The organism is uncultured Parvibaculum sp. (assembly GCF_963975745.1).
Classification (GTDB): Bacteria; Pseudomonadota; Alphaproteobacteria; order Parvibaculales; family Parvibaculaceae; genus Parvibaculum.
Map to the genome: position 1 here is coordinate 115,343 of NZ_CAXBIB010000007.1, position 50,787 is coordinate 166,129.

The 50,787-nt window shown below is 65.6% G+C and carries 49 protein-coding genes (1 of these 49 running past the window's edge); 27 read left to right on the forward strand and 22 right to left on the reverse strand.

Going from position 1 to position 50,787, the window contains the following annotated elements:
- From AAC071_RS07615 to AAC071_RS07630, 4 genes are all read right to left on the reverse strand, one after another.
- Nucleotides 1-498 carry the 5' end (the start) of an outer membrane beta-barrel protein gene (locus AAC071_RS07615; RefSeq protein ID WP_339831393.1) on the reverse strand. The gene continues 777 nt to the left of window position 1, outside the view, so the window shows 498 of its 1,275 coding nt (coding positions 1-498); its start codon is at nt 496-498; its stop codon lies off the left edge, out of view.
- A gap of 146 nt (nt 499-644) precedes the next feature.
- A complete protein-coding gene (locus AAC071_RS07620) occupies nt 645-1,187 on the reverse strand; it encodes a hypothetical protein (RefSeq protein WP_339831394.1) in 543 nt (180 codons plus the stop codon).
- A gap of 402 nt (nt 1,188-1,589) precedes the next feature.
- Entirely contained in the window at nt 1,590-2,252 is a 663-nt protein-coding gene (locus AAC071_RS07625; RefSeq protein ID WP_339831396.1) for a polysaccharide biosynthesis/export family protein, read from the reverse strand.
- A 135-nt stretch (nt 2,253-2,387) separates the two neighbouring features.
- Nucleotides 2,388-3,182, reverse strand: a complete 795-nt coding sequence (locus AAC071_RS07630; RefSeq protein WP_339831398.1) for a metallophosphoesterase — start codon at nt 3,180-3,182, stop codon at nt 2,388-2,390.
- A gap of 172 nt (nt 3,183-3,354) precedes the next feature.
- Between AAC071_RS07630 and AAC071_RS07635 the strand changes: the two genes are divergently transcribed.
- Nucleotides 3,355-4,335 (forward strand): KpsF/GutQ family sugar-phosphate isomerase, encoded by a 981-nt coding sequence (locus tag AAC071_RS07635; protein WP_339831399.1) that lies wholly within the window; start codon nt 3,355-3,357, stop codon nt 4,333-4,335.
- On the opposite strand, the gene AAC071_RS07640 is transcribed toward AAC071_RS07635, so the two are convergent.
- Both AAC071_RS07640 and AAC071_RS07645 read right to left on the reverse strand, forming a co-directional pair.
- Nucleotides 4,332-4,616 carry an addiction module antidote protein gene (locus AAC071_RS07640; protein ID WP_339831400.1) on the reverse strand — a complete coding sequence of 95 codons (285 nt, stop codon included), beginning with the start codon at nt 4,614-4,616 and terminating at the stop codon, nt 4,332-4,334. The two genes, AAC071_RS07635 and AAC071_RS07640, sit on opposite strands and share 4 nt — an antisense overlap.
- Nucleotides 4,606-4,920, reverse strand: a complete 315-nt coding sequence (locus tag AAC071_RS07645; RefSeq protein WP_339831402.1) for a type II toxin-antitoxin system RelE/ParE family toxin — start codon at nt 4,918-4,920, stop codon at nt 4,606-4,608. The genes AAC071_RS07640 and AAC071_RS07645 overlap by 11 nt, the downstream gene beginning before the upstream one ends.
- A gap of 609 nt (nt 4,921-5,529) precedes the next feature.
- On the opposite strand from AAC071_RS07645, the gene AAC071_RS07650 reads away from it, so the two are divergent.
- A complete protein-coding gene (locus AAC071_RS07650) occupies nt 5,530-6,204 on the forward strand; it encodes a PAS domain-containing protein (RefSeq protein ID WP_339831403.1) in 675 nt (224 codons plus the stop codon).
- A 4-nt stretch (nt 6,205-6,208) separates the two neighbouring features.
- Here the strand turns inward: AAC071_RS07650 and AAC071_RS07655 are convergent, their stop codons facing one another.
- A complete protein-coding gene (locus AAC071_RS07655) occupies nt 6,209-6,403 on the reverse strand; it encodes a hypothetical protein (RefSeq protein ID WP_339831404.1) in 195 nt (64 codons plus the stop codon).
- 381 nt (nt 6,404-6,784) lie between these two features.
- Between AAC071_RS07655 and AAC071_RS07660 the strand changes: the two genes are divergently transcribed.
- The 4 genes from AAC071_RS07660 to AAC071_RS07675 all read left to right on the forward strand — a co-directional run bounded on the left by AAC071_RS07660 (nt 6,785) and on the right by AAC071_RS07675 (nt 12,099).
- Nucleotides 6,785-7,432 (forward strand): TetR/AcrR family transcriptional regulator, encoded by a 648-nt coding sequence (locus AAC071_RS07660; protein WP_339831405.1) that lies wholly within the window; start codon nt 6,785-6,787, stop codon nt 7,430-7,432.
- Complete coding sequence (locus AAC071_RS07665) at nt 7,429-9,765, forward strand: MMPL family transporter (protein ID WP_339831406.1); 2,337 nt, start codon at nt 7,429-7,431, stop codon at nt 9,763-9,765. The genes AAC071_RS07660 and AAC071_RS07665 overlap by 4 nt, the downstream gene beginning before the upstream one ends.
- 92 nt (nt 9,766-9,857) lie before the next feature.
- A complete protein-coding gene (locus AAC071_RS07670; RefSeq protein WP_339831408.1) occupies nt 9,858-10,700 on the forward strand; it encodes an outer membrane lipoprotein-sorting protein in 843 nt (280 codons plus the stop codon).
- Between the two features lie 196 nt (nt 10,701-10,896).
- Nucleotides 10,897-12,099 carry a hypothetical protein gene (locus tag AAC071_RS07675; protein WP_339831409.1) on the forward strand — a complete coding sequence of 401 codons (1,203 nt, stop codon included), beginning with the start codon at nt 10,897-10,899 and terminating at the stop codon, nt 12,097-12,099.
- A 6-nt stretch (nt 12,100-12,105) separates the two neighbouring features.
- On the opposite strand, the gene AAC071_RS07680 is transcribed toward AAC071_RS07675, so the two are convergent.
- The 3 genes from AAC071_RS07680 to AAC071_RS07690 all read right to left on the reverse strand — a co-directional run bounded on the left by AAC071_RS07680 (nt 12,106) and on the right by AAC071_RS07690 (nt 16,631).
- Nucleotides 12,106-15,075: a PAS domain S-box protein gene (locus AAC071_RS07680; RefSeq protein WP_339831411.1), complete on the reverse strand. Its 2,970-nt coding sequence runs from the start codon at nt 15,073-15,075 to the stop codon at nt 12,106-12,108.
- 154 nt (nt 15,076-15,229) lie between these two features.
- Complete coding sequence (locus AAC071_RS07685) at nt 15,230-16,417, reverse strand: hypothetical protein (protein WP_339831412.1); 1,188 nt, start codon at nt 16,415-16,417, stop codon at nt 15,230-15,232.
- Nucleotides 16,418-16,442: 25 nt separating this feature from the next.
- Nucleotides 16,443-16,631, reverse strand: a complete 189-nt coding sequence (locus AAC071_RS07690; protein ID WP_339831414.1) for a hypothetical protein — start codon at nt 16,629-16,631, stop codon at nt 16,443-16,445.
- A 144-nt stretch (nt 16,632-16,775) separates the two neighbouring features.
- Here AAC071_RS07690 and AAC071_RS07695 point away from each other — a divergent pair, with 144 nt between their 5' ends.
- Together AAC071_RS07695 and AAC071_RS07700 are read left to right on the forward strand one after the other, a co-directional pair.
- Nucleotides 16,776-17,933, forward strand: coding sequence for a site-2 protease family protein (locus AAC071_RS07695; protein ID WP_339831416.1), 1,158 nt, complete (start codon nt 16,776-16,778; stop codon nt 17,931-17,933).
- A 29-nt stretch (nt 17,934-17,962) separates the two neighbouring features.
- Nucleotides 17,963-18,541 carry a D-sedoheptulose 7-phosphate isomerase gene (locus tag AAC071_RS07700; RefSeq protein ID WP_339831417.1) on the forward strand — a complete coding sequence of 193 codons (579 nt, stop codon included), beginning with the start codon at nt 17,963-17,965 and terminating at the stop codon, nt 18,539-18,541.
- 29 nt (nt 18,542-18,570) lie between these two features.
- On the opposite strand, the gene AAC071_RS07705 is transcribed toward AAC071_RS07700, so the two are convergent.
- The gene (locus AAC071_RS07705; RefSeq protein ID WP_339831419.1) at nt 18,571-19,401 is read right to left on the reverse strand and encodes a CPBP family intramembrane glutamic endopeptidase; all 831 of its coding nucleotides are present in this window, start codon (nt 19,399-19,401) and stop codon (nt 18,571-18,573) included.
- Between the two features lie 4 nt (nt 19,402-19,405).
- Entirely contained in the window at nt 19,406-20,869 is a 1,464-nt protein-coding gene (gene rfaE1, locus AAC071_RS07710) for a D-glycero-beta-D-manno-heptose-7-phosphate kinase (RefSeq protein WP_339831422.1), read from the reverse strand.
- Between the two features lie 100 nt (nt 20,870-20,969).
- Between rfaE1 and AAC071_RS07715 the strand changes: the two genes are divergently transcribed.
- Nucleotides 20,970-21,635 (forward strand): HAD-IIIA family hydrolase, encoded by a 666-nt coding sequence (locus tag AAC071_RS07715; protein ID WP_339831424.1) that lies wholly within the window; start codon nt 20,970-20,972, stop codon nt 21,633-21,635.
- A complete protein-coding gene (locus tag AAC071_RS07720; protein WP_339831426.1) occupies nt 21,632-22,525 on the forward strand; it encodes an aldose 1-epimerase in 894 nt (297 codons plus the stop codon). The genes AAC071_RS07715 and AAC071_RS07720 overlap by 4 nt, the downstream gene beginning before the upstream one ends.
- A 2-nt stretch (nt 22,526-22,527) precedes the next feature.
- Here the strand turns inward: AAC071_RS07720 and AAC071_RS07725 are convergent, their stop codons facing one another.
- Both AAC071_RS07725 and AAC071_RS07730 read right to left on the reverse strand, forming a co-directional pair.
- Complete coding sequence (locus AAC071_RS07725) at nt 22,528-23,265, reverse strand: rhomboid family intramembrane serine protease (protein ID WP_339831427.1); 738 nt, start codon at nt 23,263-23,265, stop codon at nt 22,528-22,530.
- Nucleotides 23,266-23,326: 61 nt separating this feature from the next.
- Entirely contained in the window at nt 23,327-23,977 is a 651-nt protein-coding gene (locus tag AAC071_RS07730) for a cytochrome c oxidase assembly protein (protein WP_339831428.1), read from the reverse strand.
- 191 nt (nt 23,978-24,168) lie between these two features.
- On the opposite strand from AAC071_RS07730, the gene AAC071_RS07735 reads away from it, so the two are divergent.
- The 6 genes from AAC071_RS07735 to AAC071_RS07760 all read left to right on the forward strand — a co-directional run bounded on the left by AAC071_RS07735 (nt 24,169) and on the right by AAC071_RS07760 (nt 29,648).
- Nucleotides 24,169-26,220: a TonB-dependent receptor gene (locus AAC071_RS07735; RefSeq protein ID WP_339831430.1), complete on the forward strand. Its 2,052-nt coding sequence runs from the start codon at nt 24,169-24,171 to the stop codon at nt 26,218-26,220.
- 60 nt (nt 26,221-26,280) lie between these two features.
- The gene (locus tag AAC071_RS07740) at nt 26,281-27,741 is read left to right on the forward strand and encodes a phospholipase D-like domain-containing protein (RefSeq protein WP_339831431.1); all 1,461 of its coding nucleotides are present in this window, start codon (nt 26,281-26,283) and stop codon (nt 27,739-27,741) included.
- Nucleotides 27,742-27,839: 98 nt separating this feature from the next.
- Nucleotides 27,840-28,091 (forward strand): hypothetical protein, encoded by a 252-nt coding sequence (locus tag AAC071_RS07745; RefSeq protein WP_339831432.1) that lies wholly within the window; start codon nt 27,840-27,842, stop codon nt 28,089-28,091.
- Nucleotides 28,092-28,100: 9 nt separating this feature from the next.
- A complete protein-coding gene (locus AAC071_RS07750) occupies nt 28,101-28,601 on the forward strand; it encodes a phage holin family protein (RefSeq protein WP_339831434.1) in 501 nt (166 codons plus the stop codon).
- A gap of 2 nt (nt 28,602-28,603) precedes the next feature.
- Nucleotides 28,604-29,110: a hypothetical protein gene (locus AAC071_RS07755; RefSeq protein WP_339831436.1), complete on the forward strand. Its 507-nt coding sequence runs from the start codon at nt 28,604-28,606 to the stop codon at nt 29,108-29,110.
- A gap of 25 nt (nt 29,111-29,135) precedes the next feature.
- Nucleotides 29,136-29,648 carry a glutathione S-transferase N-terminal domain-containing protein gene (locus AAC071_RS07760; protein ID WP_339831438.1) on the forward strand — a complete coding sequence of 171 codons (513 nt, stop codon included), beginning with the start codon at nt 29,136-29,138 and terminating at the stop codon, nt 29,646-29,648.
- Nucleotides 29,649-29,740: 92 nt separating this feature from the next.
- Here AAC071_RS07760 and AAC071_RS07765 read toward each other — a convergent pair whose 3' ends face one another.
- On the reverse strand, nt 29,741-30,835 hold the full coding sequence (locus tag AAC071_RS07765; protein WP_339831440.1) for a zinc-binding dehydrogenase: 1,095 nt from the start codon (nt 30,833-30,835) through the stop codon (nt 29,741-29,743).
- A gap of 84 nt (nt 30,836-30,919) precedes the next feature.
- A complete protein-coding gene (locus tag AAC071_RS07770) occupies nt 30,920-31,195 on the reverse strand; it encodes a SemiSWEET transporter (protein WP_339831442.1) in 276 nt (91 codons plus the stop codon).
- Between the two features lie 141 nt (nt 31,196-31,336).
- Between AAC071_RS07770 and AAC071_RS07775 the strand changes: the two genes are divergently transcribed.
- The gene (locus AAC071_RS07775; protein ID WP_339831444.1) at nt 31,337-31,789 is read left to right on the forward strand and encodes an Rrf2 family transcriptional regulator; all 453 of its coding nucleotides are present in this window, start codon (nt 31,337-31,339) and stop codon (nt 31,787-31,789) included.
- On the forward strand, nt 31,789-32,115 hold the full coding sequence (locus tag AAC071_RS07780) for a DUF1971 domain-containing protein (protein WP_339831445.1): 327 nt from the start codon (nt 31,789-31,791) through the stop codon (nt 32,113-32,115). Before AAC071_RS07775 ends, AAC071_RS07780 begins: the two co-directional genes overlap by 1 nt.
- A 12-nt stretch (nt 32,116-32,127) precedes the next feature.
- Here AAC071_RS07780 and AAC071_RS07785 read toward each other — a convergent pair whose 3' ends face one another.
- The 5 genes from AAC071_RS07785 to AAC071_RS07805 all read right to left on the reverse strand — a co-directional run bounded on the left by AAC071_RS07785 (nt 32,128) and on the right by AAC071_RS07805 (nt 39,046).
- On the reverse strand, nt 32,128-33,222 hold the full coding sequence (locus AAC071_RS07785; protein ID WP_339831446.1) for an acyl-CoA dehydrogenase family protein: 1,095 nt from the start codon (nt 33,220-33,222) through the stop codon (nt 32,128-32,130).
- Between the two features lie 9 nt (nt 33,223-33,231).
- Nucleotides 33,232-34,425, reverse strand: a complete 1,194-nt coding sequence (locus AAC071_RS07790; RefSeq protein ID WP_339831449.1) for an acyl-CoA dehydrogenase family protein — start codon at nt 34,423-34,425, stop codon at nt 33,232-33,234.
- A 152-nt stretch (nt 34,426-34,577) separates the two neighbouring features.
- Nucleotides 34,578-36,761 (reverse strand): EAL domain-containing protein, encoded by a 2,184-nt coding sequence (locus tag AAC071_RS07795; protein ID WP_339831450.1) that lies wholly within the window; start codon nt 36,759-36,761, stop codon nt 34,578-34,580.
- 75 nt (nt 36,762-36,836) lie between these two features.
- On the reverse strand, nt 36,837-37,658 hold the full coding sequence (locus tag AAC071_RS07800) for a DUF1365 family protein (RefSeq protein WP_339831451.1): 822 nt from the start codon (nt 37,656-37,658) through the stop codon (nt 36,837-36,839).
- Nucleotides 37,655-39,046 carry an FAD-dependent oxidoreductase gene (locus AAC071_RS07805; RefSeq protein ID WP_339831453.1) on the reverse strand — a complete coding sequence of 464 codons (1,392 nt, stop codon included), beginning with the start codon at nt 39,044-39,046 and terminating at the stop codon, nt 37,655-37,657. The genes AAC071_RS07800 and AAC071_RS07805 overlap by 4 nt, the downstream gene beginning before the upstream one ends.
- A 261-nt stretch (nt 39,047-39,307) precedes the next feature.
- On the opposite strand from AAC071_RS07805, the gene AAC071_RS07810 reads away from it, so the two are divergent.
- Both AAC071_RS07810 and AAC071_RS07815 read left to right on the forward strand, forming a co-directional pair.
- Nucleotides 39,308-39,892 (forward strand): sigma-70 family RNA polymerase sigma factor, encoded by a 585-nt coding sequence (locus tag AAC071_RS07810; RefSeq protein WP_339831455.1) that lies wholly within the window; start codon nt 39,308-39,310, stop codon nt 39,890-39,892.
- On the forward strand, nt 39,889-40,569 hold the full coding sequence (locus tag AAC071_RS07815) for a ChrR family anti-sigma-E factor (RefSeq protein ID WP_339831457.1): 681 nt from the start codon (nt 39,889-39,891) through the stop codon (nt 40,567-40,569). Before AAC071_RS07810 ends, AAC071_RS07815 begins: the two co-directional genes overlap by 4 nt.
- A gap of 44 nt (nt 40,570-40,613) precedes the next feature.
- Here AAC071_RS07815 and AAC071_RS07820 read toward each other — a convergent pair whose 3' ends face one another.
- Nucleotides 40,614-42,656: a TonB-dependent receptor gene (locus tag AAC071_RS07820; protein ID WP_339831460.1), complete on the reverse strand. Its 2,043-nt coding sequence runs from the start codon at nt 42,654-42,656 to the stop codon at nt 40,614-40,616.
- A 193-nt stretch (nt 42,657-42,849) separates the two neighbouring features.
- Between AAC071_RS07820 and ppk2 the strand changes: the two genes are divergently transcribed.
- The 7 genes from ppk2 to AAC071_RS07855 all read left to right on the forward strand — a co-directional run bounded on the left by ppk2 (nt 42,850) and on the right by AAC071_RS07855 (nt 50,624).
- Entirely contained in the window at nt 42,850-43,668 is an 819-nt protein-coding gene (gene ppk2, locus AAC071_RS07825) for a polyphosphate kinase 2 (protein ID WP_339831463.1), read from the forward strand.
- A gap of 7 nt (nt 43,669-43,675) precedes the next feature.
- Nucleotides 43,676-45,010 carry a DUF4010 domain-containing protein gene (locus AAC071_RS07830; protein WP_339831464.1) on the forward strand — a complete coding sequence of 445 codons (1,335 nt, stop codon included), beginning with the start codon at nt 43,676-43,678 and terminating at the stop codon, nt 45,008-45,010.
- Nucleotides 45,007-45,828, forward strand: coding sequence for a 23S rRNA (adenine(2030)-N(6))-methyltransferase RlmJ (gene rlmJ / locus AAC071_RS07835; RefSeq protein ID WP_339831466.1), 822 nt, complete (start codon nt 45,007-45,009; stop codon nt 45,826-45,828). Before AAC071_RS07830 ends, rlmJ begins: the two co-directional genes overlap by 4 nt.
- A gap of 429 nt (nt 45,829-46,257) precedes the next feature.
- Nucleotides 46,258-47,571: an MFS transporter gene (locus tag AAC071_RS07840; RefSeq protein WP_339831468.1), complete on the forward strand. Its 1,314-nt coding sequence runs from the start codon at nt 46,258-46,260 to the stop codon at nt 47,569-47,571.
- Nucleotides 47,572-48,174: 603 nt separating this feature from the next.
- Entirely contained in the window at nt 48,175-48,846 is a 672-nt protein-coding gene (locus tag AAC071_RS07845) for a hypothetical protein (RefSeq protein ID WP_339831469.1), read from the forward strand.
- 216 nt (nt 48,847-49,062) lie between these two features.
- Entirely contained in the window at nt 49,063-49,314 is a 252-nt protein-coding gene (locus AAC071_RS07850) for a helix-turn-helix domain-containing protein (RefSeq protein WP_339831471.1), read from the forward strand.
- Complete coding sequence (locus AAC071_RS07855; protein ID WP_339831473.1) at nt 49,314-50,624, forward strand: type II toxin-antitoxin system HipA family toxin; 1,311 nt, start codon at nt 49,314-49,316, stop codon at nt 50,622-50,624. Before AAC071_RS07850 ends, AAC071_RS07855 begins: the two co-directional genes overlap by 1 nt.
- Nucleotides 50,625-50,787: the final 163 nt, after the last annotated feature.

Genomic DNA, 50,787 nt, shown 5'->3' on the forward strand with positions numbered 1-50,787 from the left:
GGCCGCCAGACCCGGGGCGTTCGGCGCGCCGCGATCTTCGTGAAGCTGCGCATAGGACAGCCCGCCGCTGATATTCGTGTCCCGGGTGATGTCGACGCGGCCATTGCCGCCGACATTCCAGTCGAGCCGGTCCTCGTCGCTGTTGTCGGCATAGAGATACTGCGCCAGACCCGCATTGAGATTGAGCGCGTGCCGGCTCCAGGTCGACTGGACCGAGACGCTGGCGGCCAGCGTGGTGATGAAATCGTCGACTTCACCGACATTGGCCGCAAAGATATTGTCATCATAAGTGCCGGTGACGGACGCCTCGGGGAACACGGTAAAGCCCCCCGCCCGGACGCCGGCCGCGTCGTAGCCGGGACGCACCCGGTCGCGCACACCGACATTGCGGTTGTCGACAATTTCTTCCTGTGCGGATGCAACCGAAACCGGCACGGCATAGAGCGCCGTCGCAGCAATCGCGGCAATCAGTGTTTTCGACAGAAGTGAAGCGGACATAAGGATTTCCCCAAGTAAATCTGGAACCTGCAGTCCGGAAGCGGGCTACCGCCACCCGGCGACCGGTTACGCAACGTCAAATCCGATCAGGGAACACGCGCGGCCATATTCAATGCCGCAAAGGCCCCCTGTCGGCCATTCGCGCCCTAGTTGGGGCTTGCCGGCGTTTCCGGCGTCGAGTCCCGCGTATCGCCGGCACCCGGGGTCTGCTGCTGTTGCTGTTGTTGCTGCAATGTCGCGGTCCGCGAATCCGTACCCTGGCTCACCGAAGCCTGCAGCGTGGTATCGCCCGAGGCCTCGACCTTGGCCTGCATATTGGCCGCCGCTGTCGGATCGGTAATCCCGATCACGGCGATCGCGGCACCGAGACCGGCACCACCGGCCGTCTTCAGGCCCGGATTGTTGGCCAGCGCCAGCTTCGCGGCATCGCTTTTCGGATTGGTCAGCACATTGATGACCGCCTCGCCGGCGATCTCGGCATTGGCCGATGCCGTGACATAGGCCTCGACCGCGGCCGCAAAGGCATCCGGGTCGTCGGCATTGGCAATCAGAAGCGCCTCGATTTCAGCTTCCATTGCGGCAAGCTGCTCGGCGTCAATGCCCTGCGCCACCGCTGGCGCCGTCGCGAAAATCGCGGGCGTCAAAGCCATTGCACCGGCAATGACCGCGGCCGAGAATAGCTTCTTCATCGTGATACTCCCCATTTCCATAGTCCAATGACCGGGCCTCCACGCGCCCGGACCATTTCGTGCCGGTATCATCGCCTGACACCGGTCTTGCCACGATCCGGAAGCGGCGCCCATCCCGGGGCGTCACCAGCGGCCATCGCATGACCGTTCGACGGATCGCATAACGTCGATAGTTACCTCAATCTACAATCAACAGCACGCGTCTGAACATGTTTAATTGTTGGTTAACGCCGACTTTCGTCTCACCGTGATTCAAATACATCAGTTGTAAAAGGCAGATTCCGCCTTGATTCAAGCACGACGCATCTTGATTCAAGCTCGACTCCTTGCCGGATGACGATGACTCTGCGATGACAAGGCGGTACCCGCGTCGAAGATGCCGCAACAAGGCCGATCAGATGCTCAGAAGAAGCGTTCGGGAATGCGCACCACATCGCCGGGCAGCACCTTGACCGCCTGGCTTGCCGGATAGGCGACTTCGGCCCCCTCGCCCCGCGTGATGAAGACGCGATCCTGGTTGGCGCGGTAGGTGTAACCCCCGGCCACAGCTACCGCGTTCAGGATGGTCATGCTGCTGGTATAGGGATACTGGCCCGGACTTTCGACCTCGCCATAGATGTAGAATGGCCGATAATTGAGCACTTCGGCGCTGACGCGCGGATTGTTGAGATAGCCGTCCTGCAGCTTGGCAATCACCGCCGCCTCGAACTGGCTCAAGGTCAGGCCTTCGGCGTCGATCTGGCCGATCAGCGGCAGCGAAACCCGGCCGCCGCCGGTGACGTCGAATTCACCAGAAAGATCGGCCTCGCCGAAGACGATCAGGCGCAGCTTGTCGCCGGCGCCCAGCCGGTAATCCAGCGTGGCATCGGCCGGCAAGGACATGTCGCCGGCGGCTTGCGCCGTATGGCTGACCGGCCCCGGCATGTTGGGCCGCGGTCCGTCGGTGCAGGCGGCGAGCAGGAAGGCCATCAGGAGGACGGCGCTTGCCGTCAGGAATTGCCGCCATGGCAATATCCGTTGCCGCACCGGCAAAACCCCTTGTCGCGCCATCGCTGATCGGCTCATGGATACGCCTCCGCCTGCTGTTGCCGCCGCAGCCGGAGAAGCGGCGCGACGGTTGTCGATTGCCATTTCTAACATCATTCGGCGCGGCGATGGAGCGCAATCGGGCCTGATTCCTGCGCCTTTCTGCCGCCCTGGTTAATTTGCGGGCGCAACGCCGGTCTGGATCAGACGCCGGCCCTCGCCTTCCAGCACCAGCGCCGTCAACACGCCGGTCATGTAGGCGCCGGTATCGACGCCGATGCGATTGACGCGGAACTCGACCGCCTCGCGCGGCGTGTGCCCATGCACGATCACCTTGCCGTAACTGCTTGTGGAATCGAGGAAATCCTCGCGGATCCACAACAGATCCTCCTCGATCTGGCGGGCAAGCGCGATGCCCGGCCGGACCCCGGCATGGACGAAGAAATAATCGCCGAATTCGGCAGAGAGCGCCAGATTGTCGAGGAATTCCAGATGCTTGTCCGGCATGATCTCGCGGAAATGCGCGCGCGCGCGCTCGAAATCACCCGGGTCATCGGAGAGCGTCAACTCCTTGATTCCATAGGAATGCAGCGTCTCGAGCCCGCCATAATATTTCCAGGTACGGCCGAAACCGGCATCGTCGAGAAACTGCCTGAGCGCCAGCTCGTGATTGCCCTTCAGGAAGACGCGTTCGAAACCGGGTGCGAAATCGCCGGTCAGCCGGTCGATCACGGCCCTGGACTGCAGCCCGCGATCGACGTAATCCCCCAGAAAAATCAAGACCTTGCGCGTCCCCGGCGCGGCGGTGGCGGCATCGGCCTCGATCAGGCCCAGAAGCGCGGCCAGCAGATCGTCGCGGCCGTGAATATCGCCGATCGCATAGATCCGCATGCCGTCCGGCGCGCGCGGCACCATGGCCGGCGCGCCGCCGAACATGCCCCGCAACCGATTGAAGATCCCGCCCGGCACCAGCCACCTCGTTCCCGTTCGGCCCGACACTATCCGCTTTGCCTGCAAAAACAAGGAGATAGCAACCGGAATCCCGGCCGGCCCCGGCGTCTTTTGCCGGACCGCACCGCGCCGCGCATAGGCGCGCGCCACTCCATGATATATAGAAAGGCAGAACTCAGGAGACGACGCCTTGCCGCAAGACCTCAAAGCCATCGCCGCCGCCGATCATCTGGCCTCGGCACGGCGGACGCTTTCGCTGGAAATAGAAGGACTTAACGCCCTGATGGCGTCGCTGGACGGGCCCTTCACCGCGGCCGTCGAGACGCTCGGGCAGGCCACCGGCCGCGTCATCGTGACCGGCATGGGCAAGTCCGGCCATATCGCGCGCAAGATCGCCGCCACCCTGGCCTCGACCGGCACCCCGGCGCAATTCGTCCATCCCGGCGAGGCCAGCCATGGCGATCTCGGCATGATCGTCAATGGCGACGCCATCCTGGCGCTGTCGAAATCCGGTGAAGTTTCAGAGCTTTACAGTGTCATCTCGCATGCGAAACGGTTCGCGATCCCGCTGGTCGCGATCACCGGCGAGGCGGCAAGCGCGCTCGGCCGCGCCGCCGACATCGCGCTGCTGTTGCCAAAGGTCGAGGAAGCCTGCCCCAACAAGCTGGCGCCGACCACATCGACGACGATGCAGCTGGCGCTGGGCGATGCGATCGCCATGGCGCTGATCGAGCGCAAGGGCTTTTCTGCCAAGGATTTCAAGGTCTTCCACCCCGGCGGCAAGCTCGGCGCGATGCTGGCCCATGTGCGCGAGATCATGGAAACCGGCGAGGCCATGCCGCTGGCCCGCCCCGACACGCCGATGTCGGAAGCGCTGGTGATCATGTCGAAAAAGTCCAAGGGCTGCATAGGCTTGACCGACGAGAGCGGGCGCCTCGCGGGGATGATCACCGATGGCGACATCCGCCGCCACTCGGCCGAGGGCCTGCTGGCCCGGACCGCCGGCGAGATCATGAACCGCACCCCGGTGACGGTCAGCCCCGACATGCTGGCCTCGGAAGCGGTCAACCTGTTGAACAACAAGAAGATTACCAGCCTGTTCGCAGTCGAGGAGGGCAAGCCGGTCGGCATCGTCCATATCCACGACTTCCTGAAAGCCGGCGTCGTCTAGGCAGCGACCGTGATCTTGAGGCCGAGCGCCCGCACCACCTTGAGGACGGTGGCAAATTCCGGCCGCCCCTCGGCCGACAAGGCCTTGTAAAGACTGGCTCTTGTCAGCCCGGCCTGCTTCGCGACCTCGGTCATGCCCTCCGCCCGCGCCACGACGCCCAGCGCATGAGCGATCAGCGCCGGGTCGCCATCCTCGAAGACCGCCTCGAGATAGGCCGCAACATCCTGTTTTGTCTTCAGAAATTCGGCCGAGTCATAGGGTCGGGTCAATTCACGCGTCATCTTCATCCTCGTTTCGCAACTGCCGCGCCAAAGCCTTGGCGGCGGCGATATCCCGATCCTGGCGGCCTTTGTCGCCACCACACAGCAGGATCACAAGTGCCTTGCCTCGCTGAACAAAATAGACCCGGTAGCCGGGACCATAAGCGATCCGGAGCTCGCTGACGCCTTCGCCCACCGCCTTGACGTCACCCGGATTGCCGAGCGCCAGCCGATCGAGACGGACCAGAATGCGCGCCCGCGCCTGTGCATCGCGCAACCCTGCCAGCCAATCGCTGAATACCCGAGTCTGGCGTATCTCGATCATCGAAAATTTGTATCCCATAGGATACAAAAGTCAATCGAGAAAGAAGAAAGCCGGCGTCGTCTGACAGCGGACGCTGCAGACGCTGCGACAGCACTGTCATCAAACGGGGCCGGCCGGCAATCTTCCTGCAGTTTCAAGGTGATAGCGCTTGGAACCGGCATATGTGACAGCGCAGCCGATTTCCGCTACCCCCCCTCTGTCACGGAACTGTCAAAAAACTGTCACATACGGATTTCGGGCGCCGCCGGTCCGGCTGGCAGGACGCCGCCAGGCGACGAGCCGGACAACGGGTCCGACGGGGAGCAATAGGCGTCAGGCACCTGTTTTGCCATTCGTGCAAGGCAGGGCGAGTGCAGACACGATGTTTTGCCACTGTCGCCTCAATTCCATGACTGCGAATCCGGAAGCGATGACGGGGACGGCGCAGCCGGCGCAGCGTCACGCTCGGTACATTCCGACCCTCCTCCGGACAGCCGCGCGCAGATAGCATCGAAACTCAGTGTTTCAGTTCGCAGGCGTATTGCGTCGGCAACCCGCGATGACGGCTCGGCGGTCGGCTTTGCGATTTTCTTCCGAACCTTCCGCCACATCCCGAAAGGCCCCATCGCGATGCCGCATTCGCCGGAGGAGACACCCGACACCGCCCGGAAACATCGCCAGACCGAGCCGGAGCAGCCGCCCGCCCGCAAAGCGGGATCGGGTGCACACCGCCACGCCCGCTACGACTATCTGAACGATGCCAAGCTGAGCAAGGCGCTGGCCTACTGGAACATGAAGCGCGGCGCGCGATCGATGCCGCAAAAGGCCGACATCGTTCCCGGCGAGATCAAGCCCATCCTGCCCAACATCCTGCTGGCCGACGTCATGGAGAACGGCACACGCTTTCGTTGCCGCCTGGTCGGAACGGGGATCGTCAATGCCTATGGCGCCAACATCACCGGCAAATATGTCGGAGAGACGCTGCCGAACATCGACGACGACTTCACCCTCGATCTCTACCGGACAAGCTATCGCGAGCGCCTTCCGGTCTTTTCCCGCGGCACCTATGTCGCGCCCACCGAGAGCAGCCTGGTCGTCAACCGCCTGCTGCTTCCCCTGTCCGACGACGACAGGCTGGCCAATGTCATCATGGCCGTGCTGACATTTGAATATAAGGGCCCCGATCCGGGCGAACTGGGCTTTGGCATCCAGATCGATCCCTCGTCGAGCTATCTCGAGGTCATCGAGGACATCGACACGATCTTTACCGAACAGGGCATTGCCGAACAGGAATTGCCGGACTGAGGGGTCAGCGAACCGTCGCGAGCTGCAGGCCGCGGCGCATGACCGGGTGGCCGGACGAGCTCGGCGTCACGTCGACGACGGTATAGCCCAGCGCCTCAAGGCGCCGAACCTGCCGCAAGGTCTCCGCTTCGTCCGGCACCGAGATCCGGGCCAGCACACTCCCCGTTTCGGGGCGCTGATAGCAAATGATCTGGCGCATGGAAATCTCCGTCGGGACCGCGAAACCCTCGCTTGAATGTCGGGGGGGCGGGGTGTGTATCCAAGCGAGGGTTCCGGTCGTCCGTTCCCGAAGGACACGTCCAACTGGAATATCAGAGCCAGAATCAGATCGGCCTGCACAGAATCGGAATCTACGCACACATTCCGGAGCCCCATTGCGGGGGGCCGGCCCTCAAGCGGCGACGGTCATCCCGCGACCGGCCGGGGGCCGGCTTGACGGCGGCGGCAAAATCTGGAAATGTAAAAACATACCAACTGGTCTGTTTGTTTCGGATTTGCGACACATTCACACCGCTGGACCGGACGTTCCCCGATTGCAGGGCCGAGACGCGTGAGCAGCGATATTTCCCATCGAGAAGCTGTGGAAGCCGGGAGCGACGGCCGTCATGCGCGCGGCGACCGGACGCGCCAGCTGCTGCTCGAGGCGGCCTTCGCGGAAATCTACGAACACGGCTTTCAGGCGGCGCGCCTCAACGAGATCATCGCCAAGGCCGGCTGCACCAAGGGCTCGCTCTATCACCACTTCCCCGACAAGCACGCGCTGGGCCTGGCGGCGGCGGCCGAGTTCATGGGTACCTATATAAAGAGTGTCTGGATCGAGCCGCTTCATGAGACGGCGGATCCGCTGACAACGATCCGCAACATCATCCGGCGCCATGCCGATGGCGATGTCGGCATCGACCCGCGCCTCGGCTGTCCCTTCCAGAACCTGACCCAGGAAATGGCCGGCATCGATGCCGGGTTCCAGAAACTTTTCACCGACCTCTTCGCCAGCTTTCGCGGCGTCGTCGCGGCGGCACTGGCAAAGGGCCAGCAGAACGGGACCGTGCGTTCCGATATCGACCCCCAATGCGTCGCGACGCTGATCGTCGCCAGCCATCAGGGGGTCGCCAGCATGATCAAGGCGACGCAGAACCTCGAAGTGGGGAAAGCGGCGGCCACGGCATTTTTCGACTATCTGGACAGTCTGCGGCCGCCCCCGGCCGCCGCGGCGAGTGAGGTTGCATGAACGATTGGGTCGTCGCCTATGGCAAGGCGGTCGTGAAATTCCGCTGGCTGGTGGTCATCGCCGCCTTTGCCGGCGTCTTCTATCTGGCAAGCGGCGGGCGCTTCATCGAGTTCTCGAACGACTACCGCTATTTCTTCACCGAGCAGAACCCGAACCTGCAGGCCTTCGAAAAGCTCGAACGCACCTACACCAGCCCCGACACGCTGCTCTGGGTGCTGCAGCCTGAAGACGGCAAGGTCACGACGACCGAGCGCCTGGCCATCGTCAAGGAGATCACCGAAAAGGCCTGGCAGACGCCCTTCTCGATCCGCGTCGACAGCCTGACCAACTACCAGCACACCAGCGCCGAGAATGACGACCTGACCGTGCGCGACCTGGTGGCCGATCCGGCGAGCCTCACCGATGCCGAGGCCGCCGCCGTCGGCGCCATCGCGCTCGGCGAACCGGTGATCGCCAACCGGCTGATCTCCGACGACGAGACGACGACGGCCATCGTCGCGACGCTGAAAATGCCGCGCGACGACCAGGCGGCGACGGCGGAGGTGATGACCCATGCGCGCGCCCTGCTGGCCGAGATGCGCGCCGCCCATCCCGATATCCGCTTCGAGCTGACCGGCTCGGTGGCGCTTTCGAACTCCTTTGCCGAGGCCGCCCAGCGCGACCTCGCGACGCTGACGCCGGCCATGTACATGGTGCTGGCCCTGACCGTCTTCTTCCTGACCCGCTCGATCCCCGGCACCATCGCGACGATTCTGGTCGTCACCATGTCGGCCGCCGCCGCCATGGGCCTCGTGATGGGCTGGTTCGGCGTCAAGCTGACGCCGCCCTCTTCCGGCGCGCCGACCATCATCCTGACCATCGCGGTCGCCGATTCGATCCACATTCTCGTCACCATGCTGGTCGAGATGCGGCGCGGCCGTACCAAGCACGAGGCCATCATCGAAAGCCTGCGCGTCAACTGGGGCCCGGTCTTCCTGACCAGCATCACCACCGCCATCGGCTTTGCCAGCCTCAACTTTTCCGACGCCCCGCCCTTCCGCGACCTCGGCAACACGGCCGCTGTCGGCGCGCTGATCGCCTGGGCGCTGTCGGTGACGCTCTTGCCGGCGCTGGCCGCCATCCTGCCGATGCAGGCCAAGGACACGCTGGTCCGCCAGAGCGAGTTCATGGGCCGCATCGCCGAAGTGGTGATCGGCAACCGCCGCGTCCTGCTGGTGGCGATGACCGTGCTGATCGTCGGCTTCGCGACGCTGCTGCCGCGTTTCGTCTTCAACGACCGCTTCGTCACCTATTTCGACGAGCGCATGGAGTTCCGCGTCGCCTCCGACTGGGCGGCCGACAATCTGACCGGCATCTACCAGATCAGCTATTCGCTCTCGGCCGGCGAGACCGGGGGCGTGTCGAACCCGGAATATGTCGCCAAGCTGGAGGAATTCGCCAACTGGTTCCGCACCCAGCCGGAAGTGGTGCATGTCTCGACCTTCTCCGACGTGATGAAGCGCATCAACAAGAGCATGCATGGCGACGACGAGAGCTATTACCGGGTGCCCGACGACCGCGACATGGCCGCCCAGTTCCTGCTGCTCTACGAGATGTCGCTGCCCTACGGGCTCGACCTCAACGACCAGATCAATGTCGACAAGTCGGCGACCAAGCTGACCCTGACACTGACCGACATTTCGACGGTCGAGATGCAGGGCCTGATCGACCGTGCCGACACATGGCTGAAGGCCAACGCGCCGGAACACATGTATGCCTATCCGGCCGGCCAGGCGGTGATGTTCGCCTTTATCGGGCGCAACAACTTCAACGCCATGACGACCGGCACGGGCATCGCGCTGGTGCTGATCTCGGCCTGTCTGATGCTGGCCTTGCGCAATCTCAGGCTCGGCATTGTCAGCCTGGTGCCCAACCTGACGCCGCCCATCGTCGCCTTCGGCATCCTGGCGCTGTTCACGACCGAGGTCGGCTTCTGGTCGACCTTCGTGATCGCGACCGCGCTGGGGCTGATCGTCGATGCGACGGTGCATTTCCTGTCGAAATACCGCCGCGCCAGCATCGAACAGGGCAAATCGCCCGAGGACAGCGTGCGCTACGCCTTCTCGACAGTGGGCACCGCGCTCTGGGTCTCGACCTTCGTGCTGGTGGTCGGCTTCGCCATCCTGGCGCTCTCGCCCTTCAAGGTGAACGCGATGCTGGGCATCATGGTGGCATTGACCGTCGCGGTGGCGCTCATTATCGACTTCCTGCTGCTGCCGGCGCTGCTGATCACGGTCGACCGGCGGCGCCGGGCGGCCGCGGCACCCGCCGCAGCGCCGGCAACCGCCGACTGAGCGGCGGCGGCGATCGAACAGGGGCCGGCGCGCATACTTGCCCGGCCCGTCCTGTCCCGTCATGTTGCGGGATACATTCAAGGAGGTGACTTATGCGTATGCGGTTTTTCATCGGCGGAGCGGGTCTTGCGCTCGCGGCCGCCCTTGCCGCCCTGCCCGTGCTGCCCGCCGGCGCCGAAGCGATCGCGCTGCCGGACGATCCGGCGGCCAAGGGCCTTGCCATTGCCGAGGAAAGCGACCGGCGCAACAGCGGCTTCGGCGACACCCGCGCCTCGATGCGCATGATCCTCGAAAACGCCTATGGCGAAACCAGCGTGCGCGAGCTGCGCTCGATGACGCTGGAAGAACCCAACCCGGGCGAAGGCGACTGGACGCTCAATGTCTTCGACAAGCCGCGCGACGTCGAGGGCACGGCGCTCCTGACCCATGCGCGCATTCTCGACCCGGACGATCAGTGGATGTATCTGCCGGCGGTCAAGCGCGTGAAGCGGATCTCGTCGGTCAACAAGTCGGGCCCCTTCATGGGCAGCGAATTCGCCTTCGAGGATTTCTCCTCCACCGAAGTCGGCAAGTACGACTACAAATGGCTGCGCGACGAGGCCTGCCCCGAGCCGGTGGCCGACCGCGTCTGCCATGTGACCGAACGCTATCCGCTCTACGAGCATTCGGGCTATACGCGCCAGATCGTATGGACCGACACGACCGACTACCAGCCGCGCAAGGTCGATTATTACGACCGCAAGGACGAGTTGCTGAAAACCCTGACGCTCAACGACTACCGTCTCTATGACGACCGTTTCTGGCGTGCGCACGATCTCTACATGCAGAACCTCGTGACCGGAAAATCGACACGCCTGACATGGGACAGCTACAATTTCGGGAACGGACTGAGCCGCAACGACTTCAACACCAATGCGCTTCAACGCGCCCGCTGATGCGTTTGCGGCATCGAGATGGTTGGCACGACCTCAAAAATCGTCATGGCCCGCTTTATGCGGGCCATCCACGTCCTTGCGGCACGGAACAGAAGAAAAGAAGGACGTGGATGACCCGCCACCTTGATTACAAAGGAGGGCCGGGTCATGACGGTTAAATTTGGATTCTGAATCGGACACCGCTGGGGAACATGCGATGAGAACGACAAGGACCATGGCCGGCGCCGCGCTTGCGGCGCTGGCCCTGACGGGCGCCGCCGCGGCCAGCGAGTTCCGGGTGCGCGGCTATGTGGAGCCCGAGCTGCAGGCCTTTGCCGAAAGCGGCAGCCAGGCCGAGCAGCGGCGCTGGAACGCCTCGGTGGCGGCCGAGGTGTCGTTCGAAAGCTTCTGGGACAATTCCAACCAGTGGGTCGTCGTCAAACCCTTCGCGCGCTGGGACCTGCGCGACGGCAACCGCAGCCATGCCGACCTGCGCGAGGCCAAATATGCCCGCGCCATCGACAACTGGGAATTCCGCATCGGCATCGACAAGGTTTTCTGGGGCGTGACCGAGGCCGTGCATCTGGTCGATATCGTCAACCAGACCGATCTGGTCGAAAGCATCGACGGCGAGGAAAAGCTCGGCCAGCCCATGGTCATGGTCTCGACGGTGCAGGATTTCGGCACCTTCACCGGCTATCTGCTGCCGTTTTTCCGTGAGCGGACCTTTCCGAGCCGTTCGGGCCGCCCCGCCTTCGACCTGACGGTGGACGAGACCCAGACGCAATATGAAAGCGGTGCCAAGCAGAACCATCTCGACTTCGCGCTGCGCTATGCCAATGCCTTCGACATCTGGGATGTCGGCCTGACCTATTTCCAGGGCACCAACCGCGCGCCCCTGCTGACGCCGGGGCTCGATGCGGGCGGCAATCTGGTGCTGATCCCCTATTATGCGCAGGCCAGGCGCGCCGGCACCGACATCCAGGCGACATCGGGCGCCTGGCTCTACAAGTTCGAGGGCTTCTGGCAGGAACAGCTCGGCGAGCAGCATCTGCAGGCGACCGGCGGCATCGAATACAGTTTCTACGGCATTTTCGACACGCCCTCCGATATCGGTCTGGTGGCCGAATATGTCTGGGACGATCGCGGCGCCAATCTGCAGAACCCGTTCGCCAACGACGCCTTCCTGGCGCTGCGCTGGACGCCCAACGACGCGGCCTCGACCGCGGTGCTGGCCGGCGTGACGGCCGATCTCGACACGCAGGCGCTCGGCTTCTCCTTCGAGGCCGAACGCCGCTTCGGCGCCGATTTCTTCGTGTCGCTGGAGGGCCGTTTCTTCGCCAATGTACCGCGCGCCGATCCGCTCTATTCGGTCAGCGACGACAGCTTCCTGCAATTGCGCATCGCGCGCTATTTCTGAGCCGCATCAGCCCGTCGCATCGAGCACGCGGCGGATCCTGGCCGCCAGATCCCGGCGTCGATAGGGCTTGCTGAGCAGGTCTACACCCGGATCGAGCCGGCCGTGATGGACGATCGCGTTTTCGGTGTAGCCCGAGGTGAAGAGCACCTTGAGACCGGGACAGAGCCTGCGCGCCGCCTCGGCAAGCTGCGGTCCGTTGAGGCCGCCCGGCATCACGACATCGGTGAAGAGCAGGTCGAATCGCTTGTCGTCCTGCAGCAAGGCCAGCGCCTCGACGCCGTTGCGCACCTCGACGACCCGGTAGCCGATTTCCGCGAGTTGTCCCGCCGCATAGGCCCGCACCGGATCGTCGTCCTCGACCAGCAGGATGCGCTCGTCGCCGCGCGGCACACCAGCATCGGCCGCCACATCCGGCGCCGTCAACGGCTCGGCCGCGCCGCCGGCACGCGGCAGGAAGATCCGGACCGTGGTGCCCTCACCCGGTTCGGAATAGATCTTCACCAGTCCGCCCGACTGCTTGACGAAGCCATAGACCATGCTGAGGCCGAGACCGCTTCCCTTGCCCGCTTCCTTGGTGGTGAAGAAGGGATCGAACACCCGGTCGCGTATCTCGCGCGTCATGCCGATGCCGGTATCCGACACCGAGACCTGCACATAATCGCCCGGCACCAGTTCGTCAGGTCCCGACATGCCATCGTGATCGACAACGGCATTGGCAATCTCGATCGTCAGCTTGCCGCCGCCCGGCATGGCGTCGCGCGCATTGATGCAGAGATTGAACATGGCATTCTCGAACTGGCCGGGATCGACCTCGGCCGGCCAGAGGCCGTCATCGATGACGAACTCGATCTCGACGTCCTCGCCCAGTACCCGCGGCAGCATGTCCTGCAGATCGGCCATCAACTGGTGGAGGTCGACATGCCGCGGATCGAGCGGTTGCCGGCGCGCGAAAGCCAGAAGGCGGTCGGTCAGTTCGGCACCGCGCTCGGCGGCATGGCGCGTCGTCTCGACGAATTTGCGCAGATCGCTGTCGGGTGGCAGACGCGCATCGAGTATCTCGGCATTGCCGAGAATGACCGTCAGGAGATTGTTGAAGTCATGCGCGACGCCGCCGGTGAGCTGGCCGACCGCCTCGAGGCGCTGCGACTGGTTGAGCTTTTCCTGCAGACGATGTCTTTCGGTGACGTCCTGGAAATAGAAGGCGAGTCCTTCAGGCGAGGGATAGGCATTGACCAGCAGCCACAGACCGAGCGGTTCGTAGAAGGTCTCGGTCGACATCTTGACATTGTCGCGCACCGCCGTTTCGCACAGCGTACGGATCACGCGGCCGGCGGGCGCCGGAAACTCCTCCCAGATATTCCTGCCGATCAGGTCTTCGGCGCGGCGCCCCAGCACGCGCTCGGCCTCCTTGTTGAAATAGGTGAAGCGCCAGTCGCGGTCGAGCATGAAGAAGGCATCGGAGATGCTCTCCAGCGTCGAGGACAGCCGCGCCGCAAGCGCCTCAAGTTCCTTCTCGGTGCGGTAGCGGTCGTCGATGTCGATGGCCGAGCCGAACCATTTGACGACCCGGCCCTCCGAATCGCGGACCGGCACGGCACTGACCAGATGCCAGCGATAGACGCCGTCATGCCGGCGCAGCCGGAACTCGGTCAGATAGTTGCCGCCGGAGGCCAGCGCCGCGCGCCATTTGTCGAGCATCGGCGCCCGGTCCTTGCGCAGAATCGCGCGCGACCAGAGCGTGTTGATGTCGCCGGCGCGTTCGGTGCCGGTATAGGCGAGAAAGCTCTTGCTGACGAAGTCGGCGCGGCCGCCGGGATCGGCCGTCCAGACGATCAGCGGCATCGCATCGGCGAGCTGGCGGAACTGCGACTCGCTGGCGCGCAGCGAGCGTTCGATCCGCTTGCGCTCGGAAATGTCCTGCACCGCACCGCCGATCCGCTCGATCTGCCCGTTGGCGTCATGGACCGGCCGTCCGGCGACGCGCAGGTCGAAGACGATGCCGCGCCGCGTCGAGAAATCGATTTCGATGTCGAAGGGAATGCCTTCCGCGATGCAGGACTCGAGCGATCGCCGCAAGCGCCGGCCGGCCTCGGGCGAACAGCGCTCGACCGCGCTGTCCAGCGTCAATCTGGTATCGGGTGCGATTTCGAGCAGGTGTGCCAGATCGTCGGACCAGGAAATCCGGCCGCTGGCCGGATCGAGCTGCCAGCCGCCGAAGCGCGCCACCTCGCCGCCCAAGCGCAGCAGTGCCTCGCTGTTGCGGCGCGCCTGTTCGGCTTCGCGCCGTACCGCGTCGTAGCGAAAGGCGACGGCGCCGGCGAGACCGACCAGAAGGAAGGAGAAAACGACAATGGCCTGGGCGCGCATCAGGGCGTCGTCGCTGGCCGCCTCGTAGGCCCCGAGCCGGCGTTCCTCGATCGCGACCATGTCGCGCACCAGATCGCGAACGGTGCTCTGGGCGCGGATGCCCTCACCGGCACGGACAAAGGCCTCGGCGGCCTCCGCGCCGCGCGCGCGGCGCGTTTCGATCAGTGTCCGGATCAGCGCGAAACGGCCATCGACCAGGGCCGCGAGCTCATCGAGCCGCATGAGCTGCGCTTCGTTCCCGGCCAGCACTGCACGCAGGGCGGCAAGGATTTCGGCCTCGCTCTGCTCGGCCACACTGACCGGCGCGAGATAGGCGGGATCGCCCGACAGCGCATAGCCCCGCGCCGCGATTTCGGCATCGACCGTCGTCAGCAGCGCCCGGCTGAGCAATTGCAGCGTTTCATGGCTTTGCGCGACGCGGGCATCGGCAAGGTTCAACTGCTGCACCGCGCGCCATGAGACCGCACCGAGCAGGATCAGGCAGGAAAGAAATGCGACAATCGCAACCGGCAGCGTGGACGAGCGCAGCCGGAACCAGGACCGCCGCACACGGCTCTCGCCCTGGTTTTCGGGCATCTCTGGCGAGCGAGCCGCGTCGTCCGGCTGCATGAACCTCCGTCATTGCTGCCCCGGCCGGAGACACGACCGGATCACGCTTGGGTACCCCGCTACAGATTCGACGCGTTTGACCGGATCGTCAACCGAATTGGCCCGGCGCCGCGACCGGCCCGTAACATTCGATGAGACAGGGAAGCCGCCGCGCTCAGAAACGGCCACTGATCCTCATATAGAAGTCGCGATCCTCGCGCTGCCGCATCACGCCGGCCGGAATGTCGATTTCCTCGCGCAGACGGTAGCGCGCCTCCATCGACCATTCCGGCGTGAAGCGCCACTGGTAACGGATCTCCGACAGGGCGTCGTTGCCGCGGAAATCGCCCGAGATCAGCCAGCCGGCCTCGGTGCGCGCATGGACGAGGCCGAGATTGTGGCCGGGCGCGATGTCGTAGAGGCTGAGCGCGGCCTGCCAGGCCAGCCCGCCGGCATCGCCCGCATTGCCCGATCCGGTGACGGTGGCGCGCGGCGTGTTGGGCGCGTAACCGATCTCGAAGCCGGGCACCAGCCGCAAGCCCGCCTCGGTGAGACGCCAGCTGGCGGCCATGCGGCCGACCAGCGTGATGTAGTCCTCGCGGCGCGAAAACGCGGTGCCGTCCGAGGCCAGCGCGGCCGGCATCCAGGTGACGCCGATCATGCGCTGCGTGACCGGCCCGAGCGCCTCGCTGGCTTCAAGCCCGGCAAACACCGTGACGCGGCTGGCATCGTCGGAAAATTCGAGCGGCGCGCGCACCGCCGAGCCCGGCCCCTTGCGGTGATTGTGTTCGAGCACCAGATGGGCGCGCCAGGCCGGTTGCAGCTGGTGGCGGTAATGCAGCCCGTCGGTCCAGGTGATGTCGATATTGGGGCTGTCATTGCGGTCGAGCCCCTTGGAGGCGACGCCCTGAAGCGCGAACCGGGTCTGGAAGCGGCCGAGCCGCAGCGACCAGGGCTGCGCCGCATCGGCATAGTCGAGATAGACTTCGTCGAGCGTGCTCTCGCCCAGTTCCATGCCGGTCGAGGTCGAGGCATAGCCATGCAGCTGAAAACCGTGCCCGGTCTGGTGCTGGCCGTAGCGGCCGGCAAAGCGCGCGCGGAAATGCAGATACTCGCCGAGATCGCGCTCGGCGGCCAGACGCAGGCGCCCGCGCAGCGCATGGCTGTCGCTCTCCATGCCGTTGCGGTCGGTGCGTTCGCTATCGTAATAGCCGGCGCGGATATCGCCGCTGAAGTGCCAGCCCGTCTCTTCGGCCTGCGCCGCCGGCACCGCCAGTGCGGCCGCGAGCGAAACGACGGCCAGAAGGGCCGGCCGATAACGGCCGGGCTTTGGCAAAATCCTTTCGCGCGACATTCCGGTCATCCGCTTTCCGATCCCGGCCGCAGGCTCAGGGCGCCGGCGCGCCGCCGATCCGCCGCAGCATTTCCCATACCGGCACCGCCGCGGCGCCGCCGACAAGCCCGCTGACATAGGACGGGATGTCGGCATTGAACAGCCAGTTCCACAACAGGCCGGCAAGGATGCTGGCCAGCAGCATCGCGCCAAGCGTGATCAGCCATTTGGTCCACAGTGCCATGATATCCTCCCCGGATTGTCCGGCGCCGCCAGTATGGCCCAGCAGCGCCCATAGACAAAGGACCGGATGGCGACCGATTGCCGCCCCGGACGGGCCGGCTTTCGGTATAGACTGATCATCGACGACAATCGTGAAGGAGACAGGATGTTCGGCGCGCAAATCCGGCTGTTCCGGCTGGCGGGATTCGATGTGAAGCTCGATGTGAGCTGGATCTTCATCGCCCTGCTGATTTCCTGGACGCTGTCGACCGGCTATTTCCCGCAATTCTATCCCGGCCTCGACAGCGCGACCTACTGGTCGATGGGGATTGTCGGCGCGCTGGGGCTCTTCCTCTCGATCATCCTGCACGAGCTGTCGCATTCGGTGGTGGCACGGCGCTACGACATTCCGATCTCGGGCATCACGCTCTTCATCTTCGGCGGCGTCGCCCAGATGGAGAAGGAGCCGCCGACGCCGCGCGCCGAATTGATGATGGCGATTGCCGGACCGATCGCCAGTCTTGTCCTGTCGGCCATCTTCTATCTGACCGGCGCGGCGGTGCTGGCCGCCGGTCTGCCCGAAACCGTTTCGGGCGTGGCGCGCTATCTGGCGCTGATCAACCTGATCCTGGCCGTCTTCAACATGGTGCCGGCCTTTCCGCTCGATGGCGGGCGCGTCTACCGCGCCTGGCTCTGGGGCCGTTCGGGCGACATCGACGCGGCGACGAAGCACGCCTCCCATGTCGGCCAGGCCTTCGGACTGGCGCTGATCGCGCTCGGCGTGATGAGCCTGCTCTCGGGCAATCTCGTCGCCGGCATCTGGTGGGGCCTGATCGGGCTCTTTCTCAACACCGCCTCGCGCGCCTCCTATACGCAACTGCAGACGCATCAATTGCTGAAGGCCGAACCGGTCGCGCATTTCATGACGCCGGACCCGCTGACCGTGCCGGCCGGCATCACGCTGCGGCGCCTGGTCGACGAACATGTCTACGGTTCCTTCCACGAGACCTTTCCGGTGATGGAAGGCGGGCGCCCGGTCGGCGTGATCAGCGTCGCCGATCTGCGCGACATCGACCGCGCCAACTGGGACCGGATCGAAGTGCGCGAGGTGATGCATCCGCTTTCGCCGGCGACCGCCATCGAGGCGCATGAAAGCGGCGAGGCCGCGCTGAAGGCGATGCGCCAGGGCGGCAGCGGGCGGCTGATCGTCGTCAGCGGCGGCCGGCTGGTCGGCATCGTCGCGCTGCGCGACATCATGCGGCTGATGCGGCTGAAGGAAGAGCTCGGCCCCCGCACTGGCGGCGCCGCCACCAAGCGCCTATAAAGGCGTCATTCGAACCATGGAGACCGGCCTTGGGCAGCAGCGAGATCTTCCACGCGACCTTCGACGAACATCTGAAGGTGGCGCATGAGACGGCCAAGAAGCTCGAACATGATTTCGCCAGCCTGGCCGCGGCCTGCGCCGAAGCGGTGTCGGGCGGCGGCAAGCTGATCCTGTTCGGCAATGGCGGCAGCGCCGCCGACGCGCAGCACATCGCCGCCGAACTCTCGGTGCGCTTCGTCAAGGACCGTCCGGCGATCGCCGCGCTGGCGCTGACCACCGACACCTCGGTGCTGACGGCGGCCGCCAACGACATGGGCTACGACCATGTCTTCGAACGGCAGGTCGAGGCGCTGGGACGGCGCGGCGATCTCGCCATCGGCATCTCGACCTCGGGCCGGAGCCCCAATGTCGTGCTGGCGCTGGCCGCCGCGCGCCGCCAGGGCCTGGTCACCGCGGCGCTGACCGGCGCCGAACCCAATGCGATGAAGGATCTGGCCGACCATCTGATCTGCGTGCCCTCGACGACGACGGCGCGCATCCAGGAAATGCATATCGTGATCGGGCACATGCTCTGCGCCGGCATCGAGAGCTATCTCGGCTACGCCTGAGCAACGGCGCCGCGCGGCAGGCCCCGCGCTCAGGCCTCGGCCCCCGTCAGCATCAGGGCGAAGGCCGGCAGGAACAGCGCCGCGTTGTAGGCCGCATGCATCGCGACCGGCGCATAGAGCGAACCGGTCCAGCGCGCCGCGCAGGCGAGAACCACGCCGACCAGAAACAGCAATCCGAACACCGTCCAGGCGCCGATCCCGCTCAGCACGAACAGATGTCCGTGGATCGACGAAAAATAGGCGCTCGACACCGTGGCGGCGGCAACGAAGGAAAACCGCCGCGCCAGCACCGGCATCACGATGCCGCGGAAATAGAGCTCCTCGACAACCGGCGCGACCAGGACGGCGAGCAGGCCCAGCACGATCATGCCGGCCAGGCTGCCGGGCAGCGCAAAGGCCTCTGCCGCCTCGATTTCCGCCAAGGCTTCCGCCGGCAGGCGCTGCATCGCATATGCAACCAGATAGGCCAGCGCGACGCCGGCAAGCGCCGCCAGGATGACGACGTAGCCCTTGAAGGCCCGGAAATGCACCTGCCGCAGCGTATGGCCGCGCAGGGCCAGCAGCAGCGCCAGCAGACCGGCCAGCAGCATGTAGACCAGGATGCCGGCCGCATTCTGGATCACCGGATCGGCGGCGAGCCGCTCGACAAACGCGGCCGTATCGCCCGGCAGCGCGATACCGGCCCGGCGCAACGCCAGCATCGCGCCGGCGATCAGCACGATCAGCAGCGCAAACGACAGGACCGGCACCAGAACGATGTCCCACCAGCGATGCGGCGGCCGCGCGGGCATGCCGCCCTCGGCCGCATCACCCGGCTGTGCCGCCGTGGCGTGCACGGCGCGGGGGCCCCAGACCGCCACCCTCTCAGCGCTCCATGCGGGCAAGCGTGCCGGTGGTGCTGAAGCCGGGCACGATGTCGACGATCTCGACACGGCCGCCATGGGACTGGACGAAGGCGGCGCCGACAATGTCGGCGGCCTTGTAGTCGCCGCCCTTGACGAGAAGATCCGGTTTCAGCGCCTCGATCAGCGCTTCGGGCGTGTCCTCCGCAAAGATCGTCACCAGATCGACCGTGCCGAGCGCGGCCAGCACCGTGGCCCGGGCAATGTCGGGCTGGACCGGCCGCGTCTCGCCCTTGAGGCGGCGCACCGAGGCATCGCTGTTGAGGCCGACGATCAGCCGGTCGCAGAGCGAACGCGCCCGCGCCAGCAGCGTCACATGGCCCGGATGCAGCAGATCGAAACAGCCATTGGTGAAGCCGACGCTGAGGCCGCGCGCGCGCCAGCCCGCGGCGATTTCGGCGGCGCGTTCGCGGCCGGCAAGCTTGGCCTCGATCGCCGACAATGCGCGCTCGCGCAAGGCGGCGGCCAGTTCGTCGCGATGGACGACGGCGGTACCGACCTTGCCGACGACGATGCCGGCGGCCGAATTGGCCAGCCGCGCCGCATCGGCCAGCGCCGCGCCGCGCCCCAGCGCACAGGCAAGTGCCGCAACCACGGTGTCGCCGGCGCCCGAGACGTCGAAGACCTCGCGCGCTTCCGCCTTGAGGTGATGCACCTCGGCCGGCGTGACCACGCTCATCCCGTCCTGCGAGCGCGTGACCAGCATGGCGCCGATGTCATGTGCGGCCAGCAACCCGCGCGCCGCTTCGACGATATCGGCATCGCCGGCCACCGGCCTGCCGGTCGCCTCGGCCAGTTCCTTGCGATTGGGCGTGACGACTGCAGCGCCGGCATAGCGCGCATAGTCGCGCCCCTTGGGATCGACCACGACCGGAATGCCGGAAGCCCGCGCCGCCGCGATCGCCGCCGCCGCGACGGCCGGCGTCAGCACGCCCTTGCCATAGTCGGACAGCACCAGCACCTGGCAACCTTCGAGCGCGGCCGCGAGCGCGGCGACCAGCGCCGCGCCTTGCGCCGTGTCGAGCGCGGCGGTGGTTTCGCGATCGGCACGCAGGACCTGCTGGCCCATGGCGACGAAGCGCGTCTTGACGGTGGTGACGCGGCCGGCAATGGCGCTGAGCCGGGCATCGATGCCGGGATGCGCCGCGAAGGCGCGGACAAGCGCCGCCCCCGCCTCGTCATCGCCGATGACCGAGAGAAACACCACATCGGCGCCCAGCGCGGCCAGATTGCGCGCCACATTGCCCGCCCCGCCCGGCATCGCGCTTTCGCTCTCGACGCCCAGAACCGGGATCGGCGCCTCGGGCGAAATGCGCTCGACCCGGCCATAGACGAAGCGGTCGAGCATGGCATCGCCCAGCACCAGCGCCCGCACGCCGGCAAGCTCTGCGACAAGCGATTGAATATCGGGGCTTTTTTCGGTCATAAGGCGGTCTCTGGCGATGCTGCGGACGCTATCATGGCGAAGCGGCGCTCAAGATAGCGTAAAAACGGCTGAATTGTTCGGCTCCCATCGAGGCGGTCTGATGCGCACCAAGGACGATATCTGGCTTTCGACCGACACCCCGCCGCGCCGCGACGGCCAGCCGGGCCTGTTCCTCGACCGCGACGGGGTCCTGGTGCGCGAGGTCAACTATCTGAAAAACAAGGAAGATGTGGCGCTGGAGCCGGGCGCGGCAACGCTGATCCGCTGGGCCGCGCGGCGCGGTTTCGGCCTTGCCGCCGTCACCAACCAGTCGGGCATCGCCCGGGGCCGGATCAGCTGGGCCGAATTCGAGGCGGTCGAGGCCGAGATCGCCCGCCTGCTCGAGGCCGAGGGCGCCGCGCTCGACCTGGTGATCGCCTGCCCCTTCCATCCCGATTTCACGCCCGGCTACGGCCCCGCCCATGAGCATTGGCGCAAGCCCGGCCCCGGCCTGATCGAGGAAGCGGCGCGGCGGATCGGGCTCGACCGGGCCGAAAGCTGGCTGGTCGGCGACAAGGCCAGCGACATCGAGGCGGCAAGGCGCGCCGGACTGAAAGGCGCCGTGCATGTGCTGACCGGCTATGGCCGCGCCGAACGCGAGGCCGCGCTGGCGCTGGCGGCGCCGGATTTCGCCGTCGCGGCGGCCGACGATCTCGACGCGGCACGCGAGATCTTCGAGGAAGTCTTCGCCACAGCCGCGCCACCGGCGGCAGCGGAGGACCGATGATGTTGGTCCTGGGACAGGGCGATCTCGAAGTGCGGCTGGCGCCGGCAAGCGGCGGCTGCATTGCACGCTTCACCGCCGCCCATCGCGGCGGCGTTCAGCAGATGCTGCGCCCGCTGCCGCCCAGCATCGCCGCACCCGGACCGCTCGACATGGCCTGCTATCCGCTGGTGCCGTTCTCGGGCCGCATCACCGAAGGCCGCTTCTGCTTTGCCGGCCGCGCCGTGCAATTGCCGCCCGACGAAATCTGCGCGCCGCACGCCATTCACGGCCGCGGCTGGCAATCGGCATGGGAGATCGTCGAGGCAGGCGCCGCCGACGCCCGTCTGCGCTTTCGCCATGACGGCGACGACAGGCGCTGGACCTGGCCCTGGAGCTTCGAGGCCGAACAGCGCTTCGCGCTGGACGAGACGGGCCTTGCGGTGACGATGCGGCTGACCAATCGCGCGCGCGAAGCGATGCCGGCAGGCCTCGGCCTCCATCCCTTTTTCGAAGGCCGCGCGACGGCACGTCTGACCGCCCATCTGCCGCAGGTCTGGGAAAGCGATGCGCGAGGCATTCCGACCGGGATGGCGCCGGCACCGGCGCAATGGTCTTTCGACCAGTCCCGCGCGATGAGGAATGTCGAGGTCGATCACTGCTTTTCAGGCAGCGACGGACACTTGCAGGTCGCCTGGGACGACCGGCCGCTGGCGCTGCGCATCGAGGCGACCGGCGCCCCGCATGCCATTGTCTATGCGCCGCCGGGCGAGGATTTCTTCTGCGCCGAGCCGGTCAGCCATGTGCCGGACGCGGTCAACCGGCCCGAACCGGAAAGCGTCACCGGCCTCGTCGCGCTGGCGCCGGGCGAAACGATGGAACTGGTGTGCCGCTTCAGGGTCGCGCCGCGCTGAGCTCAGCCCCAGGGTCCGCGCCGGCCGCCACGGCCGTCGAAGACGCGCGGTGCCGGCTTGTGGAAGAGCGGCACGTCGCGATGCTTGAAGAAGGGGATCAGCAATCCGCCGGCGACGAAACCGCCGACATGCGCCCAGAAGGCAACGCCCGCCTCTTCGACATGGCTCCCCAGCCCGCTCAGCACCTGAATGACGAACCAGAGCCCGAGCACGATCAGCGCCGGCACATAGAAGGTACGCAGCAGGATCAGCGGGAACGGAATGAAAAGCACCCGCACCCGGGCGCGCGGATAGAGCAGCAGATAGGCGCCAAGCACCCCGGAAATCGCGCCGCTGGCGCCGACCAGCGGAATGGTCGAGCCGGGAACGAGAAACGCATGCGTCAGCGCCGCCGCCACGCCGCAGACCAGATAGAAGACGATGAAGCGCACCCGCCCCATCGCCAGTTCGACATTGTCGCCGAATATCCACAGATAGAGCATGTTGCCGGCAAGATGCGCGAGACCGCCATGCATGAACATCGAGCTGACGATCGTGCCCCAGGCGGGCAACGGCGCATCCACCATCGAGACCGAGCCGAACAGCACGCCGGGGATCAGGCCGAACTGGTAGACCGCAAGCTCGCCGGCATCCGGCGGCAGCGACAACTGCCAGAAAAAGACCGCAACGCAGGCCGCGATCAGCGCCCAGGTGACAATGGGCGTGCCGGGTTCGGGATTGTCGTCGGAAACGGGAAACATGCGGACTGTCCGGCTGGTGAGCGATACGCGAACACGAGCCTACAGGGTTTCGCGGCCTCGCCTAGCGGACATGCGGCGCGCGGATCGAGAATTCGGCCGTCTCGGCGGTCGCAAGATCCTGCTTCTGCCGTTCCGAACCTTCACGCAACGAACGCGCCGCCGCGATCGCATCCTCGTCCGACACCTGCTTGAAGAAAGTATAGGAAAGCGTGATGGTGCGGATGCCCCTGGCGTCGACATCCTCGAGCATCTCGGGATCGACGAAGAAGACGATCGGCATCTCGGCGCTTTCGCCCGGCGCCAGCTTCTGTTCGACGAAGCAGAAGCATTCGGTCTTGTTGAAATAGTAGCCGGCCGATTCGGGCGTCACGTTGAAGGTGGCGCGCCCGACCAGCGTCTCGTCGCTGGTATTGGTGGCGTGGTAATAAACGGTGGTGGGCAACCCGACCCGGGTCTGCACCTCGCGCTGGGCGGGGCGGAAATCCCATTTCAGTCCGGGCGAGATATTGGCGTCGAAGCGCACGGTGACCGGCGGTCCGGCCTCGTTGAGATCGGCGCGAAGCGGCCGGTTGACGCTGACGGTGCCGCCATAGCCGGTCGCGGCACAGAACATTTCGTAAAGCGTCGGCGAATAGACGACCGCCGTCGTCATGACGGCAAGAATGGCACCGGAAAGCGCCAGCGACGAAATTTTGGAGCCGGGAAGCCTCATAGGAAGACACCCTAGTTCCGGCCCGGCCAGGGGGCAAGAAGATCAGCCCCTGCCTCCTGCGCGGCAGATGGCCGCGCCGGGAGTCGACCTGCGCGCTGAGCATGGTAACAATGGGCCGGAACCGGCCGCAAGAGCCGGTCGCAGGGCGTGCGTAACGGATGGGGGGAGCGGTGTCGGGAATTCGTATTGCGTTGGGATTGGGGACCGGGGCACTGGCCCTGTCGCTGGCGGCCGGAGCGCTCGCCGAAGACCAGCCGCCGGTGCTCGACGAACTGGTCGTCACCACCACGGGATTCGGAACTCCCCGGGCAAGCCATATCGGCAACATCTCGCGCATTTCAGGCGACGAGGCCGAGTTCATCCTGCCGGTCCAGCCGGCCGAGGCGCTGAACCGCCTGCCCGGCCTCGCTATCCAGCAGGGAAGCGGCGCCGAACATCTGACCGCCATCCGCTCGCCCGTGCTGACCGCCGGCGCCGGCGCCGGTTCCTTCCTTTACCTGGAGGATGGTGTGCCGATGCGCGCCGCGGGGTTTGCCAATGTCAATGCGCTGATGGAGGCAATGGACGAGGTCTCGGGCGGCATCGAAGTGGTGCGCGGACCGGGCAGCGCCCGCTACGGCTCCAACGCCGAACACGGCCTGATCAACTTCCTGAGCCGCCCGCCTGCGCCGGACGCCGACGCGGAACTGACGGCCTGGGGCGGGCCCTATGGCCGCTGGAAGACAATCGGTACCGCCAGCCGGACCCTGCGCGGCGAGGACCTGACGACGCACGGCTTCCGCGCCAGTTTCTCGGCCTATAATGACGACGGCTTCCGCGCCAATTCCGGCCTCGACCAGCAGAAGGCCCGCCTACGCTACGATTTCGCAACGCCCGACACGCGCGCCGTGGCGACACTGACCGCCGTCAATACCAATCAGGAAACAGCGGGCTTTGTCAGCGGCCCGAAAGCCTACAAGGACCCCGCGCTCTACCGGACCAACCCCAATCCGGAAGCCTATCGCGATGCGTGGGCGGTGCGCGCGGCGCTGCGCCTCGAACACGACATTTCCGAGGGCCGCATGCTCGTCCTGACGCCCTATGCGCGCAAGAACGAGATGGATTTCCTGATGCACTTCCTGCCGGGACAGCCGATCGAGAAGAACGAGCATTGGTCGGCCGGCCTGCTGTCGAGCTATGTCGCCGATCTCGATGGCGGCCATCGCGTGATCCTGGGCTTCGACAGCGAGTATACCGACGGCAGCCTGAACGAAACGCAGGACAATCCGACGGCCGGATTTCCGCCCAACCAGTCGCCGCAGGGGCTTCATTACGACTATACGGTGAAGGCGCTGGTGCTGGCGCCCTATCTTCACAGCGAATGGAAACTGTCGCCGGCGACTTTGCTGACGGCAGGGCTGCGCCTCGAATATACGCGCTACGACTATACCAACTACGCGCCGGTCGGCGTTTTCGGGCGCTATCTCCGCATTCCGAGCCGCGTCGACGAATTCACCGACCTGACACCCAAACTCGGCCTGCTGCACAAGTTCAATGACAGTCTCGCCGGCTATGTGAATCTCGCCCGCGGCACACGGGCACCGCAGACGACGGATCTCTATCGCCTGCAGCGGCTGCAGCTACCCGGCGCGGCAAAGTCGGAAGAGCTCGACAGTATCGAAGTCGGTGCGCGAGGCAGCTGGGCGGGCATCGCATACGAAACCAACCTCTTCTACATGAAGAAGCGGAACTATTATTTCCGCGATGCGGCAGGCTTCAACGTTTCCGACGGCAAGACCAATCATGCCGGCATCGAGGTTGAGCTTTCAGCGCCGCTCGGCGCCGGCTTCGACATCGCCGCGGCCGGCACCTGGGCCCGTCACACCTATGCCTTCGACAGCGTCACACCCACCGAAACCATTCGCGACGGTGACGATGTCGACACCGCGCCCCGCACCTTCGGCAATGTCCGGCTCGGCTACAATTTTCTCGCTGGCGCAGCCCGCGCCGAGCTCGAATGGGTCCATATGGGCGCCTACTGGATGAATGCCGGAAACACCGTCAAATATGACGGCCACGATCTCTTCAACCTGCGCATGGACTACGCGGCGACCGAGAATGTGACCCTGTTCGGCAAGCTGACCAATATCCTCGACCGCCGCTACGCCGACCGCGCCGACTACAGTGAATTCGGCGCCGGCACCGAACGCTACTTCCCCGGCGAGGACCGCGCACTGGTCCTCGGCGCATCCCTGCGTTTCTGACGCCGCCGGCTGCGAGATGAGACGCGACCGCACGCGCCTCATGGACTAGTCTGGACATCCATGCAGACCGGATTTTCAGACCTCTGGCCGATTCTCCTGGCCGTCATCCAGTTCGGCGGCGCCATCGGCGCCGCGATCCACGCCATGCTCAACAAAAGCGACGAGCGCGCGGCCGCCGGCTGGGTCGGCTTCATCGTGCTGGTGCCTTTCGTCGGCTGGATCGTCTATCTGCTTTTCGGCATCAACCGGATACAGCGCCGTGCGCGCGAACTGCGCGGCCAGAAGAACGAGACGCTGCTGCTCTCGCCCTTGCCCCCGAGCCACGGCGGCACGTCGCTGGTCGAACAGACAAACGACGATCCGAAGCTGAAGGAGATGGAGAGCTTTGCGCGTTTCGGCCAGAAGGTTCTGGCCGAAGGTTTCGAGCCCGGCAATGCGATCAGCGTCCTGGAGAATGGCGACGAGGCCTATCCGGCGATGATTGCCGCCATCGACGGGGCCGACCGTTCGATCGCGCTGTCGACCTACATCTTCAACAACGATCCTGCCGGCCGCCGCTTTGTCGATGCGCTGGCTGACGCATGCAAGCGCGGCGTGCGCGTGCGCGTGCTGATCGACGGCGTCGGTTCCTGGTATTCGCGCCCGTCGCTGATCCCGCTGCTCGAGGAACGCGGGATCGACTACGCACGGTTTCTGCACTCGTTCATGCCCTGGCAGATGCCCTATCTCAACATGCGCAACCATCAGAAGATCATGGTGGTGGATGGCCGTCATGGCTTTACGGGCGGCATGAACATCGCCGAAGGCAACATCGTCGCGAAGGAACCGGCAAAGCCGATCCTCGACTACCACTTTCGCGTCGAAGGCCCCGTTGTCGCGCATTTGATGCATACCTTTGCCTATGAATGGAACTTCACGACCGGCGAACTTCTCGACGGCGCCGACTGGTTTCCCGATATTGCCGAAGCCGGCGAACTGATCGCCCGGGGCCTGCCGGCGGGCCCCGACATGGGTCTCAATCCGATCCGCTGGACGCTGCTGGGCGCCCTTGCCGAAGCCCGCCGGAACATCCGCATCGTCACGCCCTATTTCCTGCCTGACGCGACCCTGCGCACGGCCATCTCGGTTGCCGCCATGCGCGGCGTCATTGTCGACATCGTACTGCCGCGCACGAGCAACCTGCCCTTTGTCGACTGGGCAGCGACGCCGCAACTGGAATGGCTGGCCCGCGCCGGCTGCCGCATCTGGAAATCGGCAGGCCCCTTCGACCACACCAAGATCATGACGGTCGACGGCATGTGGGCGATGATCGGCTCGGCCAACTGGGACGACCGCAGCCTTCGCCTCAATTTCGAATTCAATCTCGAATGCTATGGCGCAAGTTTCGCCCGCACGCTGGATGCCAGCGTTGAACGCAAGATTGCGACCTCTCACCCTGTCGCGCTGCAGGATCTGGTCACCCGTCCGCTTCCATCGCGCATCCGCGACGCCTTTTTCCGCCTCGCCTCGCCCTACCTCTGAACGACCGGGCACACCCCCGACTGCCTTGTAAGTGCCGATGAGAGGATTATGCTGGCCAGGCAACGTGAAATGCGGACGGGAACCGGAAGGCACTGCCGATGAGCGACAAGAAGCAGGAAGAAAAACCGACCATCGATGCCCTGCAGGCCGAAATCGAGGCGCTGAGAAAGGCGCTGGAGGAAGCGCGCGGCGACGAAGCGTCCTTCGGCATGGAGAGTGCCGAGGCGGTCGGCGAGCGCCTGCAGGAAGGTCTCGACGATATCCAGAAGCAGATCGATGCGCACCCCGTGCCGAGTGCCCTGCTGGCCTTCGGTCTTGGCTTTCTCATCGGCCGCCTGCTGGCGCGATAGGAGACGGCGATGATCGATCCGACCCCGCAGATCCGCAAACTCGCCGAAGCTGAACTCTTTCGCGCCGAGCTTGAAGCGCGCCGGCTTGCCCGCAAGCTCTCGCTGGTTGGCATCGCGGCCTTCATCGCGCTTTTCGCGCTGACCATGCTGGTGATCGCCGGCTTTCTTGCACTCTCCGAAATCTACGGCTATCCGCTGGGTGCACTGATCACGGGCGGTGTCCTGGCGGCCCTGGCGTTCGTTGCGCTGGTGCTGGCGGCCAAGGCGCCCGGCCGTGCCGACCGGCTGGAAATGGAACTGGCCAACAGCGCCATTCTTCAGGCACGCAGCGAAGTGAAGCGCGACTTCGACACGATCGAGCGGACGCTCAACGAGCTGAGCCTCGGCTTGCTCGGCATCGTCAAGGGTTCGACCGGCAGCTTGCCCTTGATAACCATCATTGTCGGTGCGCTCGCCGCGATGAGCCCGGCGCTGCGGCGCTTCCTGATGCCATTCTTGCGCAGAGAGTGACCATGGTGGCGGCCGGCACAATACGACGGATCATTCAGGCCGCAATGGCGGCACTCCTGGTCGCGGCCTGTGCGCAGGAGCGATTGCCGCAGCCGGACGTAACGATGAAAAAACCCGAACCGCTTGTCGGCGGCGTGCCCGTCGATGATCGCAGCACGGGTCTGATCGGTCCGGCGGGCGGTGCGCTGCTCGGCATGGCGATCGGCGCCGGCAGCGGAACCGAGATTGCGGTTGCCGCCGGAGTCGCGGTCGGTTATGCGGTCGGCGGTTCGCAGGGCCCGTCGCTGACCGGCCTACCCGCCCAGGCGCAGCGCGAGGCACTGGCGAAGATGATGACGGTACCGCTGCGCGAGCCAGTGCGATGGTTCACCGCCTCCGAGCGCGCCAGCGGCAAGATTACGCCGATCCGCGAATTCACCGACGAGCGTGGCCGCCGCTGCCGCGATTTCGTCGAATGGCGCACCGTTCGCGCGATGAACGGCCACACCAGCGGCACGGCCTGTCTCTGACAACCGGCTCCATCGAGGATTGTCCGTGAAGCTCTACCATTCCCCGACCTCGCCTTTCGCACGCAAGGTGCGCGTCCTGATCCGTGAAAAGGACGCGCTGGCGAAAGTGACCGAAGAACTCGCCGCCGCCATGAGCGATCCGCCGTCACTCATCGATGCCAATCCGCTCGGCAAGGTGCCGGCGCTGGCGCTGAAGGATGGCACGTCCTTTTTCGACAGCCCGGTGATCTGCGAATATCTCGATGCGGTGCTCGGCGGACCGGCGTTCTTTCCGGTGGCGGGGCCGCAGCGCTGGCAGGCCTTGCGCTTCCAGGCGCTGGCCGATGGCATCATGGACGCGGCAGTGTCGCTGGTTTTCGAGAACAACCGTCCGGAGAGCGAACGTTCGGCCATGTGGATGGGCCGCTGGCGCCGCGCCGTCGAGCGCGGCCTCGATCTGCCGAACAGGAAGTCAGCCTGCTCGACGGACCGCTCGACATCGGCGGCATCGCCATGGGTGCCGCCCTCGGTTACCTCGACTTTCGCCATGCCGCGATGAACTGGCCGGCGCGTGCGCCGCAACTGGCCGGCTGGTGGCGCGATCTCGCCAAACGTCCTTCCTTCGCCGAAACAGCGCCGCCGGCCTGACGCCTATCGCCAGGGCTCGACCAGGATCTTGGCGTGCTTCTCGGGATTGCCGAGTTCGCTGAAGGCCTCCTTGACGCCGTCGACACCGACCTTGGCCGTCACCAGCGGCGCGCCGTCGATCTGGCCTTCGGCGAGATGATGCAGCGTCAGCGCGAATTCTTCCGGCGTGTAGCCGAGCACGAACTGGACATTGAGTTCCTTGTTGATGCCGAAGAACGGCTCGAAGCGGTCCTGCTCCATGCAGACGCCGACCACAACGACGCGCGCGAAGCGCGGCGCGCCTTCAAAAATCTGCTGGATGATGCCCGGCACACCGACGCATTCGAAAATGACGCCCGGCCGGAGCTTCGGGCCCAGCCCAAGCAACGTCATGATGTTCTCGGGATCGTAGCCTTCCGGCGTCGCTTCCCGGGTCCAGCGCGCATAAGGCGACTCGGCCTTCGGGTCGAGCACGATGTCGGCGCCCATCTTCTCGGCGAGCTTGCGCCGCGCCGGGCTGAAATCGGCTGCGATGATCGGATGCACGCCCTTGATCTTGAGTCCGGCGATCACTGCCAGGCCGACTGGCCCGCAACCGACGACCAGCGGAACATCGTCATTCGTCAGATTGGCCTTCTCGACCGCGTGCCAGCCGACCGCCATCGGCTCGGTCAGCGCCGCCTGCTCGGTCGGCAGCCCGTTCGGCACTTCGAGCAGCATCAGTTCGTTGAGCACCATCTGCTCGGCAAAGCCGCCCGGCTTGTTGTTCGAATAGCCCACCGGATCGATCTTGGCCTTGTCGCCGTTCATCGTGATCGCGATCGGCATCGAGCAGACGCGCGTGCCGGCTTTCAGCTTCTTCTCGGTTCCCGGTCCGTGATCGAGAATCTCGGCGCAGAATTCATGTCCGAACACGATGTCGCGCTTGAGATCCATGGTGAAGCTCGAGCCCGAGCGCTGCGCGGCCTCGACCATCTTGTCGGCATGGTGAAAGGCATGCAGGTCCGAGCCGCAAATGCCGCAGGCCAGCGTCTTGACCAGCACCTGGCCTGCCTCGGGTTCCGGTTCGGGAATCGTGTCGGCGACGAGATCGCCATTGCGGAAAACGGCCGCGCGCATGGGTGTGCCTCCGGGCGAGAGTTTCTGTTGGCGACATGCAAGCAGGCGGCAACCGCCGAGGCAAGCACTAAAATAGACCTTGGTCTATTTCCCCGAAGCGGCGCGCCGCGCGGCCCGCGTATTGCCGAGAATGATCAGGAAGATCGGCAGGGCCAGCATCAGCGTCACCGCATTGGCGCCGATCAGCGCAAAGTCCTGCCGGTTGATGCCATGCAGCAGCCACAGAAAGATTCCGACCGTCAGACAGGCATACATGGCCAGCGAAAGACCCGACGTATCCCTTGTCCGGATGGTCTTCAGCGCCTGCGGGACGAAGGCGAATGTGGTCAGGAAGGCCGCGATATAGCCGAGTTCGCTCATGAGGCACCGGACAGGCGAGGTTGCACAGAACGCGCGCATATGACGCCTGCCCCGGTGCTTTGGCAAGAGGACCGCCGGCCGGACAGCCAGGGCGGAGGCCTGTGCTATTCTGTGCGCCTCGATCGCGAGGAGCCGGACCGAATGCGCGTCACCTTACACACGGATTATGCTCTCCGGATGCTGATGCTGCTGGCCATGGAGCCGGACGAGCTTCACACCATCGAGGAGATCGCGGCTCGTTACGGCATTTCCAGAAACCACCTGATGAAAGTCGCGCAGACGCTCGCACAGGGCGGTTTCATCGAGACCATACGCGGCCGCAGCGGCGGCTTGCGCCTCGCCGGAAAACCCGAAGATATCAATCTCGGCGCCGTGCTGCGGACGACCGAGGACAGCTTCGCGCTGGTCGAATGTTTCGACCGGGAGACCAACAGCTGCGTGATCAGTCCGGTTTGCGGCCTGCGCGGTCCGCTGGAAGAGGCGCTGGCCGCCTTTCTCGCGGTTCTCGACCGCTACAGCCTCGCCGATCTGGTGCGCAATCCCGGCAAACTCCGCCGCATGCGCAAGCTGCTGGAACAGGAGGCGCCGGCCTGATGATGGACGAACTGCCGAAGGGGCTGACCGCCTACAAGCGCACACCGGTCTTCGATCAGGACAGCATTCCCGCCGGCCTGCGCCGCGAACACCGCACCAGGCCGGGCGTCTGGGCGCTGATCCATGTACTGGCGGGCAAACTGCGCTACCGGCGCGCCGGGGTATCCGGCACGCAGGTGCTGACGCCGGTGCAGCCGGGCATTGTCCATCCCGAAGAGCCGCATGACGTGCAACCCATGGGACCTGTCAGCTTCTTCGTCGAGTTCCATGCCGCCGAACCGCCCGCCGGCGCGCCGCATGCCGGCAAGGTACTGCCCGGGCAATAAGCGGGCCGGCGCTCAGTCGGCCGCCCAGCCCTGCAGCACCGCCGCTTCATGACGCACCCGCTCCGGCGCGCCGAGTAGCTGACGGTTGAGACCGATCCGCTTGAACCAGTAATGCAGGCCGACAAGATCCGTGAAGCCCATGCCGCCATGCACCTCTGTTGCAGTGCGTGCGACGAAGCGTCCGGTTTCCGACGTCAGCGACTTCGCATGCGCCGCCATCAGTCGGGCCTCATCGGGCATCGCATCGAAGGCATGCGCCGCATACCAGACCAGCGACCGGCAGGGCTCAAGCTCGGCCGACATTTCGGCACACATATGCTTGACCGCCTGGAACGAACCGATGACCCGGCCGAACTGCTTGCGCTCGCCGGCATAGGCAACCGCCTTTTCGATCATCATCCAGCCGGCGCCCAGCGTATCGGCCGCAAGCATCGTCCGGCCGGCATCGATCATGCGCCGCAGGGTCGCGCCCGCATCGCCCGAAGCCAGCGGTTCGGCCTCGACATTGTCGAAGCGCAATTCGCCAAGCGGGCGCGTCAGGTCGATGCTCGTGAGCGCGATCCGCGTCAGCCCCTTCGCATCGCCCCGGACGAGATGCAGGCCACGCGCATTGTCCGCGACGATGAAGACGTCGGCCGCCGCCGCATCGAGTACGAAAAGCGCCGTGCCGTTGAGCCTGCCGCCGCCGGCCGTGATGCCGGCACCGTCCCGCGCGCCCGCCGCCTGCTCCGATGCCGCGACGCCGGCCACAGCCGCACCGCTCGCAAGCTTCGGCAGCCACGCCGCCTGCTGCGCCTGGCTGCCCGCGCCGGCAAGCGCGATCGGCGCCATCACGGCGGTGGCGACAAACGGCACCGGCGCGACATGGCGGCCGAGCATTTCGGCGGCAAGCGCCGCATCGAGCAGCGTCATGCCCATGCCCCCATGCTCCTCGGCCACCAGCATGCCCGTCACGCCCAGTTCGACGAGCGCCTGCCACACATCGCCCGCATGGGTGTCATGACCTTCGGCCGCCTGGCGCACGCGTTCCAGCGGCGAAACCTTTTCGAGCGTCCGGCCGATGCTTTCCTGAAGCAGCTTCTGATCTTCCGACAATCCGAATTCCATGTGTCGCTCCTATGCCTTGGCCGGCTTCGGTTCGCGCGGCATGCCGAGCCCGCGCTCCGAAATGATGTTCTTCTGGATCTGCGCCGTGCCGCCGCCGATGATCAGCCCGAGATCGAACATGTAGCGATGCTGCCACGAGCCGCCGGCACGCAGATGCGGGCTGTCTTCGTAGAGAACCCCGATCTCGCCCAGCGCATCGATCGCAAGCGCCGCCAGCTGATGATTGATCTCGCAGCCCTGCAACTTGACGATCAGGCGCGCGATGCCCGGATCCTCGCCCTTGGTCGCGGCCGTCAGCAGCCTGAGTCCGTGAAACTGCATCGCAAGAACCCGCCCCTGCAGTTCGACCAGCCGGTCGCGATAGCCCGGATGATCGATCAGCCGCGTCCCGTCGATCGTTTCCTTCTGCATCAGATCGACGATTTCCTTGAGACGCGTGCCGGCCTGGTTGGGGTCGCCCAGCATGCCGCGCTCATGCTTCAGCGTGGCATTGGCCACGAACCAGCCCTGCCCGCGCCCCGCCACGATGTCCTTCTGCGGCACCCGCACATCGGTGAAGAAGACTTCGTTGAACTCGGCATGACCGGTCATCGTCTTCAGCGGACGCACCTCGATCCCGGGCGTCTTCATCGAGAAGATCAGGTAGGAAATGCCTTCATGCTTCTTCGCCTCGGGTTCGGTGCGCACGAGACAGAAGATCATGTCGGCCGCATGTGCCGTCGAGGTCCAGATCTTCTGGCCGTTGATGACGAAATCGTCGCCATCCTCGACGGCCCTGGTCTGCAGCGAGGCAAGATCGGACCCCGAACCCGGCTCGGAATAGCCCTGGCACCAGACCACCTCGCCGCGCAGCGTCGGCGCGATCCACTTCTTCTTCTGCTCCTCGGTCCCCAGTTCCAGCAGCGTCGGCACCAGCATCGAAATGCCCTGATTGGCGATCCCCATCGGCAATCCGGCTGCCGTGAATTCTTCGGCAATGATGCGCGATTTCAGAATGTCGGGTTCGGCGCCATAGCCGCCATATGCCTTCGGCACCGTTCGGGCCGCATAGCCATGCTCGATCAGCAGGCGCTGCCATGCCAGTGTCTCGTCGGATGGCCGCGAAACGCCGAAACGGCGCGGCGCCCTGGCGCCATGCGCCGCGATGAAGGCGCGAACCTCGGCGCGAAAGGCGTCATATTGGGGTCCGTAGGCGAGATCCATGGGATGCGTCTCCCGGCGCGGCTCGGACGGCCGGCAGGCCTCCGCGCTCGTTGTTGGTTTCTGAGGAGCGGGAGTTTAGCGCGCGCGGCGGGTACGTAAAGCGCCGCTGCGCATGGCGAGGCGCACGCTGCGTCAACGAAGGGAAGGAGACGTCAGGCCGCCGAACCGGCGAGCGCGACCGGCCGCCGGCCGCCCGCCGGCGAATTGCGCAGAAAGACCTCGAACTCGGCAGGCGGCATCGGCCGGCCAAGGAAATAGCCCTGAACTTCGTCGCAACCGAGCTTGCGCAGCGCATCGAACTGGTCGGCACTTTCGACGCCTTCGGCAACCACCGACACACCCAGCGCATGCGCAAGATCGATGATCACTTTCGGAATCACATGCCCGTCGCGATTGTCGGCGACGTCATGAATGAAGCTGCGGTCGATCTTCAGGCGTTTGACCGGGAAGCGTTTGAGATAGGCAAGCGAGGAATAGCCGGTGCCGAAATCGTCGATGCCGATGCCGATGCCGAGGCTGCGCAGACGGCGCAGCGTGCCGATCACCGTGTCGACATCCTGCATCACCATGCTTTCGGTCACTTCGAGTTCGAGATATTGCGGCGAGAGCCCGTGCGCAATCAGCGTATTGGCGATCGTATCGGTGAGATCGGTGCGCCGGAGATCGATCGCAGAGACATTGACCGCAACCGCAATGCGCGGCAGCCCGTCATCCTGCCACAATCTGTTCTGGCGGCACGCCTCGTCGAGCACCCATTTGGTGAGCTCGGCAACAAAGCCGCTCCGCTCGGCAACCGGGATGAAGACCGATGGCGGAATGAATCCGCGTTCATGGTGATGCCAGCGTATCAACGCTTCCGCACCGGTGATCCGGCCGCTCGCGACGTCGACTTTCGGCTGGTAGTAGAGCATCAGTTCCTGCCGCGCCATGGCGCCGCGCAGATCGCGTTCGATCTGGTTGCGCTCGATGGCGCGCAGATGCAGCTCGTGCCGATAGAGCACGCAGGCGCCGGCACCTTCCTGCTTGGCCCGCGACAGCGCAAGATCGGCATTCTTCATCAGCACATCGGCATCGCGCCCATCCTGTGGAAACAACGTCATGCCGACACAGGACGCCTGCTGCAGTTCCTGCGCGCCGAGACGGAACGGCGCGCCGACCGCGCGGATGAGGCGGCTCGCCAGTTCAAGTGCGTCGTCGGCGCTGCGGACATTGTTGAGCACGATACCGAATTCATCGCCGCCGATACGTGCCACCACATCCCCGTCGCGGCGGCAGCCCTTGAGAATTTCCGCCGTACGCTGCAACACACGGTCGCCCCAGTCATGCCCCAGCGTATCGTTGATGTCCTTGAAGTTGTCGAGATTGAGGATCATGACGCCGACAACAACGGACTCCCGCTCCGCCCTGGCGATCGCGTCCGCAAGCTGCGTCTTGAAGTAACCGCGATTGTCGAGGCCGGTCAGGCCATCGGTCGCGGCAAGACTGGCCAGCCGCGCCTCGCCATCGCGGGCCGCCTGGAACGAGGCGGTCAGTGCGCGCGCCACGACGCCGATCTCATCGCCATGCGCGGGCGCTGCCCCGTCCTCATGACGGTTGTCCCGGGCATAGTCGCGCAATGCCTCGATCGGTGCGATGACGATACGGTGGATCAGCATCGAAATGGTCAGAATGGCAAGGATCGCCGTGATGGTAAGCCAGGTCATGATGTTCCATGCCCGGGTCGTCAGACGTGTGACCAATCGCTCCATGTCGATACGCACAAGCGTCATCACGCGCTGTCCGGTATGGGGCAGATCGATCCAGACGGCGAAATCGCCGCCGCGAAGGCTGCCTCCCGGCAGATGCATCTGCGGTTCGATGGCGAAAGGCCGGGGCATGGCACTCGGCAGACCTGGCATTGCCGGCATGGTCGCCTCGATTTGCCGGCCCCGCCATGCCGCATCGGAGGCGGCAACGATCCGCCCGTCGCGATCGGCAATGGCAACGTCCTTGATGTAGGGCGCATTCCCGACCGCCGAAAGGATCGGCCCCATCTCGCCGGAACCCGTCTGCTGCGCGGCATAGGTCAGCACATCGCTGGCCGCAGCTGCACGCAGCTCGGCTTCATGCGCGAGATTCTGGTTGAACATGGTGACGACATAGACACCGCTGAGGACGACAAGCACCGCACCGACCAGCGTCAGAAGCGCGACGACCTTGGCGCGCAGCGACAGGAAATGCGCTGCAATGCCGGCGCGCAGCGTCGTCAGACGAGTGTGCACACGCGCCGTCCGGCCCCTGTCGCCAGGCGGCTTTGTCCGGGTCTGCGGCGTTTCGCCCTCATACTCGACAGACACTTGATTCCTCGCGCGTCGACACCCGGCGCGATGCCGGATTGTCGGGAAACTCAAGCGTTTATAGGGCTTGGGAAACTAAGATTGCGTTACGCGGGGCGAAACGGCGGTGCCTTTGTCCCGAAACGGAACAATCGTCACCGGACTCGATGGCGCCGCCGGCCGCGTCGCCAGCTTGATGCCCTTGAGCCACAGCCGCAGCGCCTCCCAGTGAATGCCGCCGACGACCTTGAGCGTCAACAGCGGATGGCGCAGAAACGCAAGCGCAAGCTGCCGGTCGTCGAAGCGACGTGCCTCCCCCGCGAAGGATGCCGTCAGCATCGCACCGCCCTCGTCGCTTTCGCGGATGGTCAGTGCCAGCCGCGCACCCGGACGCAGAACCTTGAAGTGATAGCGCCCCGCAACCGGCAGGAAAGGCGACACGTAGAAGGCCTTGTCGCAGGCCTGCGAGACGATGCCGGCCTCCGGACTTTCGACCGGAATGAGATAGCTGTGCCGGTCGCCAAAAGTATTGTTGACCTCGTAGAGCATGGCCGCAAGCCCGCCATCGGCGCGATGACAGAAATAGACGGTCAGCGGATTGAAGACATGGCCCAGCACGCGCGGCAGACAAAGCGCCTCGATCCGCCCGCCGCCGGTCTCGATGCCGGCCCGCGCCAGTTGCGCCTCGATCCAGAGGCGCAGCGGCCGGCCCGATCCGTCGCCGTGATCGCTGTCATGAAAACTGAAGAGCGAGAAACGGTTATGGGCAAACAGCCGCCAGCGCCGCGACAGCGCCGGCAACTCGTCGAGATCGAGCAGCATGTAGAAGACGCGATAGGAAAGCGCGTGAACGCACGGCCGCAGCCGGCGATGGAACACCGTGCCGGAATAGAGACGCGACCTTGCTGCAGCGTTCAAACGGCAACCTCCATAGCTTGATGCGTCGGCGCCAGTGAAATGCGGCCGGAGGGATTGGCAACGGTCCATGGCCGCTCGACACCGCCCAGCTGCTCGGCGACGGCAAGTCCCGCCTGCAAACCGTCCTCGTGAAAACCCGAACCGAAATAGGCCCCGCAGAACCAGGTGCGACGCGCCCCCTGTATCTCCCAGAGCCGGCGCTGGGCGGCAAAGGCACCCGCATCGAACACCGGGTGATCATATTCGATCCGTTCAAACACATGTTCGGGCGCTGGATCCTGCGACGGATTGAGCGTGACGAAGAGCGGCCGGTCGGTCGCCAGCGGTTGCAGCAGGTTCATCCAGTAGCTGACACAGACCGGCGAACCCGCGCCGCCACCCATATAGTTCCAGCTCGACCAGACGCGCCGGTTCCGCGGCATGAAGGCCGGATCCGAATGAAGCCAGGCGATATTGCGCTGATAGGGCATCGCACCCAGCAAGTCTTGTTCGCGCCCATCGGCATCGGCAAGCATGGCCAGCGCCTCGTCGCTATGTGAGCCGATGACAACATGATCGTAGCGTTCGACACCACCGCGCACGTCATACACCGTCACACCCTGCGCATCGCGACGGATCGAGGCAACGCCCGTGGAGGTTCGGATATGCGCAGCGAGCGGCGCGGCGAGCTGCGCGACATATTCGCGCGAACCGCCCGTTACCGTGCGCCAGGCGGGCCGGCCGCTCAGCCGCATCAGCCCATGATTGTCGAAGAAGCGCAGAAAGGCGAGCGCCGGAAACTGCTCGACCCGCTCGATCGGGAGCGACCAGATCGCCGCGCACATCGGCAGCAGATGATCGTCGCGCAAGGAGGCCGAATATCCCTGTTCGCGCAGGAATTCGCCGAGCGGCTTCTGGTCGAGACCCGCCAGCGCAACAAGATCGGGCGCCGAGCGATAGAGCCTCAATATGTCGCCGATCATCCGCCACATGCGCGGGCTGACAATATTCCGCCGGTCGGCAAATATCCCGTTGAGGCCCGATCCGGAATATTCGAAGCGACGCCCACCCCCGGTTTCCAGCGAAGCGGCAAACGACATGTTGCTGGCGCTGGTCGCAACGCCGAGCGTGTCGAACATCGCGGTCAGGTTGGGATAGTTGCGTTCGTTATAGACGATGAAACCGGTATCGACCGGCACGGGCCCTTCCGGCAGATCGGCCACCACCGTGTTCGAATGTCCGCCGATACGATCATTCTTCTCGTAGACGGTCACGTCGTGCCCGCGCGAAAGCAGCCAGGCGGCCGACAAGCCCGATATGCCGGTGCCGACAACGGCAATACGCAGCCGCTGGCGGTCGGAGCCGCGCCTGTCGAAGGGGCGGGAAGCGCGGTCATCGAAAGGGGCCATGGTCAATCTCGGTAAGGAAAACGGTCACTGTTCCATACGGCCTGGTTCCGGCCGCGGATCACCCTGCGCCCGAACGCCGCTCTGTGCCCGGCTTTCACAATTGGCGCCAAGCCCCTAGACTCGCCGCACCATCTGCCCGCATGTGATCCGCGGGCAGTCCGGGCCCGTATCTGGCATATGACCGCAACCGGTAAATTGCAGATCAGCCCGGCCCGAGCCGGCCGCACAAAGTGGCGGCCGGATCTGAGAAAGCTGGGCCCGATGAATCGAGACAGGACGCCCGCAACGGCGTCGGACGGATTGGCGGAAGAAATGGCGGCCCTGATCTCCGCCATCGCGCAGGACGGTGATCGCACGGCCTTTGCACGGCTTTTCGGCCACTATGCGCCGCGCGTGAAGTCCTATCTGCGCCGCATGCATGTCGATGAGCGCCTTGCCGAGGATCTCGCCCAGGAGGTTATGTTGACCGTCTGGCGCAAGGCCGCTCTCTTCGACCCGGCCAAGGCCTCTGCCGGTACATGGATATTCGCGATTGCGCGAAACCGCTTCATCGACACGGTGCGCCGCGAACGCCGCCCCGATCTCGATCCCGCCGATCCGATGCTGGTGCCCGAGGCGCCGCGCCCGGCCGATGAGAGCATGGCAGCCACCCAGATCGGTACGCGCGTCCATGCGGCCATGTCGGATCTGCCGCCGGATCAGGCCGAAGTGGTGGCGCTGTCCTTCCTCGAGGGCCTGCCCCATTCGGCCATTGCCGAACGCCTCGACATTCCGCTCGGTACCGTCAAATCGAGACTGCGACTTGCTTTCGGCCGCCTGCGGGCGGTACTGGAGGATCTGAAATGAGTGCCATGTCCCTGACCCCTTCGCCCGTTACCCATCGCCTCGGCGACGAGTGGCTGATGGCCTATGCGGCGGGCGCGCTCTCGGAAGGTCAGTCGCTGCTGGTGGCCGCACATCTGAGCTTTCTCGACGATGCGGCCGAACGCCTGGCTGTCGCCGAGGCGGCGGGCGGCGCGCTGCTCGAAACGGTCGCCCCCGATCTGATGGCACCCGATGCGCTGGCGCAGACGCTGGCCCGCCTCGACGCGCCGCTGCCCGCAGCGCCGGCCCCCGCGCCGCGCGCGGCAGGCGGCGACCCCTTGCCCGCCCCCCTGCGCGACTGGCTCGGCGGCGGTATCGACGATCTCAAATGGAGTTTCCTCGGACCGGGCATGAAGAAGGTCAAGCTCTGGCGCGGCGGACCCAACGACCAGCGCCTCTGGATGCTGCGCGCACAACCCGGCATTCAGGTGCCGAAGCATGGCCATCGCGGCACCGAGCTTGTGCTGGTGCTGAAAGGCAGCTTCAGCGATCCGCATGGCCGCCTCCGCCCCGGCGATGTCGAGGAGAGCGACGACAGCCGCATGCATGCCCTCGGAATCGATGAGGGCGAGGAATGCATCTGCCTCGCCCTCACCGAAGGCCCGATCCGCTTCGAAAGCTGGCCTGCGAGATTGGTCCAGCCCTTCATCGGTCTCTAGAAGGCGGGGGGACACCCTCCGCGACCGCCCGGCGGGCCGGTATCTCAGAACCGCGCCGTCGCCACCAGCCGAACATTCCGGCCGGGTTGCAGCACATCGTTCTTCTTGAACGAACTGTGATGACGGATGTCGTGATCGAGCAGGTTCTCCCCCACCAGCGCCAGTTCGACCGCTGTGGTCCCGGTCATCGAGGCCGGCACGCGATAGCGCAGCTCGGCCTTGAGATTGGTGTAGCTGCCGGTCTCGGTCTCGTTGGCATCGAGCCGGTCCTGGGCGAAGGCATGCAGGAAACCGAGCCTGCCCGACACGGCCTCGCCCGCATAGAAAACGCCGGCGCCGGCCCGCATCGGCGGAATGCGCGGCACGTTGCCGCCCGCATCGAGCGTGGCGCGCACCATGTCGAACTGCCCGGTGATGCCGGCGCGTGCCGTACCCCAGCGCGCCAGCGTCACGCTGCCCGCCGCCTCGAAGCCGCGAAACGTGGCGTCCGCCTGCGTGAAGAACACCTGGTCGAGCTCGTTGCCGGTGCCATGCGGCGTACAGGTATCGAAGCTGTCGTCACAAGTCTCGCCGGTCAGCCGCTTGTAGATGAAGTCGCTGAACGAGCTGTGGAAGATCGCTGCCTCGAAGGAGAAGTCGTCGCCCGCGCGCCGCGCGTTGAACTCGATGGTTCGCGCCGTTTCCTTGCCGAGCATCGGATCGCCGACCTCGAAGGTCTCGGTCGCCTCATGCGGTCCTTTCGAGAACAGTTCGAGCGCGTCCGGCGCGCGCTCGACACGCTGCACCGTGGCGCCGAGCACGACGCCGCCATCAAGCGTCAGCACCAGTCCGGCCGAACCGCTGACCGGGGTGAACTTGCGCGACACCGCATAGTCGAACGGCGCCAGCGGCACGGTGAAGTCGAGTGCCCGGCCGGACACGTCGACATGCTCGGCGCGCCCGCCCAGCTGCAGCTTCAGCCTGTCGCCGAGCGGCATTTCCTCGAAGATGAACCCGGCCACCGCGTCAGTCTCGGTCGGCGCCAGCAATTCGCCGCCCTCGCCCGCCGCCTCGATCCGCCGGTTGCGCAACTGCATCCCGACCGCGCCGGTGAACGGCCCGACGGCCCGGTGCATCAACTCGCCCCGCACTTCCCATTCCTTGTTGTCGAAGCGCGAACCGGTTGCCCCCGTGGCATCGATCTCGCCATGCGAATAGTCGCTGTAGCCGCCGCTGATATCCAGACCGCTGAAGAAGCCGCCAGCGAATTCGAGTCCGCTCGAGGCCTGCAGCTTGGTCTGCCGCATCTGGATATGGATCGGATTGCCGGGAGTCTCGGGCGCGGGGATGCCGTATTCGCTGTCGTAATGGCTGACCGAGGCCCCGACATGGCCGTTCTCGAGCAGCACCGACGCACCGCCCGCGACGCCCGCGCTCTCGGTCCATGTATGCGGCTGCCGTTTGGTCGGCTGATCCGGAATTTCGTAATTGCCGGTCTTGCGCGCGAAGGTGTCGACATGCCAGACGACATTGCCGGTCGCGACATTGAGATCGGCATATCCCTGCCGTCCATAATCGACGTGATTGTAACTGGCCGACACCTCGCCCTCGAAACCGTCCTTCGGCATCGCGGTCGGGATGCGGTTGTTGATGACGTTGACGACGCCGCCGATCGCCTCGCTGCCATAGCGCAGAACGGCCGGCCCGCGCACCACTTCGACGCGCTTGGCCGACAGGGGATCGATCGGCACGCCATGATCCTCGCTGACCGCCGATACGTCGCCGGCGCCGATGCCGTTTTCCTGCATCCGGACCCGCGTATTGTCGAGACCGCGAATGATCGGCCGGCTGGCGCCCGCTGCAAACGAGCTCGAGGCAATGCCCGGCTTCTCGCCCAGCAACCCGCCGATACTGGTTGCCGGCGAGGCGAGGATCTCCTCCCGCGTGACGACAGTGACCGGCACGGCCAGTTCCTCAAGCGGCGCCGCCAGCGGCGAGGCGGTGACGACGACCCGCGGCGCCACGGCTTCCTCGGCCAGCGCCGCCGATGCGGTGCCAAGCGCCAGGACCGAAGCCGCCGCGTAAAGCGGTGAAGCGAAATGTTTCATCTGAAGCCCCCTTGAACCCGGCGCCGGACGCCGGCCCGATGACCGTATGTTATACTGTAACACTCTGATAGCGCTATCCGCCGCGCCGATCAACCCCCCGAAGGAACGGGCTTGAAAGGAAGGGCGGCGGCGCCATTCCGCCCCGGCCCCCGGCGGGCTAAGCTGCCCGCGGCCGCAGGCGAAAGGAACCGCAATGGCAGCAAAGGCAGGATCCGAAAAGGCGACGAAGCCGGCCGCCGCACCGCCGGCGCCGCTCTCCGACAAGCGCTACCGCAAGGCGCTCTATGCGCTGCAGGTCGAGCTGGTCAAGCTGCAGCGCGACATCATCGCCCATGACCGCCGCCTGCTGGTGATCTTCGAGGGCCGCGACGCGGCCGGCAAGGACGGCGTCATCAAGCGCGTGGTCCAGCATCTCAGCCCGCGCGAAACCCGCGTCGTTGCGCTCGGCAAGCCGTCCGATCGCGAACGCAGCGAATGGTATTTCCAGCGCTTCACCGCGCATCTGCCGTCGGCCGGCGAACTCGTGCTCTTCAACCGCAGCTGGTACAACCGCGCCGGCGTCGAGCGCGTGATGGGTTTCTGCACCGACGAGCAGCATGAACGCTTCATGACCTCGGCACCGCTCTACGAGAACATGCTGACGGGCTCGGGCATCCAGCTGGTGAAATACTATCTCGACATTTCGAAGCCCGAACAGAAGAAGCGCCTGGCCGCGCGCCGCGCCGACCCGCTGAAACAATGGAAGATCTCGCCGATCGACCATGTCGCGCTGAAGCACTGGCGCGACTACAGCCGCGCCCGCGACGCGATGCTGACCCGCACCCACAGCCTGCAGGCGCCCTGGACGGTCGTCCGCGCCGACGACAAGCGCCATGCCCGCCTCAACGTGATCCGCGATCTCCTTTCGCGCATCGACTATGATGGCAAGGACATCGCGACGGCCGCGCCCGACCGCCGCATCGTCATGCCCTTCGAACCGGCGCTGCTGACATCCGGCATCGTCGCAGCCTGAGGCCGCCATGCCCGACGCGACCGAACCCTTCTTCGCCGCCATGCCCGATGCGCTGCTGGCGCCCGAGCGCCTGTTGACGCTGCTTGGCCTCTCCTTCTTTCTGGGCCTGGCCTGGGAGGAATATCTGGGCAGCGGCCGCCTGAAGCCGCCGGGCGGCGTGCGCACCTTTCCGCTTCTGGCCTTTGCCGGCGCGCTGCTCTATGCGCTGGCGCCCGAACCGCCGCTGCTCTATCTGGGCGGGCTGGCGGTGCTCGGCGCCTGGCTGTCGATCTGGTACTGGCAGAGCCTCGCCCAGCAGCGCGCCGAGCCCGAGCCAGGCGAGGAACCCGACACCCGGCTCAACGGCACCATCATGGCGCCGCTCGGCAATGTGATCGCCTATCTGCTCGGCGCCGTCGTGCTGACCGAACCGCTCTGGGTCGCGGTCGCCATGGCAGTTGCCGCGGTCCTGCTGGCCAGCGCGCGCGAAAAGCTGCACGCCTTTTCCGACCGCATGGGCGGCGAGCTATTCACGCTGGCCAAGTTCCTGATCATCATCGGCGTCGTGCTGCCGCTGGTCTCCAACGAACCGGTCACCGCCCTGACCCCCATCACCCCCTATCAGGTCTGGCTGGCCGTCGTCGTTGTCAGCACGCTCTCCTATGCCAGCTACCTGCTGCAGCGCTACATCGCGCCGCGCCGCGGCCTGCTCTATTCGGCCGCGCTGGGCGGCCTCTATTCCTCGACCGCCATCACCGTGCTGCTCTCGCGCCAGGCGCGCATCGCGAAGACGCGCCTCGACCGCCTGCATGCGGCGCTGGTGCTGTCGACGGCGGTGATGTTCCTGCGCATCCTGGTCGTGGTCGCGATCTTCAACCTGACCCTGGCGAAAACCCTGGCACCCGCCATCGCGCTGCTGCTGCTGATCGGCCTTGGCGTCGCCGCCCTGCTGCTCTGGCGCCACGACCGCACCGCCCGGCATGGCAGCGAGGAAGACGTGCTGCCGCCGGTCAACCCGCTCGAACTGCAGACGGCGCTGATCTTTGCCCTGCTCTTCGTCGTCCTCTCGCTGGCCGTCGGCTGGGCGCGCACCGAATTCGGTGAAGGCAGCCTCTTTGTCATCGCCGCGCTGGCCGGCGTCACCGATGTCGACCCGCTGGTTCTCAACGTCGCGCAGGGCGCCGCGCCGCTGCATTTCGCCGCCGCCGCCATCCTGATCGCGGCCGCCTCCAACAACGTCCTGAAGGGCGGCTACATGCTGATCTTTGCCGGACGCCGCGCCGGCCTGGTGCCGGCGCTGGCGCTGCTGCTGCTGGCCGGCATCGGCCTTGCCGCCGCCTTCCTGATGCTGGCCCCGGCATGAACTACCGCCACGCCTATCATGCCGGCAATTTCGCCGATGTAATGAAACACGCGATCCTGGCCGTGGTGATCGAGCACATGAAGCTGAAGGAGAAACCCTTCTTCCTGCTCGACACCCATGCCGGCACCGGCGAGACGGATCTCTCGGGCATCGAGGCGCAGAAGACCGGCGAGTTCCATGCCGGCATCGCCCGCGTGCTGGCCGCCGAAGCGCCGCATGCCGCGCTGGCGCCATATCTTGCGGCGCTCGGCGACGATCCGCTGATGCATTATCCGGGCTCGCCGCTGATCGCCGCGCGCATGGCGCGCGAAACCGACCGCCTGGCCTTCTGCGAACTGCACCCCGAAGACGCCGCGGCGCTGAAACGCAATTTCGCCCGCGACGCCCGCATCAAGACCCATGCGATCGACGGCTACGCGGCGCTGAAATCGATGCTGCCGCCGAAGGAGCGCCGCGGCATCGTGCTGATCGACCCGCCTTTCGAATCCCGCGACGAATTCACCCGCCTCTTCGAGGCACTGGCGGACGCGACCGCCCGCTTCGCCACCGGCACTTACATATTATGGTATCCGGTCAAGGACCCCTCGGTCTCCGGCGCCTTTCTCGAACGTCTCGCCGAAGAAGGCCCGCCGAAAACCCTCTGCCTCGAACTTCACATCATGGCCGCCGATCCGGCCCGCATGACCGGCTGCGGCCTCGTCGTCGTCAACCCGCCCTGGACACTGGCCGGCACGGCAAGAGACATGCTCGACTGGCTGGCCGAAACCCTGGCCCAGGCCCCCGGCGCCCGCGCCCGCGAGGAATGGCTGAGGCCCTGAATCCTTCCGGCGCGCAGCGCCAATCCTTGAATTCGCAAACGCAGGCATCCGCCGCATCCTCAGCGCCCCCGCCCCGAAAAATCCTCACTGCGTTCGCATTTTTCGACCCGCCCCCCAGGGGCGGGTGGAAGACACAACAGACGAAGGTCATGGCACAACCCCTCCGCCCGCCGCAGCTCCTCTGCGTCTTCCTCCTGCGCTGCTTCGCAGCTTCGGAGGACAGGCTGCGCCTCTGCGTGCAAAACCTTTCTTCTTCTTCGCGTCTTCGCGTGAACCTTTTCTCCGCGCCTCCGCGTCTCCGCGTGAAACCCTTCTTCCTTCCCTTCCCCGCAGCCCCAACGAATCGAATGACCCGAACGCCGCTTCCAGTCTATAAAGGCGCCCGACGCCAGCCCTGACAAACAGTCAGGTAGAACAAGGACAAGGCGCGTGGACCGGGAGCCCCCTCCGAGCGACGAAGACGAACGCGCCCGCCGCCTCGCCGCGGCCGAAACCGCCTATGAAGCCGAGATCGAGGCCAATCTCCGCCGCAACTATGCGGCCAATCTCGCCCACGGCCTGCTCGGCCAGACCGGCTTCCGCCTGGTCAACGCGCCGACCTTCGTCCCGGCTTACATCTACCTGCTCTCGGGCTCGGAGTTCCTGGTCGGTCTGGCGCTGGCCGCGCAATGGATCGGCGCTTCCGCCTCCTCGATCTTCGGCGCCACGCTGATCGAACACAGGAAGCGCGTGCTGCCGATGGGCCTCTTGATCGGCTGGGGCATGCGCGCCGGCGTGCTGGGCCTGGCGCTGGGGGGCTTCTTCCTGCCCGAGCGCTGGGCGCTCATCACCGCCATCGGCTTTCTCTGCCTCTTCGGCCTGTTCAACGGCATGCAGGCGGTGATCTTCAACACGCTGATGGCCAAGGTGATCCCGCTCAGGCTGCGCGGCCGCCTGACCGGCTTCCGCAATTTCGCCGCCGGCCTCACCGCCGCCGGCGTCTCCTGGATGGGCGGGCATTATTTCGTCGAGGGCAATCTCTTCGGCAATGGCTATGCCGCGACCTTCCTGATGGCCTTCATCCTGACCTCGATCGGCCTGTCGCTCTTGATGCTGGTGCGCGAACCCGAACCGCCGACCATCCGCGCCCGCGCCGGCTTTGGCGGCCGGTTGCGCGAGATCCCGATGATGCTGAAGGCCGACCCCGCGCTCGGCCGCTTCTATCTGGCCGCCGGCCTTGCCGCGCTCGGCACCATGGCGGTCCCCTTCTACATTCTCTATGCCGGCGAGCGCATCGGCCTTTCGGGCGCCACCATCGGCATCCTCTCGACCGCCTTCCTGCTGGCCCAGACCACGACCAATCTCTTCTGGGGCTGGCTGGCCGACCGCTTCGGCAACCGTCTGGTCTTCATCCTGTCGGTCGGCACCTGGGGCGCGGCCACCGGGCTGCTGCTGGCCGTCGACACGCTCTGGCCGCTGGCCATCGCTTTCGCCGGCCTCGGCGCCGGCCAGGGCGGCTTCCAGAACAGCAATCAGAACATCATCGTCGAGTTCGGCGCCCGCGACGACCTGCCGATGCGCATCGCGGTGCTGAACACCGCGACCTCGCTGATGCATGCGGCAGGTCCCTTGCTGGGCGGCGTCGTCGCCTATGCGATTTCCTTCGACGCCCTCTTCGCGCTTTCGATCGCCGTCCTCCTCGCCGCGCTGCTGACCATGACCTTCCTGGTCGACGAACCGCGCAAGCGCGGGAAGCGGCTCTAGCGGCGCAACGCTCTCTCCCGGCATCGTCATTGCGAGCGGAGCGACGGGATTTGGAGGCCCGGCACCAACCCCACCCACAGGTGTCACCCCGGCGAAAGCCGGGGCCCACTCGCAGTTCCTCTTGCCGCAGCGCTCGACGCCGCACATCGCCGTCAACCCCGTGCACAATCGCCCTTGCTGAGGGAACCAATGGGCCCCGGCTTTCGCCGGGGTGACACCTTTGTTTTGGCCAACACCCCAAACAAACGCCGTCATCGCGAACGAAGCGAAGCAGCGACAAACAATCTTCCGCCCGCCGCGCCAGCGGCGGGCAGTCAGATCAAGCGCACGCCGCCCCAAGGGGCGGGTGGGATACGCAATGACCAACCGCATCCGCAGCACCTCTGCGTCTCTGCGGCTCTGCGTGCAAAAACCTTCCTTCGCGTCTTCGCGCCTTCGCGTGAACCTCTTCTCCGCGCCTTCCTCCTGCGCTGCTTCGCAGCTACGGAGGACAGGCCGCGTGAAACCCCTTCCTTCCCTTCCCCCGGCGCAAGCTTTCATTAGCATTCGCCCGCCATACTCCGGCTGACGCGCAAACCGCGCACCACCCCGGGGGGCCTCGCCATGTTCCGTTCTTTCGCCGCCGCCCTTCTCGCCGCGCTGCTCGCCGCCCCGGCCGCCCTGCCCGCGCAGGCGATGCCCTTTTTCGGCAAACCGGCGGCCGACCAGCTGATCGCCGAACGCGCCGCCGCCGCCTGGCGCAAGATCGGCACCGGCGACCTCTATCGTTTCAACATGCTGCAGAAGGATCTGGTCGCCGGCGTCGCCACCGCCCAGGCATTGAAAGACGGCCTGGCGCTCGGCCGCCGCTGGCTCGACAAGGAACCCTTCTTCGCCGGCTCGGTCTTCGGCCTGATCGCCCGGGCGCCCGAAGCCTCCGAGCGTCCGGCCCCGCCCGCCTACAGCGAGGCGCTCTACTGGAACGCCATTGCCTATGACCGCATCTGCGCGCGCGACGGCGAACTCTGCCAGGCGCTGGCCGCCAGTATCCTCGCCGACGAACCGGGCGCGGCATCGCTGAAGGCAAGTGCGCTGCGCTACATCAATTTCGCCAATGCCGCCACCGCCGGCGCCCTGCCGCCCGACCTTGCCGCCGACGCCACCGCCAAATGCCGCACCGCGCATGAAGTCTTCGCCATGCGCGCCGCCCGCGACGCCCGCGACAGCCACAGCTTCTACGCCGAGCAGCTGCAGACCGCCTGCGGCGGCACCCTCGCCGCCATGGTCGCGCCGTAACCCCGTCGGCCGAAGGCCTCACGCAAGGGGAACGCATCCCCCCACAAAACCGCCATTCCTCAGCCTGCACGCAAGGCGAGAGGCCACTTGCGGATGATGTGGCTCTTTGGGCTTCTTATACGCTGTAGGAGATAAAATAAATTTATACTCTACAGAGTATATTGACAATATATACGCTATAGCGCATAACTCACGAAATTGATGAGGATGATGGCCATGGCGGAGTTGGCGCGTTCAGCCAAGCAGATCGGAACGGCCCTGCGCCGCTATCGGCGTCGGCAGAAGCTGACCCAGGCCGAGCTGGCGAGGCGGGCCGGGCTGCGGCAAAGCACGGTCTCTCAAGCGGAGGGCGGGCTTGAGACCGCCAGGCTCAACACCCTCATGGATTTGCTGCGGGCGCTCGATCTCGAGCTTGTCATCCAGCCGCGCACCAAAGGCGCCCATAGCGACATCGAGGACATCTTCTGATGGCGCGGACGCGAAAAAGCGCCCGCCTCACCGTTGCACTGAACGGTCAGTTGGTTGGAGTTCTTGAGCGTGCCGCCGGCGGTGCCATTGCCTTTGCCTATGACACGACATGGCTGGCAGATGAACGCCGGGCCTTGCCGGTTTCTCTTTCGCTGCCGCTGCGCGAAGAGCGCTACACCGGCGCCCCGGTCTCCGCCTTCTTCGACAATCTGCTGCCCGACAACGACCGGATCAGGCGCGTGATCGCCGGGCGAGTCGGGGCCGAGGGCCCGGATGCCTTCAGCCTGCTGAACAGGATCGGTCGCGATTGCGTCGGCGCCTTGCAGTTCGTGCCGGAAGGCGACGATCTGCAGCCGCCGGGCCCGCCGGAATGCACGCCGCTGAGCGACGCCGACATCGCCGCGATCATGCGCAACCTTGCCTTTGCGCCGCTGGGCATCAGACCTGACGGCGAGCGGGAATTTCGCATTTCCATTGCTGGCGCCCAGGAAAAGACGGCGCTGCTGTGGAACAATGGTTGGTGTCTACCGAAAGGCACAACACCCACAACGCACATTCTCAAGCCGCAGCTCGGCGAATTACCCAACGGCCTCGACATGACCCGCAGTGTTGAGAATGAGCACTTCTGTCTGGCCCTCTGCCGGGCACTGGGACTTGAGGCCGCGCAAAGTCAAATCCTGGATTTCGAGGATGTGCGGGTGCTGGCCATTGAACGCTTCGACCGCATCGAAACGCGGGACGGGCGTTTGCTGCGCGTGCCGCAGGAGGATTTCTGTCAGGCACTCGCCGTTCCGCCGACGCTGAAATACACCGCCGAGGGCGGCCCCGGCATCGGGGAATGCCTGTCGCTTCTGAAGGGCAGCGACGATGCGGACAAGGACCGTCTGACTTTCCTGAAGGCGCAGATCGTCTTCTGGCTGATGGGCGCGACGGACGGACATGCAAAGAACTTCAGCCTGTTTCTCTCGCCGGGCGGTCGCCACCGCATGACGCCGCTCTACGACATCATGTCGGCACAGCCGAACCATGATGCGAAGAAACTGCGGCGGCAGGAGTTTCGGCTGGCCATGCCAGTCGGCGACAACCGGCACTACCCCGTTGAAGATATCTACCCCCGGCACTTCATCCAGAGCGGCAAGGCCGCGGGGATTGCCGAAGAAGAGCTGCGCGGTGTTTTCGACGCCCTGACCGGCGCACTTCCCGCCGCGCTGGAAAACACCGCGCGCGAAATGCCGAAGGATTTCCCCGGACAGATTGTCGACAGCCTCGCCGCGGCCATGAGCAGACGGGCGAAGCTGTTCGATCTGTGAGGGGGAGAGCAATTGGACATTAAGCGCATCAAGGTCACGGGACGGGGGCGCTGCACAAGCGGCAACGAACCAGCTATCGACGTTGCACCCCTCTCCCCCGACTCGTCTTTGCCGGGCTTGACCCACTGCTGTCCGGCTAAGGAATGGGTGGACGGGTTGCATG

Excerpts from the sequence above, each read along its gene's own strand:
- AAC071_RS07670 (WP_339831408.1), top strand. The coding sequence starts at position 9,858 with ATGCGTATGCGGTTTTTCATCGGCGGAGCGGGTCTTGCGCTCGCGGCC.
- AAC071_RS07765 (WP_339831440.1), bottom strand. The coding sequence starts at position 30,835 with ATGCGCGCGGCCGTTTTCCGCAATGGCGATCTCGTCGCCGACACGATT.
- AAC071_RS07815 (WP_339831457.1), top strand. The coding sequence starts at position 39,889 with ATGAGTGCCATGTCCCTGACCCCTTCGCCCGTTACCCATCGCCTCGGC.
- AAC071_RS07845 (WP_339831469.1), top strand. The coding sequence starts at position 48,175 with ATGTTCCGTTCTTTCGCCGCCGCCCTTCTCGCCGCGCTGCTCGCCGCC.
- AAC071_RS07715 (WP_339831424.1), top strand. The coding sequence starts at position 20,970 with ATGCGCACCAAGGACGATATCTGGCTTTCGACCGACACCCCGCCGCGC.
- AAC071_RS07790 (WP_339831449.1), bottom strand. The coding sequence starts at position 34,425 with ATGGATCTCGCCTACGGACCCCAATATGACGCCTTTCGCGCCGAGGTT.
- AAC071_RS07755 (WP_339831436.1), top strand. The coding sequence starts at position 28,604 with ATGGTGGCGGCCGGCACAATACGACGGATCATTCAGGCCGCAATGGCG.
- AAC071_RS07810 (WP_339831455.1), top strand. The coding sequence starts at position 39,308 with ATGAATCGAGACAGGACGCCCGCAACGGCGTCGGACGGATTGGCGGAA.
- AAC071_RS07620 (WP_339831394.1), bottom strand. The coding sequence starts at position 1,187 with ATGAAGAAGCTATTCTCGGCCGCGGTCATTGCCGGTGCAATGGCTTTG.
- AAC071_RS07665 (WP_339831406.1), top strand. The coding sequence starts at position 7,429 with ATGAACGATTGGGTCGTCGCCTATGGCAAGGCGGTCGTGAAATTCCGC.
- AAC071_RS07775 (WP_339831444.1), top strand. The coding sequence starts at position 31,337 with ATGCGCGTCACCTTACACACGGATTATGCTCTCCGGATGCTGATGCTG.
- AAC071_RS07850 (WP_339831471.1), top strand. The coding sequence starts at position 49,063 with ATGGCGGAGTTGGCGCGTTCAGCCAAGCAGATCGGAACGGCCCTGCGC.
- AAC071_RS07640 (WP_339831400.1), bottom strand. The coding sequence starts at position 4,616 with ATGACGCGTGAATTGACCCGACCCTATGACTCGGCCGAATTTCTGAAG.
- AAC071_RS07655 (WP_339831404.1), bottom strand. The coding sequence starts at position 6,403 with ATGCGCCAGATCATTTGCTATCAGCGCCCCGAAACGGGGAGTGTGCTG.
- AAC071_RS07645 (WP_339831402.1), bottom strand. The coding sequence starts at position 4,920 with ATGATCGAGATACGCCAGACTCGGGTATTCAGCGATTGGCTGGCAGGG.
- AAC071_RS07625 (WP_339831396.1), bottom strand. The coding sequence starts at position 2,252 with ATGAGCCGATCAGCGATGGCGCGACAAGGGGTTTTGCCGGTGCGGCAA.
- AAC071_RS07690 (WP_339831414.1), bottom strand. The coding sequence starts at position 16,631 with ATGGCACTGTGGACCAAATGGCTGATCACGCTTGGCGCGATGCTGCTG.
- AAC071_RS07830 (WP_339831464.1), top strand. The coding sequence starts at position 43,676 with ATGCCCGACGCGACCGAACCCTTCTTCGCCGCCATGCCCGATGCGCTG.
- ppk2 (WP_339831463.1), top strand. The coding sequence starts at position 42,850 with ATGGCAGCAAAGGCAGGATCCGAAAAGGCGACGAAGCCGGCCGCCGCA.
- AAC071_RS07680 (WP_339831411.1), bottom strand. The coding sequence starts at position 15,075 with ATGCAGCCGGACGACGCGGCTCGCTCGCCAGAGATGCCCGAAAACCAG.
- AAC071_RS07730 (WP_339831428.1), bottom strand. The coding sequence starts at position 23,977 with ATGAGGCTTCCCGGCTCCAAAATTTCGTCGCTGGCGCTTTCCGGTGCC.
- AAC071_RS07745 (WP_339831432.1), top strand. The coding sequence starts at position 27,840 with ATGAGCGACAAGAAGCAGGAAGAAAAACCGACCATCGATGCCCTGCAG.
- AAC071_RS07695 (WP_339831416.1), top strand. The coding sequence starts at position 16,776 with ATGTTCGGCGCGCAAATCCGGCTGTTCCGGCTGGCGGGATTCGATGTG.
- AAC071_RS07675 (WP_339831409.1), top strand. The coding sequence starts at position 10,897 with ATGAGAACGACAAGGACCATGGCCGGCGCCGCGCTTGCGGCGCTGGCC.
- AAC071_RS07720 (WP_339831426.1), top strand. The coding sequence starts at position 21,632 with ATGATGTTGGTCCTGGGACAGGGCGATCTCGAAGTGCGGCTGGCGCCG.
- AAC071_RS07805 (WP_339831453.1), bottom strand. The coding sequence starts at position 39,046 with ATGGCCCCTTTCGATGACCGCGCTTCCCGCCCCTTCGACAGGCGCGGC.
- AAC071_RS07650 (WP_339831403.1), top strand. The coding sequence starts at position 5,530 with ATGCCGCATTCGCCGGAGGAGACACCCGACACCGCCCGGAAACATCGC.
- AAC071_RS07725 (WP_339831427.1), bottom strand. The coding sequence starts at position 23,265 with ATGTTTCCCGTTTCCGACGACAATCCCGAACCCGGCACGCCCATTGTC.
- AAC071_RS07750 (WP_339831434.1), top strand. The coding sequence starts at position 28,101 with ATGATCGATCCGACCCCGCAGATCCGCAAACTCGCCGAAGCTGAACTC.
- AAC071_RS07740 (WP_339831431.1), top strand. The coding sequence starts at position 26,281 with ATGCAGACCGGATTTTCAGACCTCTGGCCGATTCTCCTGGCCGTCATC.
- AAC071_RS07770 (WP_339831442.1), bottom strand. The coding sequence starts at position 31,195 with ATGAGCGAACTCGGCTATATCGCGGCCTTCCTGACCACATTCGCCTTC.
- AAC071_RS07785 (WP_339831446.1), bottom strand. The coding sequence starts at position 33,222 with ATGGAATTCGGATTGTCGGAAGATCAGAAGCTGCTTCAGGAAAGCATC.
- AAC071_RS07780 (WP_339831445.1), top strand. The coding sequence starts at position 31,789 with ATGATGGACGAACTGCCGAAGGGGCTGACCGCCTACAAGCGCACACCG.
- rfaE1 (WP_339831422.1), bottom strand. The coding sequence starts at position 20,869 with ATGACCGAAAAAAGCCCCGATATTCAATCGCTTGTCGCAGAGCTTGCC.
- AAC071_RS07855 (WP_339831473.1), top strand. The coding sequence starts at position 49,314 with ATGGCGCGGACGCGAAAAAGCGCCCGCCTCACCGTTGCACTGAACGGT.
- AAC071_RS07685 (WP_339831412.1), bottom strand. The coding sequence starts at position 16,417 with ATGACCGGAATGTCGCGCGAAAGGATTTTGCCAAAGCCCGGCCGTTAT.
- AAC071_RS07820 (WP_339831460.1), bottom strand. The coding sequence starts at position 42,656 with ATGAAACATTTCGCTTCACCGCTTTACGCGGCGGCTTCGGTCCTGGCG.
- rlmJ (WP_339831466.1), top strand. The coding sequence starts at position 45,007 with ATGAACTACCGCCACGCCTATCATGCCGGCAATTTCGCCGATGTAATG.